General features: G+C 39.1%; 41 protein-coding genes, 1 tRNA gene, 2 rRNA genes and 3 riboswitches (2 of these 47 running past the window's edge). Of the genes, 10 read left to right on the top strand and 34 right to left on the bottom strand.

Annotated features, from left to right (window positions below):
* The 7 genes from BAOM_RS02010 to BAOM_RS01980 form a co-directional block, all read right to left on the bottom strand.
* Positions 1-423 carry the 5' portion of an NCS2 family permease gene (locus tag BAOM_RS02010; RefSeq protein WP_127758841.1) on the bottom strand. Its footprint begins 879 nt before the window's first position, so the window shows 423 of its 1,302 coding nt (coding positions 1-423); it begins with the start codon at positions 421-423; its stop codon lies beyond the left edge, outside the window.
* Between the two features lie 103 nt (positions 424-526).
* Positions 527-628: riboswitch (purine riboswitch) on the bottom strand.
* Between the two features lie 323 nt (positions 629-951).
* Complete coding sequence (locus tag BAOM_RS24125; RefSeq protein WP_053594876.1) at positions 952-1,101, bottom strand: hypothetical protein; 150 nt, start codon at positions 1,099-1,101, stop codon at positions 952-954.
* A 402-nt stretch (positions 1,102-1,503) separates the two neighbouring features.
* Positions 1,504-3,024: a glutamine-hydrolyzing GMP synthase gene (gene guaA / locus BAOM_RS02000; protein WP_127762409.1), complete on the bottom strand. Its 1,521-nt coding sequence runs from the start codon at positions 3,022-3,024 to the stop codon at positions 1,504-1,506.
* 172 nt (positions 3,025-3,196) lie between these two features.
* Positions 3,197-3,298, bottom strand: a riboswitch (purine riboswitch).
* A gap of 29 nt (positions 3,299-3,327) precedes the next feature.
* Positions 3,328-5,466 carry a DUF4129 domain-containing transglutaminase family protein gene (locus BAOM_RS01995; protein WP_127758839.1) on the bottom strand — a complete coding sequence of 713 codons (2,139 nt, stop codon included), beginning with the start codon at positions 5,464-5,466 and terminating at the stop codon, positions 3,328-3,330.
* Entirely contained in the window at positions 5,456-6,607 is a 1,152-nt protein-coding gene (locus tag BAOM_RS01990) for a DUF58 domain-containing protein (RefSeq protein ID WP_252283457.1), read from the bottom strand. Before BAOM_RS01990 ends, BAOM_RS01995 begins: the two co-directional genes overlap by 11 nt.
* Positions 6,607-7,563, bottom strand: coding sequence for an AAA family ATPase (locus BAOM_RS01985; RefSeq protein WP_127758837.1), 957 nt, complete (start codon positions 7,561-7,563; stop codon positions 6,607-6,609). Before BAOM_RS01985 ends, BAOM_RS01990 begins: the two co-directional genes overlap by 1 nt.
* Positions 7,564-8,222: 659 nt before the next feature.
* On the bottom strand, positions 8,223-9,704 hold the full coding sequence (locus tag BAOM_RS01980; protein WP_127758836.1) for an aldehyde dehydrogenase family protein: 1,482 nt from the start codon (positions 9,702-9,704) through the stop codon (positions 8,223-8,225).
* Between the two features lie 279 nt (positions 9,705-9,983).
* Here BAOM_RS01980 and BAOM_RS01975 point away from each other — a divergent pair, with 279 nt between their 5' ends.
* Positions 9,984-11,834 (top strand): sigma-54-dependent Fis family transcriptional regulator, encoded by a 1,851-nt coding sequence (locus BAOM_RS01975; RefSeq protein ID WP_127758835.1) that lies wholly within the window; start codon positions 9,984-9,986, stop codon positions 11,832-11,834.
* A 29-nt stretch (positions 11,835-11,863) separates the two neighbouring features.
* Here BAOM_RS01975 and BAOM_RS01970 read toward each other — a convergent pair whose 3' ends face one another.
* Both BAOM_RS01970 and BAOM_RS01965 read right to left on the bottom strand, forming a co-directional pair.
* Positions 11,864-12,073: a hypothetical protein gene (locus tag BAOM_RS01970; protein WP_127758834.1), complete on the bottom strand. Its 210-nt coding sequence runs from the start codon at positions 12,071-12,073 to the stop codon at positions 11,864-11,866.
* 94 nt (positions 12,074-12,167) lie between these two features.
* Complete coding sequence (locus BAOM_RS01965) at positions 12,168-13,673, bottom strand: DHA2 family efflux MFS transporter permease subunit (RefSeq protein WP_127758833.1); 1,506 nt, start codon at positions 13,671-13,673, stop codon at positions 12,168-12,170.
* A gap of 164 nt (positions 13,674-13,837) precedes the next feature.
* Between BAOM_RS01965 and BAOM_RS01960 the strand changes: the two genes are divergently transcribed.
* Positions 13,838-14,710, top strand: a complete 873-nt coding sequence (locus BAOM_RS01960; RefSeq protein ID WP_127758832.1) for a TetR/AcrR family transcriptional regulator — start codon at positions 13,838-13,840, stop codon at positions 14,708-14,710.
* A gap of 275 nt (positions 14,711-14,985) precedes the next feature.
* On the opposite strand, the gene pyc is transcribed toward BAOM_RS01960, so the two are convergent.
* Both pyc and BAOM_RS01950 read right to left on the bottom strand, forming a co-directional pair.
* Positions 14,986-18,420 (bottom strand): pyruvate carboxylase, encoded by a 3,435-nt coding sequence (gene pyc / locus BAOM_RS01955; RefSeq protein ID WP_127758831.1) that lies wholly within the window; start codon positions 18,418-18,420, stop codon positions 14,986-14,988.
* Positions 18,421-18,477: 57 nt separating this feature from the next.
* On the bottom strand, positions 18,478-20,154 hold the full coding sequence (locus BAOM_RS01950; protein ID WP_373995328.1) for an L-lactate permease: 1,677 nt from the start codon (positions 20,152-20,154) through the stop codon (positions 18,478-18,480).
* Positions 20,155-20,412: 258 nt separating this feature from the next.
* On the opposite strand from BAOM_RS01950, the gene BAOM_RS01945 reads away from it, so the two are divergent.
* From BAOM_RS01945 to BAOM_RS01930, 4 genes are all read left to right on the top strand, one after another.
* Positions 20,413-21,141 (top strand): FadR/GntR family transcriptional regulator, encoded by a 729-nt coding sequence (locus BAOM_RS01945; protein WP_127758829.1) that lies wholly within the window; start codon positions 20,413-20,415, stop codon positions 21,139-21,141.
* A 232-nt stretch (positions 21,142-21,373) separates the two neighbouring features.
* Positions 21,374-22,090: a (Fe-S)-binding protein gene (locus tag BAOM_RS01940; RefSeq protein WP_127758828.1), complete on the top strand. Its 717-nt coding sequence runs from the start codon at positions 21,374-21,376 to the stop codon at positions 22,088-22,090.
* 35 nt (positions 22,091-22,125) lie between these two features.
* Positions 22,126-23,550: a LutB/LldF family L-lactate oxidation iron-sulfur protein gene (locus BAOM_RS01935; RefSeq protein ID WP_127758827.1), complete on the top strand. Its 1,425-nt coding sequence runs from the start codon at positions 22,126-22,128 to the stop codon at positions 23,548-23,550.
* A gap of 2 nt (positions 23,551-23,552) precedes the next feature.
* Positions 23,553-24,269 (top strand): LutC/YkgG family protein, encoded by a 717-nt coding sequence (locus BAOM_RS01930; RefSeq protein WP_127758826.1) that lies wholly within the window; start codon positions 23,553-23,555, stop codon positions 24,267-24,269.
* A 159-nt stretch (positions 24,270-24,428) separates the two neighbouring features.
* Here BAOM_RS01930 and BAOM_RS01925 read toward each other — a convergent pair whose 3' ends face one another.
* The 13 genes from BAOM_RS01925 to BAOM_RS01865 all read right to left on the bottom strand — a co-directional run bounded on the left by BAOM_RS01925 (position 24,429) and on the right by BAOM_RS01865 (position 42,116).
* Entirely contained in the window at positions 24,429-25,202 is a 774-nt protein-coding gene (locus BAOM_RS01925) for an IclR family transcriptional regulator (RefSeq protein WP_127758825.1), read from the bottom strand.
* 133 nt (positions 25,203-25,335) lie between these two features.
* Positions 25,336-26,478, bottom strand: coding sequence for a CaiB/BaiF CoA transferase family protein (locus tag BAOM_RS01920; RefSeq protein WP_180319812.1), 1,143 nt, complete (start codon positions 26,476-26,478; stop codon positions 25,336-25,338).
* 279 nt (positions 26,479-26,757) lie between these two features.
* Positions 26,758-27,564, bottom strand: coding sequence for an enoyl-CoA hydratase/isomerase family protein (locus BAOM_RS01915; RefSeq protein WP_127758824.1), 807 nt, complete (start codon positions 27,562-27,564; stop codon positions 26,758-26,760).
* Between the two features lie 13 nt (positions 27,565-27,577).
* Positions 27,578-28,624: an acyl-CoA dehydrogenase family protein gene (locus BAOM_RS01910; RefSeq protein ID WP_127758823.1), complete on the bottom strand. Its 1,047-nt coding sequence runs from the start codon at positions 28,622-28,624 to the stop codon at positions 27,578-27,580.
* Entirely contained in the window at positions 28,621-29,766 is a 1,146-nt protein-coding gene (locus tag BAOM_RS01905) for an acyl-CoA dehydrogenase family protein (RefSeq protein ID WP_127758822.1), read from the bottom strand. Before BAOM_RS01905 ends, BAOM_RS01910 begins: the two co-directional genes overlap by 4 nt.
* A 479-nt stretch (positions 29,767-30,245) precedes the next feature.
* A complete protein-coding gene (locus tag BAOM_RS01900; RefSeq protein ID WP_127758821.1) occupies positions 30,246-31,298 on the bottom strand; it encodes a HupE/UreJ family protein in 1,053 nt (350 codons plus the stop codon).
* A gap of 98 nt (positions 31,299-31,396) precedes the next feature.
* On the bottom strand, positions 31,397-32,935 hold the full coding sequence (locus BAOM_RS01895; protein WP_127758820.1) for a CehA/McbA family metallohydrolase domain-containing protein: 1,539 nt from the start codon (positions 32,933-32,935) through the stop codon (positions 31,397-31,399).
* 495 nt (positions 32,936-33,430) lie between these two features.
* On the bottom strand, positions 33,431-34,198 hold the full coding sequence (locus BAOM_RS01890) for an ABC transporter ATP-binding protein (protein WP_127758819.1): 768 nt from the start codon (positions 34,196-34,198) through the stop codon (positions 33,431-33,433).
* A 155-nt stretch (positions 34,199-34,353) separates the two neighbouring features.
* A complete protein-coding gene (locus BAOM_RS01885; RefSeq protein ID WP_252282899.1) occupies positions 34,354-36,894 on the bottom strand; it encodes an ABC transporter permease in 2,541 nt (846 codons plus the stop codon).
* Between the two features lie 192 nt (positions 36,895-37,086).
* Entirely contained in the window at positions 37,087-37,848 is a 762-nt protein-coding gene (gene tatC, locus BAOM_RS01880) for a twin-arginine translocase subunit TatC (protein WP_127758818.1), read from the bottom strand.
* Between the two features lie 250 nt (positions 37,849-38,098).
* On the bottom strand, positions 38,099-38,305 hold the full coding sequence (locus BAOM_RS01875; protein WP_127758817.1) for a twin-arginine translocase TatA/TatE family subunit: 207 nt from the start codon (positions 38,303-38,305) through the stop codon (positions 38,099-38,101).
* 95 nt (positions 38,306-38,400) lie between these two features.
* Positions 38,401-40,155, bottom strand: coding sequence for an alkaline phosphatase D family protein (locus tag BAOM_RS01870; protein ID WP_127758816.1), 1,755 nt, complete (start codon positions 40,153-40,155; stop codon positions 38,401-38,403).
* A gap of 650 nt (positions 40,156-40,805) precedes the next feature.
* On the bottom strand, positions 40,806-42,116 hold the full coding sequence (locus tag BAOM_RS01865; RefSeq protein WP_127758815.1) for an aromatic amino acid transport family protein: 1,311 nt from the start codon (positions 42,114-42,116) through the stop codon (positions 40,806-40,808).
* A gap of 231 nt (positions 42,117-42,347) precedes the next feature.
* Positions 42,348-42,449: riboswitch (purine riboswitch) on the bottom strand.
* A 253-nt stretch (positions 42,450-42,702) separates the two neighbouring features.
* Here BAOM_RS01865 and BAOM_RS01860 point away from each other — a divergent pair.
* Complete coding sequence (locus BAOM_RS01860) at positions 42,703-43,089, top strand: HAD family hydrolase (RefSeq protein ID WP_127758814.1); 387 nt, start codon at positions 42,703-42,705, stop codon at positions 43,087-43,089.
* A 246-nt stretch (positions 43,090-43,335) separates the two neighbouring features.
* On the opposite strand, the gene groL is transcribed toward BAOM_RS01860, so the two are convergent.
* Together groL and groES are read right to left on the bottom strand one after the other, a co-directional pair.
* A complete protein-coding gene (gene groL / locus BAOM_RS01855; RefSeq protein WP_127758813.1) occupies positions 43,336-44,967 on the bottom strand; it encodes a chaperonin GroEL in 1,632 nt (543 codons plus the stop codon).
* A 63-nt stretch (positions 44,968-45,030) separates the two neighbouring features.
* Complete coding sequence (gene groES / locus BAOM_RS01850; RefSeq protein WP_119118294.1) at positions 45,031-45,315, bottom strand: co-chaperone GroES; 285 nt, start codon at positions 45,313-45,315, stop codon at positions 45,031-45,033.
* 304 nt (positions 45,316-45,619) lie between these two features.
* On the opposite strand from groES, the gene BAOM_RS01840 reads away from it, so the two are divergent.
* Both BAOM_RS01840 and BAOM_RS01835 read left to right on the top strand, forming a co-directional pair.
* Positions 45,620-46,342 (top strand): CPBP family intramembrane glutamic endopeptidase, encoded by a 723-nt coding sequence (locus BAOM_RS01840; RefSeq protein ID WP_127758812.1) that lies wholly within the window; start codon positions 45,620-45,622, stop codon positions 46,340-46,342.
* Positions 46,339-46,545, top strand: coding sequence for a YdiK family protein (locus tag BAOM_RS01835; protein WP_127758811.1), 207 nt, complete (start codon positions 46,339-46,341; stop codon positions 46,543-46,545). Before BAOM_RS01840 ends, BAOM_RS01835 begins: the two co-directional genes overlap by 4 nt.
* 125 nt (positions 46,546-46,670) lie before the next feature.
* Here the strand turns inward: BAOM_RS01835 and BAOM_RS01830 are convergent, their stop codons facing one another.
* On the bottom strand, positions 46,671-47,357 hold the full coding sequence (locus BAOM_RS01830) for a redox-sensing transcriptional repressor Rex (RefSeq protein WP_127758810.1): 687 nt from the start codon (positions 47,355-47,357) through the stop codon (positions 46,671-46,673).
* Positions 47,358-47,762: 405 nt separating this feature from the next.
* Between BAOM_RS01830 and BAOM_RS01825 the strand changes: the two genes are divergently transcribed.
* Positions 47,763-49,685, top strand: a complete 1,923-nt coding sequence (locus tag BAOM_RS01825) for an ABC-F family ATP-binding cassette domain-containing protein (protein ID WP_127758809.1) — start codon at positions 47,763-47,765, stop codon at positions 49,683-49,685.
* A gap of 375 nt (positions 49,686-50,060) precedes the next feature.
* Here BAOM_RS01825 and tsaD read toward each other — a convergent pair whose 3' ends face one another.
* The 7 genes from tsaD to BAOM_RS01790 form a co-directional block, all read right to left on the bottom strand.
* Positions 50,061-51,077, bottom strand: a complete 1,017-nt coding sequence (gene tsaD / locus BAOM_RS01820; RefSeq protein ID WP_127758808.1) for a tRNA (adenosine(37)-N6)-threonylcarbamoyltransferase complex transferase subunit TsaD — start codon at positions 51,075-51,077, stop codon at positions 50,061-50,063.
* Positions 51,074-51,526: a ribosomal protein S18-alanine N-acetyltransferase gene (gene rimI / locus BAOM_RS01815; protein WP_127758807.1), complete on the bottom strand. Its 453-nt coding sequence runs from the start codon at positions 51,524-51,526 to the stop codon at positions 51,074-51,076. Before rimI ends, tsaD begins: the two co-directional genes overlap by 4 nt.
* Positions 51,519-52,247: a tRNA (adenosine(37)-N6)-threonylcarbamoyltransferase complex dimerization subunit type 1 TsaB gene (tsaB, locus tag BAOM_RS01810; protein WP_127758806.1), complete on the bottom strand. Its 729-nt coding sequence runs from the start codon at positions 52,245-52,247 to the stop codon at positions 51,519-51,521. Before tsaB ends, rimI begins: the two co-directional genes overlap by 8 nt.
* Complete coding sequence (gene tsaE / locus BAOM_RS01805; RefSeq protein WP_127758805.1) at positions 52,244-52,699, bottom strand: tRNA (adenosine(37)-N6)-threonylcarbamoyltransferase complex ATPase subunit type 1 TsaE; 456 nt, start codon at positions 52,697-52,699, stop codon at positions 52,244-52,246. The genes tsaB and tsaE overlap by 4 nt, the downstream gene beginning before the upstream one ends.
* 270 nt (positions 52,700-52,969) lie before the next feature.
* Positions 52,970-53,043: transfer RNA gene (locus BAOM_RS01800), tRNA-Met, on the bottom strand.
* A gap of 152 nt (positions 53,044-53,195) precedes the next feature.
* Positions 53,196-53,311: ribosomal RNA gene (gene rrf / locus BAOM_RS01795) — 5S ribosomal RNA — on the bottom strand.
* 65 nt (positions 53,312-53,376) lie between these two features.
* Positions 53,377-55,000 (bottom strand): 23S ribosomal RNA (locus BAOM_RS01790); it runs 1,310 nt beyond the window's last position.

The raw sequence follows: 55,000 nt of genomic DNA, 5'->3' as shown, positions 1-55,000 counted from the left end.
AAATAAACCAATCCCAGCCCCAACCGCATGTTTTAATTCTGCTGGGATCGCGTTAATGATTTTTTCACGAATACCTGATACTGATAAAAGAACGAACACAACCCCAGAAATCAGTACCCCTGTTAAAGCCGTTTCCCAAGGAATTTTCATTCCCAAGACAACACCGAATGTAAAGAATGCATTTAGCCCCATACCTGGCGCAAGTGCAATTGGGAATTTTGCAATTAACCCCATCAGTATGGAACCGATTGCAGCCGCTAAAGCGGTTGCCGTAAATACCGCTCCTTTATCCATGTTAGCCATTCCTAATATATTAGGGTTAACAGCCAAAATATACGCCATAGCTAAGAACGTCGTAATTCCGCCGATAATTTCACTGCGATAATTCGTACCTAGTTCTTCAAACTGAAAGTATTTCTTCATTCCCTAGTCTCCTCCGCAACGTCATATACGAAAAAAAGCTCCGTTCTCTACCGAACGGAGCTTAACTACATGTAAAAGAGGGCTTTACAAATGCTACATCTATACCTAAATTCTTTTACATCGTAGTCAAGCTGTTCACGGCAGCTTGGTAGAAACTTTCGGACCATATTTCCGATATTATACGACGAAACATTATTTTAATTTAATAAATATAGGTATAGTGTAACAATTCCTAATACACGCGTCAACACCCAAGACGAATGTTCAGATAATTAAATCTTCCATCGTTCGTGATTAGATCATTTTTCCTCTTTAAATAAGAATAATATACGGAATTTATAAGGAATTAACCCTATTATTCCCACTCAATAGTTGCTGGTGGCTTACTCGTAATATCATACAGCACGCTCAATAACCATTGATACATAAGTGTTTTACGCTTTTTATCAAAACAGAAAAATCCGTTCAATTCATGTAATTCTTGTACTCAATTGTAGCAGGTGAACCCCTTGTATGTTTTCATTCATATTATTTATCTGTTTGTTCTTGCTTCTTTTTCAAATACTCCGCACGTATTTTTTCAAGTTGCTGCTTTTTATCAAATTTGGCAGGCTTGTGTTTTTCATGATACTTTGTCACAGCTACCTTACCTTTGGTATCCAATTGATATTTCCCCACTTTGTTCACCTACTTTTCTTGTCCTTAAAGAGAATCTATTCAACAAATATAATATACCTTACTTTACTGAAGTAAACCTTATTAGTGTACTGCTAACCTTGCATATATCCGTAAAAACATTAAAAACTTAGTAAAATAATTCATCGCCAAATGGTTAATTCATTATACTTATCTTTACGACCTTGAATTTGCTGATTCATTTTAAAATCATCAATCAAATCACTAATTTTGACCAAAATAAAAACCCCCCTTCTAGTTATTTGTTATAAATAACTAGAAGAGAGTTTAATTTTTGAAATATAAATAGTTGTACGTTAATCACAATATTAGTACTTAACAATTCAACTTAGACATTAGTATGACTGCGTTTATAACCTATTTAGATTATATTATTCGCAAGTCCTACTCCCACTCAATTGTTGCTGGCGGCTTACTCGTAATGTCATACACCACGCGATTTACATGAGATACTTCATTAACAATACGTGTTGAAATCGTTTCAAGTACCTCCCACGGAATACGTGCCCAGTCAGATGTCATCCCATCGATAGATGTTACTGCACGAATACCGATTGTATAGTCATACGTACGACCATCGCCCATAACACCTACACTGCGGATGTTCGGAAGCACTGTGAAGTATTGCCAAATATCACGGTCTAAGCCTGCTTTTTTAATTTCGTCACGTAAAATCAAATCAGAATCGCGAACAATCTCTAATTTGTCCTCTGTAATTTCACCTAACACACGAATCCCTAATCCTGGACCTGGGAATGGTTGACGCCATACAACCTCATCCGGAATACCTAGCTCTGTTCCAAGAGCACGCACTTCATCTTTAAATAACGTATTAAGCGGCTCAATTAACGTAAATTGCATGTCCTCAGGAAGCCCGCCAACATTATGATGTGATTTAATCGTTTGAGCAGTTGCTGTTCCACTCTCAATAATATCAGTATATAGTGTACCTTGAGCTAAGAAATCAATACCTTCCAATTTATGTGCTTCATCATCGAACACATAAATAAACTCATTACCGATAATTTTACGTTTTTTCTCTGGATCTGAAACGCCTGCCAGCTTATTTAAGAAACGATCAGCTGCATCCACTTTAATAACATTCATATGGAAGCCTTCGCTGAACGTTTTCATTACGCCTTCCGCTTCTCCTTTACGCAGTAGACCGTTGTCAACAAAAATACATGTTAATTGGTCACCAATCGCTTTATGGATTAACACAGCTACAACAGACGAATCTACGCCTCCGCTCAATGCACATAAAACCTTTTTGTCACCAACGATTTGACGGATTTTCGCTATTTCCACTTCAACAAAGTTTTCCATAGACCAATCACCTTTACATCCACAAACTTCAAATACGAAGTTTTTCAAAAGGTCATTTCCATATTCTGAATGGCGCACTTCTGGGTGGAATTGCACCGCAAATAAATTACGCTCACGATCACTCATTGCCGAAATTGGACAAGATGCACTTGTTGCATCTACTTGGAAACCTGCTGGTGTTTCAACAACTAAATCACCATGGCTCATCCAGACCGTTTGCTCTTTCGGTAAGTTAGCAAATAAGGCAGAATCATTTTGAACATTAAGAATCGCTTTTCCATATTCACGATGCTGCGCTGGTTCTACTTTCCCACCATAATATTGCGTCATCAATTGCATCCCGTAACAAATTCCAAAAATCGGTAACCCTAATTCAAAAATCGCTTCATCACAACGGAAAGCTGACTCATCATATACGCTGTTTGGTCCACCTGAAAAGATAATTCCAGCTGGATTCAATTTTTTAATTTCCTCAGCTGTAATCGTATGTGGATGTAATTCACTATATACACCAAATTCACGAATACGACGTGTAATCAATTGGTTATATTGACTTCCGAAATCAAGTACTACGATCATTTCTTGGTTTATTTCTGTTTTCCCCGGCACTATCGTCACCTCAACTAATGTATTTTCACTTGAGTCTTTCGAATCAAGTAATTACTTTTACTATTTCCATAACCAGAATATTATCATAAAAAAAACTAGAAATATGCCTTCATCATAACAAAAAAGGCAGATTTCTAGTTTACACGTTGAAATCCGCCTTCATAGTCAAATCATTTCCGGTGATTTGGTAGATACTTTCGATCCGTATTATCGAGGATATATGAAGGGTTCTATACGTTTTACGGTCATTGTATCAGTATAATAAAAACAAGGTCAAGAGCTAGTTTTTCTCATTAAGGTTTCCCAGCTCTCTTGAAGCTCCTTCCATGCTTCTCCTTCTTCATCTCCTCTATAAAGAATTATTTCATAGCGACGTGTCAGTTCAGTCATTAGATTTGTATCATAGACCGAATCAATATAAGCAGCATATTCACGAAATGTTTGCCCATCAAGACGTTTTAATCCCGCACGATGCAGTTGTTTAACAAGCACTTCATATGCTTCAGAAAAACAAATGGATTTTCGTTTATAACGAGCAATCAGTAAACGTGGCACCCATTTTCGACGAGTAAGAAATAAGCTAAGTACAACGATAACTACAGTCCCTAAGCTTATCCAAAATGGCTTCATAATCGCGATAAATTCCCCATTTGTTCCTCTTTGTTCACTGACAGCATTCTTCTCTTCTCGCTGCAGTGTTTCGGCTTGATCTTCACGTACAGTAGAATGTTCCGTATCACGATGAGTTGTCCTATCTGAATTAATAAATTCCGATTCACTCGAAAATCCTTTCGTTGGTTCAAAAGGAACCCATCCAATCCCAGAAAAATACACTTCCACCCAAGAATGTGCATTATTATTCGTTACTTGATAAATAACCTCCCCTTCTTTAACCGTTCGCTCCCCTTCCGTATACCCCTTTGCCCATCTAGCTGGAATACCTGCCGCTCGCAGCAAAACAACCATTGAAGTCGAATAGTTATCACAATAACCAATCCTTGTTTCAAATAAAAACTGATCGACATAATCTTGATCCTTCGCTGGATAAGGAATGTCCTCCTTTGAATAGACAAATTCCGGTTGATCGAAATAATCTTCTACAGCCTTCACCTTATCGTACCAATTTGATTGATTCTCTGTCAGTTCCCTCGCTAAATCATACACTCGACTTGGGATACTATCAGGCAGCTGCGTATATAAGTCCATCAATACATCCATCGTTTCATCAGCCTCTGTTACTTTTCGGAATTGCGCCAAATCATAACGTGGCTGCTCATAATTCACCATATACTCACTTATATCTTGTACAGTTCCATCCGCCGTCTGAGGTGTTAGTTTCTTTAGATTCGGTTCATATAGAAAAAATGAGACCCCATCTGCCTTCACGTTTTTCAAATAACTCCCTGCCGGATAAAGAATATGCCCTTGATCCTCCATAATAGATATTGATGCCGCAAGTGCTTTTGTGGCTACCTGCTCTGGCCCCTCGTAATTCTCTAGCTCTGTCAGCTCGTCGCCATTAGCTAGCGGGAAGGCCGTTCCTTCTCCAACCGATGAAACCCATCCTTTCCCGGTATATACATTCTTACTTTCTACCTTCCAATAATCATTCGTCGTTGCTGTATGATAAAACACAACGGACGAATCAGGCTCAATAGAACCCCCAAGTTTTGAATCATCCTCACTATATCCAACCTTACTAACGGAAGCTGCACTGTCCTCTCCCTTTGCCTGCTCAGAAAAGGATTGAATGAAAGGAATGGGGTCTGGCCACTGTGGACCAGGCTTTGGCAAGAGAAGACCCATTGATACAAAAAAGGCTACCATAACAATAAGTGACATAGACCATTTCCCTAACAGGCGGAGTGACAACGCTGGAAACAGATGAACTAGTTTCATTACTCCCAATATCATAACCCCTGCTATGACGACTCTAACGATGGCTGCGCTCGCATTATAAAGAGTAAAAGTATCCAAAATCGCTAAAAGAATAACCGTCATACTAAAAAAGAAAAACAGGTTGCTCTTCATATAAATCCAATAATGAATCAAGTACGTCACAAGCCATAACAGTGTAAAAAATAATAAGGTCCGAAACGAATTGGTCATAAGTACCCAATCGCCACTCCATACATAAGCCATATTGACTTCAAGCTCTCTTATCGAAAACAGTGTATCATCATATAACATATATACAACTACAGCTATATATCCTATTAACACAACAGAACGAGCAAGCCAGTGAAGAGAAAAGAAGTGAACAGCTAATGATAAAATAATAAACAGAATAAACACTTTCATATTCCCTGTATCCGTTAGTTCCGATACCGGACGCATCCATTCTGTAAGGAGAAAAAATGAGAATACATAGATGAATAGTTGTATTATATTTTCGATTCGTTTAGGCATCATTCTTACTCGCTCCCCCGGTTTGCGATATCACAAACTGAACCTGTACGCCTTGTTTCAAAGCTACTTCCTGCACTATGTAATCTTCATCTTTTACCTGTTCCTTCACGACAAAACAAGTAACCGCTTGGTTATTCCTATACGCATATATGTGTTCAAGCTTTTCAAAGGTTAACTGAGTCGTCATCACAATAAGCTTCGCTTGATGCATCCCCATTCGAATATCGCGAGGTAAACTTTGATTCAAACTCGGCTGTATACGAGCTAAATCATAAAAAATCTCTCTCTTGTGCCTCTCCCCTTTACTTGTTGGCAAATATACATTCTGCATAGAATCAATCCAGCCAATCTGTATCCCTCGCTTTAGCGCCGCATGAACAAAAGAAGCAACGAAGGACACCATTTCCTCAAATGAGTCCGTATAACTTTGATCTAAAATAATATAAAAAGTTTCCTTCCTTTGCTCATCAAATTCTTTCGTCATGAGCTTATTCACTTTTGCAGTCGCTTTCCAATTAATCCAAGAGAGCTGATCGCCGGCCTGATACTCTCTCACACCAGAAATGACGGATTGGCGGGAGCGCGCTCTTTGTGAAAAGCCTTGCTCACCGCTCCATAATCGATTAAATTCCCGATAACTTAGCTCATGATAAGCCGGAAAAACAAGAATGGTATCCTCCGTTTTAAACATTTGTTCCTTGTGAAACAATCCTAGTACATCACCGGTATGTAGACGTATCCCTTGAAAAACGTGCTCCCCGCGCGGAACATGTTCTAATGTATAATGCCAAGTTAACGTTTTTGTAAAGCCAACAAATAAAAGAGATTGCGGCGGCCTAAGCGATGTCCCTTCTATCTGCTCCTCTACTAATAAATACAGAAGAGGAAATCGGCTTTTTCGTGTCACTGTAATGTAAACATCCACTGCACTTCCAACTGAATATTCTTTCTTGGTAATCTTTCGCTCCACCGTATATACATGAAACGAATGAAAAGACAACGCCAGTGAATAAAGAACAAAAGGACACACCGCATAAAACAAAAACCAACTCACAAAACTACCTTGAAACATCGTAAATATAAACATAGCTAGAAGCAAACTAAACAGCCCTATCACTTTTGTATATCTTTTCACGTTCTTCATCACGTAGCCACTCTCTTCACTGGCACGGAAGTCGTCGAAAGAATATCTTGAAGAATAAACGCAGCATTTTCTGCAGAATATTGTGCTTCCGGTTGTAAAATTAATCGATGACCAAACACAAATGGCGCTAAATGCTGAATATCATCCGGAAGCACATAATCCCGGCTGCGTAATAGCGCATATGCTTGAGCCGCCTTCATTAAAGCTATCGACCCACGCGGACTCACTCCTAAATAAATACGGGGATCATTTCGTGTTCGATGCGCAAGGTCAATAATATATGCTTTCACTTTATCATCTACCACGACATCCTTTACCTCTGCTTGCAGCTGTAATAACTCCTCTAAACGAAGTACTGGCTGCAGCTCCTGAAGCGGTGAATAAGAGCCTGCCCGTCGCAATACTTCCATCTCTTCCTCCACAGTCGGATATCCCATTTTCAGTTTTAATAAAAAGCGGTCAAGCTGCGCTTCCGGAAGCGGGTACGTCCCTTCATGTTCAATCGGATTTTGCGTCGCCATTACGAAGAATGGCTGCTCTAATTTCCTCGTTTCTCCATCAATCGTAACACTGGCTTCTTCCATTCCTTCTAGCAGTGCTGATTGCGTCTTCGGTGAAGTTCGATTAATTTCATCAGCTAAAATAATATGTCCCATAATCGGCCCAGGACGAAAAATAAATTCCTGTTCCTTTGCATTAAAAATAGAAATACCTGTTACATCAGATGGCAGCAAATCAGGTGTAAACTGGATACGTTTAAACGTTGCTCCAATCGATTTCGCAAGAGCCTTTACGAGTACAGTTTTTCCCACACCCGGCACATCCTCAAGCAGTACATGCCCCCCTGCTAGTAAAGCAACTATACTTAATTCAGCGACTTCCCTTTTTCCACTTACAACTCGATCAATATTGTTCAGCACTTCTTCTAGTTTCAGATGTATTTGTTCTTGCATCATATTCTCCCCCCTGCCCTCTTAAACTAGTTCGACTAGCCCCAAACATAATCCTCCATACAGTATGGCTATAACTATACAATCTTATTTTTCTATTAAGCCTATCTCCTCCACTTTATTTTGTATTTGGCTTTATTAAATAACGTTGTTCACTTTTAAAACATAGAATGGACCGCGAATAATAGAATCAATGTTCTCTATTCGCGGTCCATTCTATAATAGATATTTTTGAAAACAGGCAGAATACTAACGAAAATACTTTGCATAACGAATGTACTTTTACTTGATTCACCTCTGTATAAGCACAATGGCAAAATTTAATTAAACGTTTGATTAAATACTTCAACTGGAAGAATCAATTAATTAGTAGAAAACCCCAGGAAAAAGAGTAATCTTCACCTCTTTTTCCCAGGGCTTGTCTTTTCCCTTAAACACACTTCTGTGAGACTAAGTACCGCTTAACTACTTCTTCTGTTTCATCTTCTGAACTCAGTCCAAATTCATCTTTCATCGTTCGAGTAACCGCAATGATTTGGTTATCTTCTATCCCAGCCTTGATAAATGCATTGACTACGTATATGACGGTTTCACTACTTTCTTTTTTCCATGCCTAGCTTGTCATTTGAATGAAACAAACCCCTCCAAATCATCAAAAGGTGATATTAATTTAAGTTAATCCACACACTCTTCACTTCCGTATAATTATCAAGCGCATAGCTTCCCATTTCTCGGCCAATTCCACTTTGTTTATATCCTCCAAAAGGAGAGGCAGCATCAAAAACGTTATAACAGTTTACCCATACCGTACCTGCTTTTAATTGATTCGCCACATAGTGAGCCTTCTTCACATCCTGTGTCCATAAACCAGCTGCTAAGCCATATTCAGAGTTGTTTGCGCGACGGATGACATCGTCTAAATCTTCAAATGGCATAGCAGACACAACCGGTCCAAAGATTTCTTCTTTCGCAATTGTCATCTCATCATTCACATCAGCAAAGATGGTTGGTTCAACAAAATAGCCTTCTCCTTGACCATAAACACCACCTGCTACAACTTCTGCTCCTTCTTGCTTTCCTAATTCAATATATTTCCCTACTCGCTCTAATTGCTCCTGAGAAACTAATGGCCCGATTTGGGTAGAAGGATTAATCCCCGCCCCCTGCTTAATGTTTTTAGCATGAGAAGCTAAATCTGCAACTACATTATCATAAGATTTCTTTTGAATATAAAGACGTGAACCGGCACAGCAAACTTGGCCTTGGTTAAACATAATACCCATTAAAGCTCCAGGTATCGCTTTACTCATATCCGCATCCGGTAAAATAATATTAGGTGATTTTCCACCTAGCTCAAGAGAAATCTTTTTAACTGCTCCTGCCGCTTGGCGCATAATCATTTTTCCGACAGATGTTGAACCAGTGAACGCAATTTTATCTACGTCTGGATGATCGACAAGCGGTGCCCCAGCCGTTTCTCCAAAACCTGGTACAATATTAAGAACTCCAGCTGGGATGCCAGCTTCAAGTGCTAGTTGACCTAAATATAAAGCTGATAACGGTGTTTGCTCTGCTGGTTTTAACACAATTGTACATCCTGTAGCAAGAGCTGCTCCTAACTTCCAAGTTGCCATAAGCAGAGGAAAATTCCACGGAATAATTTGTCCTACTACACCAACTGGTTCATGACGTGTATAGTTAAAATAGTTACCTGCAACTGGAATCGTTTGTCCCATAATTTTCGTAGTCCAGCCAGCATAATAACGAATATGATCGATAGCAAGAGGTACATCCGCATTTCTTGTTTCATTAATAGGCTTCCCATTATCTAAAGTCTCTAACTGCGCTAATTCTTCTTGGTGCGCTTCCATTAAATCAGCTAATTTATAAATAAGACGACCGCGTTCAGAAGCACTCATCTTTCTCCATGGACCGTTTTCAAAAGCCTGACGAGCAGCTTTTACTGCTCTATCTACATCTTCTGGTCCTGCTTCACTCACTACAGCCAACACTTTTCCATTAGAAGGATCAAGAGTTTCAAAAGTTTGGCCTGAAGCGGCTTCTACCCATTCCCCATTAATCAAAAGCTTTTTCGTTCCCTTTAAAAACTCCTGTACACGCGGCTTGATTGATAATGTTTGTTCCATCTAAAAAATCCCCCTTAAATTAACTATGTTGGTATCGCTTACAACTATTTATATATGCAAGTCCTATGCCAAAATTAAAGACCTTTGATCTTCGCATCCCATCATTTTTAAACATATACACCTGTTCCATAATGGAACAACTTCATGTACCATCCTGGAACAGGTGTGTAAATTTAGAACAGTGCACAAAAATTCTACAGTGTTCTACCATTCTGCTATAATAGTTCTTATATTTGATATTTTCCCCAGAATATTAAGCAAACTGCGAGGTGTCATTCTATGTCTATCGATCTCAACACACCTAAAGGAATAGTCCCTAATCATATTCAAGAATCATGGAAACGTTGTTATTCAAATGGACTTGACCCTACAACAATCGATCAAGACCATATACTTGGAGAATATGAACTAACCCAATACTACGATAAATATGAGGAGCTTCTTTATTACTCCTCTTCTATTTTAGAAAACGTGCACGATTCCATTCGTGGGACGGAATTTCTTCTATTAATTGCTACACCTGAAGGATATATCATCGATACCGTTGGAGAACCTTCTTTTATTAGGCATGCTGATAACGTCGCTTTAAGAAAAGGAGCCAATTGGCTGGAAGAATCGAAGGGAACCAATGCGATTGGTACAGCTATTGTAGAAAAAAGCTCCGTACTTGTTCACGGAAGCCAACATTTTTGGGAGAATAATCATTTTCTTACTTGTGCCGCAGCTCCCATTCTTGATTCTAAAGGACAACTTCTCGGCATTTTAAATTTAAGCAGCTATCAACAAAACTACCATCCACTCACATTAGGTTTGGTCAAAAGAACCGCTCATAGTATTGAACAAGCTCTGTTACTAGCTCATACTCAAAAGCAACCAAAAAACTTCACAAAAGATCTTGATTTTATTTATAATCATCACCCTGCCCCTCTTATTACCGTTAATAAAGAAGGCACAATTACAAGAGTGAATACAGCAGCAACCCGTACAATTGGTTATTCAGAACAAGCTGCGATTGGTAAACCGATTTCCAACATTCTAGTAGAAGTGAACCCTTTAGTACCAGAGCAAAAATTTTTATTAAATAATCAAGTATTTACTCCCCACATTCTTACTAGTGATTATCGTGATCAGTCCTATATGCTTTTACGAGGAGAAACAAAACAACAGAATGCTGCATTAACGAATCGTTATCACTTTACCGATATTATTAGCCAAGACTCTAAAATGAATGAAATGATAGCCATTGCGAAAAAAGCAGCAATTATAGATATAAACCTTCTAATTTCTGGTGAAACAGGCACAGGGAAAGAGTTATTTGCTCAATCTATCCATGGTGCAAGCTTCAGAAGCAACCAACCCTTTATCGCCATTAACTGTAGCGCTATTCCTGAAAGTTTATTAGAAAGTGAGTTATTTGGATATGAAAAAGGGGCCTTCACAGGAGCCAAAAGCCAGGGACAAGCAGGTAAGTTTGAAGCAGCAAACGGCGGGACTCTGTTCTTAGATGAAATTGGGGATATGCCTCTGACTGCCCAAGCTGCCTTACTTCGAGTGTTGCAAGAACGTTGTATCACACGTATCGGAGGAACAACTCCTCGTCCTATTGATGTACGGATTATTGCGGCCACTCATAAAGACCTACAAAAGGAAATAGAGGCGGGACGTTTTCGTGCCGATTTATATTTTCGTCTCAATGGCTTTACGTTAAAACTTCCCCCTCTACGCAATCGTACAGATTTGCTTTTATTAGCCGAACATATTTTATCTCAGTTACCTTTCAAAAAAGAAAATATAAAACTAACTGAAGATGCCCAAACCTTTATTACTGAATATGAATGGGCAGGGAATTTCCGACAATTACAAAATGTATTACAGCAGGCCGCCTTTCTAGCCAATGAGAGTCGTATTACGAAATCCTTGCTTCTTTCTCTTTGTCCCTCTTCAGTTGAACCAATAGAAAAAGAACAAACAAAAAGCCAAAAGATTATGAGCTTGCGAGAACATGAAATAGCTCTTATTCAGCAAGTATTGGAACAAACAAATGGAAATATTAGTCGTGCTGCTAAGCAATTGGATATTGGACGTAATACGCTTTATCGGAAAATGAAAGAGTATAATCTTATGTTGTAATATTCAAAAAGCGCCCCATTTAAGGGCGCTTAATTAATTAGCGTATTTCTTTCTTCTTTCTCTTTAATCGATTCCTTTAGCTTTTCTCCCTCTGTTTTTAAAGTTGTGCTCAGCTCTTCATATTTCGTTTCATAATATTCACGTATAATCTCATAGCACTGATCAATTAAGCTGTTTACTTCTCCATATATTTCATAGTTGATTTGTTCCTTCTTTATATTTAATGAATCGTTTAACAAAGCCCTATAAAAAATAGAATCTCATAAAATAAACAAAGCCTCCAAGTTGGAAAGTTTAAATACTTCCATGCCTTGGAGGCGTTGTGATTTTAATTTAATTTGTAGCTCGTTCTGGTGTTTCACTTTCTTCGATTTTACGAACTGCGTCTTCACTGACATCCACTCTCTTTAGGAAGAACGCTAAAATTAACGCAACAATGTTCATGCCTAATGCTACTAAGAATGAATATTGAATACCAGCTAATAACGCTTGTTGACCTAGCAGCGTCATTGCTTGCTCCGTTGCTGTAGCTGGGTCAACACCAGCCATTAAACTTTCCGCTTCATTTGTTGTTACATGGTTCATAATCGTTACTAAAATAGCTGTACCAATTGAACCTGATACTTGTTGTGCCGTGTTGTTTATCGCTGTACCATGCGGATTTAAACGTGTCGGTAATTGGTTTAAACCGTTTGTCATAATAGGCATCATGACCATCGACATCCCAAACATACGAAGTGTATAAATCATAATAATATAGGTGTATGATGAGTCAATTTGTAGTTCTGCTAATAAATAAGTAGAAACCGCTGTAATACCTAAACCTATTAGCGCTAATAGACGAGGGCCCATTTTATCAAATAATTTCCCGGTAATCGGTGACATAATCGCCATAACAATGGCCCCTGGCAACATCATTAACCCTGAATCTAACGGTGAAATACCACGAACACTTTGTACATAAGCAGGTGTTAAGATCATCCCTGAGAACATCGCCACTGCATTAACCATCGAAATAATCGAGCTTAACGTAAACATTGGATATTTATATACGTGTAAATCTAATAACGGATTCTCTAACTTTAATTGACGTATAACGAAGACGATTAACGCCACAGCACCGACAATTAAGGTTGTTACGACTAATGTATCGGTCCAACCATCTGAGCTCGCTGAACTGAAACCATATAATAAACCACCAAAACCGATTGTAGATAAAACAACCGAGAAATAGTCGATTTTAGCGTTTTTATTTGTTTCCATTACATTGTCTAACTTCCAAATCGATAATAACAGACTAATAATAGCAAGCGGTAAAATCATTTCAAATAGTACGCGCCAATCATGATGCTCTACAATATACCCTGATAAAGTAGGTCCAATTGCAGGTGCACTAATCATGACTAAACCGAAAATCCCCATTGCTGCACCACGTTTTTCACGCGGAAAGCTAATAAGCATAACGTTCATTAATAACGGCCCCATTACAGAAGACCCTGCGGCTTGAACCATACGTCCAGCCAATAACACTGCAAAGTTTGGTGCAAAAGCAGCCATTGCCGTACCTAAGGTGAAAATCACCATCGATGTAATATATAAGCTACGGTTTGAAAAGCGTGTAATTAAAAATGCTGAAGCCGGGATTAAAATCCCACTTACAAGCATATAGCCTGTAGCAAGCCATTGAACTGTTGCATAATCCTTAATTTCTAGATCTACCATAATGGATGGCAGTGCTACGTTTAATAACGAGTTATTTAGAAATGACACAAAGGCACCAACGAATAAAACGGCAATCATCAAATACGATGGCTTTTTCATTTGATCCATTGAATTCATATTTTCTTTCCCTCTATTTCTTTATTTAATTTTTTTGTTCACTCGAGAATTTTAAACCCTCAGTACAATTTTTTCAAGCATATTATACTAACGGTTTAAAATTATTGAGATTCAACTCGAACAACTTTATACTAAATGTATATAAAACGTTCGATGGAGGAATTATGAATAACCGTAAAAGACATGTAGCAAATGTAGCATTACGATTATTTGTTGAAAAAGGCATTCAACAAACATCGATACAAGAAATTATTGAGCAAGCAAATATATCCAAAGGAACTTTTTATAATTATTTTTCATCTAAAAACGATTGTATTGCTGAAATTTTAGAAGGATTGCGGTATGATGCCAGCCAAATCCGAATGGAAATGCAGATTGGAAAAGACGAAAAAGATCGTCAGGTTCTTATTGAACAAATCTCAATTTTAATCCAGTTGAATGAAGAGCGTAATTTAAATGCATTATTTGAAGCCATTTTAAACTCAAATGAAAAAGAACTAAAAAAATTAGTGCTGCATCACCGCATGTATGAAATGGAATGGTTAGCTAAGCGTTTTACAGAAGTGTTTGGATACCATATTGAGGAATATGCCTTTGAAGGTACCATCTTATTTTACGGGATGATGCAACATATAATGTTTACAATGCGCGTTACAAATATGCCACGCTCCATTCATCAAATTGTGGATGTTATCCTTTCCTATATGGAGCTGATTATTCCAAAAATGATTCAACAGAATAGTAAGTTAATTGATCAATCTGCCATTCATCTATTACGCGCAAATGTCGACCGACGTATTATCACAGTGGAAGAATTAATAGAACTAGCACAACATATCGAAAAAGAAGCGACTTTTACTCAAGAACAACAAGATTTATTTACCGTAATTATCTCAGAATTAAAGCAAGAACGTATTCGTAAATGTGTTCTACGACCATTACTAAAACCATTTCAACTAACATTTATGAAAACTCCTCTAGAAGCACAAGTAAATACCTTTACAAGTATGGTTTGGTATTTTTTAAAAGCATTATAAACTTTAATTGATGTAATGAAATTTTTAATCAATAAAAGAAAAAAACTTACATAGATCGAAGAATATAAAAAACCTCTTACCAATTTGAAAATTGATAAGAGATCTATATCGTCGAGCTAGTATAAGAATAGTTAATCGCTCATGCAACCACCACATGTAATAAGTTCTCTTAAACCTTGTTATATCAAAGTCTTTGAGAACTTATTACATCATGCCGCTCATCTAATGTTCCATGAATTCACAGAACCCGAACATTTGAGATGGAACCTAAAATATTATTCTAATTCAATCAATAAATCACCTGTCGAAATAGCATCGCCTGCTTGCGCGTATACTTCCTTCACAATACCATCTTTTGGCGCCTGTACGGTCGTTTCCATTTTCATTGCCTCCGTAATCAGTAAATGGTCTCCTCGCTTTACTGAGCTACCTTTTGAAACAACTACTTTCAGCACTGTACCTGGCATTGTTGCACCAATTTGATTTGGATTGCTTGGATCTGCCTTCACAGCAATACTACCATCTACTTCCATTGTTAAATCTTGAATAATTACTTCACGAGACTGACCATTGAAGTCAAAGTAAAGGACACGTGTACCATCATGCTGAGGCTCACCAATAGACACTAATTTAATAATTAATGTTTTACCTTTCTCAATTTCAACTTCAATTTCTTCTCCCAGCTTTAAGCCGTAGAAAAATGTTGGTGTATCAAGAACAGACACATCGCCAAATAAGTTGACTGTCTTCATATATTCTTCAAAAACTTTCGGATAAAGCGTATAAGCTAAAATATCCTTCTTTGTCACAGGACCTACCATTTTTTCTTCTAAAACACTTCCTAATTGTTCGAAGTTAATATCCTCAAGAAGCTCGCCTGGACGTACCGAAATAGCTTCGCGGTCCTTCAATATAACTTTTTGTAAGGCTTCAGGGAAACCACCATACGGCTGACCTAAATATCCTTGGAAAAATTCAATCACTGATTCAGGAAAATCAATCGTTTGTCCACGAGTCAAAACCGATTCCTCATCTAAATCATTTTGTACCATAAAGAGTGCCATATCCCCAACTACTTTAGAGGAAGGTGTCACTTTGACAATATCACCGAACAATACATTCACGCGAGAGTACATGTGTTTCACTTCATCCCAACGGTCGCCAAGTCCAACGGCTTTCGCTTGTTGCTGTAAGTTACTATACTGTCCCCCCGGCATTTCATGAACATAAATTTCCGAATGTGGACTATTCATGCCACTTTCAAAATCTTTATAGTATTTACGTACATCTCCCCAGTAGTATGATAATTTTTCAAGTGATTCAATATCTGCACGAACTCCACGTTTAGCCCCTTTCATTGCATAGTACAGAGAATTGGCACTTGGTTGCGAGGTTAAGCCTGCCATTGAGCTGAGTGTCGTATCAATAATATCGACGCCTGCTTCAATCGCTTTTGCGTACAAGTAAATCCCGTTACTACTCGTATCATGCGTATGCAAATGAATAGGTAGATTTGTTGAGTCTTTTAACTCTGAAATTAATCGATACGCAGCTTCTGGTTTTAGAAGTCCTGCCATATCTTTAATCGCTAAAATATGTGCCCCTGTTGCTTCTAACTCTTTTGCCATGTTTTTATAATATTGCACAGAATACTTCGCACGCGAATCATCTAAAATATCCCCTGTATAACAAATCGCAGCTTCGGCAATTTTACCTGATTGGCGCGCTGCATCAATGGCCACTTCCATCCCTTTAATCCAGTTTAAGCTATCGAAAATACGGAACACATCAATGCCAGATGCAGCTGACTCTGCTATAAATTCACGAATTAAATTATCAGGATAGTTCGTATAACCCACTGCATTCGCGCCGCGTAATAGCATTTGGAATAACACATTCGGCACTTGTTCACGAAGCTTCGCTAAACGTGTCCACGGATCTTCTTTTAAGAAACGATACGCTACATCGAATGTTGCTCCGCCCCACATTTCTAGTGAGAAATAGTTATGCATCATACGCGCTGTTGCATCGGCAATTTGGAACATGTCTTGAGAACGCACACGAGTTGCCAGAAGTGATTGGTGGGCATCACGGAATGTTGTATCCGTTAAAAGTACATCCTCTTGTGCTAAAATCCACTTTACTAAGCCGTCTGCTCCTTGCGTATCTAAAATTTGCTTTGTACCAGCTGGTGGTACGATGCGTTTATCCGCTTTCGGAATGCTCGGTTGTACAAAAATTGGCTTGGTTTTCTTTTCCACACCTGGGAAGCCGTTCAATGTGACATTACCGATATAGCTTAGCAGCTTCGTTCCACGGTCTTTACGCTCAGGGAAATCAAATAATTCTGGTGTTGTATCGATAAAGCTCGTATCAAATTCACCACTTAAAAACTTCTCATGTACAACAACATTATTTAAAAATGGAATATTCGTTTTGACACCACGAATACGAAACTCACGCAAGTTACGATCCATTTTGGCTGCAGCTTCTTTAAATGTCATGCCAGATGTTGAAATCTTCACAAGCAAAGAATCATAGTAGGGTGTCACCACTGCACCTTGGAACCCATTCCCTGCATCTAGACGCACCCCAAAGCTGCCGCTTGAACGGTACACCATGAGCTTTCCTGTATCCGGCATAAAGTTATTTGCAGGGTCTTCCGTTGTCACACGTGCTTGAATCGCAAAACCGAACATCGGAATATCCTCTTGTCTCGGAATATGAATTTCTTCACTATGCAGACTGAAACCAGCAGCGACTTTAATTTGTGCATGGACAATATCAATGCCTGTAATCATTTCTGTAATCGTATGTTCCACTTGGATACGTGGATTCACTTCAATAAAATAAAAATCTTCTCCTGCAACTAAAAATTCCACTGTACCCGCATTGATATACTCAATATTTTTCATCAGTCTGACCGCAGCATCACAGATTCTATTTCTTAAATCTTCTGAAATCGAATTGGATGGAGCAATCTCTACTACCTTTTGATGACGACGTTGAATCGAGCAATCCCGCTCATATAAATGCACAATATTGCCTTCTTTATCGCCAATTATTTGAACCTCAATATGCTTAGGCTTGATAATACATTTCTCTACATACACTTCATCTGAACCAAAAGCTGCCTTTGCTTCAGATTTAGCTCGCTCATATGCTGAAACTACGTCTTCTTTCGACTGTACCACACGCATACCGCGGCCACCGCCGCCAAGCGACGCTTTAATCATTACTGGATAGCCATATGTTTCGCCAAAGGTCATAACCTCCTCCACCGAAGCAACCGGTCCATCTGTTCCCGGAATAACCGGAATATCTGCGTTGATAGCTTGTTCACGTGCCTTGACTTTGTCACCAAACATATCTAAATGCTTTGATGTTGGCCCAATAAAGATGATCCCTTCTTCTTCACAACGACGTGCAAAATCTACATTTTCTGATAAAAAACCATATCCCGGGTGAATCGCGTCAACCCCCGCATCTTTTGCAATCTCAATAATCCCTTCAATATCTAAATAAGCATCAATTGGTTTTTTGCCGGCGCCAACTAAATACGCTTCATCTGCCTTGTAACGATGATAAGAACCACTATCTTCACGAGAATAAATAGCAACAGTCTTAATTTTTAGTTCTGTACATGCGCGGAATACTCGAATAGCAATTTCCCCACGATTAGCTACAAGAATTTTGTGAATTAACTTCAATTTACTCACTCCAATATTTGATATATCATAATCTTCTCGGCGATTTTAAACTTAAAATTACGGAATCATCCAAGCTAGTACATTACTTTGTAAAAACGTTAGAATACAAATAAATAACAACATCCACACACTATACTTTAGCGTAAAGCGGAGCAATTCAGACTCTCTACCGACGAGTCCAACAGCTGCGGCTGCTACCGCGATGGATTGTGGTGAAATCATTTTGCCTGTTACCCCTCCAGATGAGTTAGCTGCAAGTGCTAATAACGGGTCCATACCAACCGACTCGGCCGTTACTTGTTGCAACTTGGCAAATAACACGTTGGCTGAAGTATCTGAACCTGTAATAAACACACCAACCCAACCTAAGACTGGTGAGAAGAACGGGAATAGTGCACCTGTTTTTGCTAACACTAATCCAAGCGTTGTCATCATGCCCGCAACATTCGTTACATAGGCATATCCGACAACACAGCAAATTGTAATAAGCGGGTATTTAATTTCATAGATCGTTTCAATGAATATCTTACCCCAATCAAGCCAAGACATTTTAAAAATAAACTTTGATACAATCGCAGCTAATAAAATAGCCGTGCCTGCAGTGCCTAACAATTCTAACTTATAGAAAGCAGCTATTGGCTCACCTGTAGCACCATTTATCACCTTATTATGTAAGAACGGTACTTCAGGCATAAATGTCAATGCTTGTCCTAGTACATTCACGCTTTTTAAAATGACATTTGTTCCCTCATAGTGCCCAGTTAAGGCCGCTTTAATTGTTGGGATCCCCCAGAATGAAATAAATATAGTCAAAATAATAAAGGGTGACCAAGCTTTTGCAACTGCAGCACCACTATAAGACTCTTTTGACACTATAGAGGCAGCAGCTACTTCTCGTTCGGAAGTAAAGCGATAAATGGTTTTTGGCTGCCAAAATTTCATAAAGACAGCTAACGCAACTAATGAAACTAAAGCAGATAAAACATCTGGTAATTCAGGCCCTAAATAGTTCGAGCTTAAAAATTGTGTTACAGCAAACGAAACACCTGATACTAAAATAGCTGGCATGACTTCCAAAGCCTTTTTAAATCCAGTCATAATAACAATCAGGAAAAATGGAATGAACACCGCTAACATAGGTAATTGTCGACCAACCATTTTAGAAATTTCTATTGCAGAAATACCGGTTGGACCTTCCATTGCAGTAATCGGTACACCAATTGCACCAAATGCAACGGGAGCTGTATTGGCAATTAAACAAAGGCCCGCCGCATACAATGGATTAAAGCCAAGTCCAACTAATAAGGCTGCAGAAATTGCAACAGGTGCCCCAAATCCTGCAGCTCCTTCAAGAAATGCCCCAAACGAAAAGGCAACGAGTAATGCTTGAATACGTCGATCTTCCGTAATTGATAATACTGAATAGCGAATGATAGTAAAATTTCCTGTTTTTACAGTAATGTTGTACAGGAAAACGGACGTAATAATGACCCACCCAATCGGTACTAATCCGTAAACAGCTCCTTGAGTAGCAGACATAACAGCTGTTCCAACCGGTACTTTGAAAGCGATTACAGACAAAGCCAACGAAACGAGCAATGTCGTCAAACCAGCCATATATCCTTTCATTTTTTTAATAGCTAAAGCCCAGAAAAAGTAAAGAATCGGAATGACTGCGACAATTGCTGACCAAGTCAAACTATTACCAACAGCCGTAAAATTTTGTGTGAATATCAAATCCCCCACCCCCAATTTAATATTTGTCTCAGATAACCCCTTCAATTTCATCCGACTTTTCCTCTTAACAACGAGAGGTTAGGTCATCAGATGACCTTATGTTAGAATTATATTAACTAAATTCTTAAAATTCAATATTTTTTATTTTTCGAATTCTTATAACCTTAAATTTTTAACAATGAGTAAAATTCCATTCATCATGTATAATAAGGCTAGCAATGAAGCAATCGAAAGAGATAAATGAGGTGTAGACCCTTGGAATTTAAAAAAATTAAACCCAAAAAAATATATGAAGAAGTATCAGAGGTTCTGTACGAAAAAATTCGAACTGGCGAGCTGAAGCCCGGAGATCGTCTTGATTCGGTAGAGCAACTAGCTGAACAATTACAAGTAAGCAGGTCTGCCATTAGAGAAGCACTTTCAGCTTTAAAAGCCATGGGCTTAATCCAAATTAAACAAGGTTCAGGGACATTTGTAAAAAAAATCCAACCTAATCAAATGGATTTCCCGTTATCAACAGCAATTTTAACGAATAAAAAAGATGTCTCCCACCTGTTAGAAGTACGTAAAATTATTGAAGTGGGTGCTGCTGCTAGTGCCGCAATTCACCGAACGGAAGAAGACATACAAGCAATGATGCAAATTTTAGATGAGATGAAACGAGTACAAGGTCATGGAGAATTAGGAGAAAAAGTGGATTTCCAGTTCCATTCAGCTATCTCTGCAGCATCTCAAAATCCATTACTGGCGACTTTATTAGATCAAGTATCTGGGTTAATGATTGAAACAATGAAGGAAACGCGACGTATTTGGTTGTTTTCAAAAAAAACGACGAGCGAAAAATTATATGATGAACATATGCAAATTTTCCTTGCTATTAAACAGCAAAACGAAGAGCAAGCAAAGCAAGCAATGTTTTCACATCTTAGTAATGTAGAAGAAATTCTAATGCAATATTTTGAATTAACAGAAGCAATCAAGTAATATAAGCTGCCTATTTTTCAGATAGGCAAGCTTTTATTTTTAGAAAATTCAATATTAATACTTCCATAAATCCGAAAAGTTGTAGTATTATAAAAATCAATATCTTCACCTCAAGTCATCAGATGACCTGTTGATTAGTTTTTTAAGAAAATGGCTCTGTTAATGAATATTGTTGATTGATACGCTCTTTAACAATGCCAAGAAAATAAAAATTAAAAAAGGAGCAGCAGAGATGAAAGTAACCCTTTTTGCGACTTGTTTAGTCGATATGTTTCAAGGAGATGTAGGAAAAGCAGCGGTTGAAGTATTAGAAAGGCTTGGATGCGACATCGACTTTCCAGAAAGTCAAATTTGCTGCGGCCAACCAGCTTACAATAGCGGTTACGTGGAAGAATCAAAAAATGCGATGAAAAAAATGATTACAGCTTTCGAACATGCAGAATATGTCGTTTCACCATCTGGTTCATGTGCATATATGTTTAAAGAATATCCTGAAGTGTTTAAAGACGACCCTGTTTGGGGGCCAAAAGCGAAAACACTAGCAGATAAAACATATGAATTCACCGAATTTATTGTAAATGTTTTAAAAGTAGAAGATGTGGGCGCACATTTAGAAGGCAAAGCAACTTACCATACTTCTTGCCATATGACGAGATTGCTCGGTGTGAAAGAAGCACCGATGAAATTGTTACGTCATGTGAAAGGCCTACAGTATGTAGAGCTTCCAGGAAAAGATCGATGCTGTGGGTTTGGCGGTACATTTTCAGTGAAAATGGGGAATATTTCAGGTCAAATGGTCGACGAAAAAGTACTCAATGTAGAAGAAACAGAAGCAGATATTTTAATCGGTGCAGATGCCGGCTGTTTAATCAATATTGGCGGACGTATTGAACGACAAAGCAAACCGATTAAAGTCATGCATATTGCAGAAGTTCTCAACTGCCGCTAAAGAACAAATAGAGCATTTCCAAGGAGGGGTAACATATGGCAATGAAAACAAGCGATGATACGTTTAAAAAGCGGGTCACGAAAGAATTAACAAATACGTTTATGCGCGGTGCTGTTTCAAGTGCACAAGAGCGCTTCCAGACACGCCGCCTAAAGCAAGCGGACGAACTGGGGCATTGGGAAGAATGGCGCTCGCACGGTGAAGAAATTCGACAGCATGTACTCGAAAACTTAGATTATTACTTATACGAATTAAGCGAAAATGTCTCAAAAAGGGGCGGCCATGTCTACTTCGCTCAAACGGCAGAAGAAGCAACGGCCTATATTCAAAACATCGCTAAAGAAAAAAATGCGGCAAAAATCGTTAAATCAAAATCAATGGTAACCGAAGAAATCAATTTAAACGCGGCGCTAGAGCAACTAGGTTGTGAAGTAATTGAAACAGACCTTGGCGAATACATTTTGCAAGTAGACGACCACGAACCTCCCTCTCATATCGTCGTTCCTGCATTGCATAAAAACAAAGAACAAATTCGCGATGTATTTAAAGAAAAGCAAGGCTACAACAAAACTGAAAAACCAGAAGAACTAGCGCTTTATGTACGCGAAAAATTACGTAATGAATACTTAACAGCAGATATCGGCATTACAGGCTGTAACTTCGCCATCGCTGAAAGCGGTTCCATTACTTTAGTAACAAACGAGGGGAACGCTGATTTAGTAACAGCATTACCGAAAACACAAATTACAGTAATGGGGATGGAAAGAATCGTTCCGACCTTTGAAGAGATGGAAGTATTGGTAAGCTTATTAACAAGAAGTGCAGTCGGTCAAAAACTAACAAGCTATATTACGACGTTAACAGGTGTGAAAGATGAAGGTGATACGGATGGACCAGAAGAATTCCATTTAGTCATTGTTGATAACGGACGCTCAAACATTCTAGGCAGTGAATTCCAACCAATTCTACAATGTATTCGCTGTGCAGCATGCGTCAACGCTTGCCCTGTATACCGTCATGTTGGTGGTCATACATATGGCTCAATTTACTCAGGCCCTGTCGGTGTCGTGCTATCACCATTATTAGGGGGCTACGAAGACTTCAAGGAGCTACCATACGCCTCAACATTATGCGGTGCCTGTACGGATGCTTGTCCAGTGAAAATCCCACTGCATCAACTGATTCATAAGCATCGCCAAGTTATTGTTGAAAATGAAGGAAAAGCCCCTGTTTCAGAAAAGCTATTAATGAAAGCGTTCGGTTTTGGTGCCTCTTCCCCCGCCTTATATAATATGGCGAAGAAAATGGCATCACCAGTAATGTCACCATTTACAAAAGATAATAAAATCTCAAACGGCCCAGGCCCATTAAAAGCTTGGACAGAAGCAAGGGATTTCCCAGCTCCAAACAAAGAAAATTTCCGTGACTGGTTCAAAAACCGTCCAAAGGGAGGCCAATAATCATGAGCGGTATCATCCACAACCGAAATGCATTTTTAAATAAACTTGCCAATCAACTTGGTCGCGCACCTAAAGCACACATTGAACGCCCTGTCTGGAAATATCAACCACAAAACCGCGTACTAAAAGATGCTACAAAAGACGAATTAGTTGCTGTATTACAAGAGCAATGCAAAAATATTAACACAAATATTGTCATTACAAATACAGCAAATCTTACGGATGCACTTCAAACAGTAGTCAAAAGCTACGGCGGCGATTCAGTTGTAACGTGGCAAGACGAGCGTTTTATTGAATATGGGCTATCAGATTTAATTAATGAACAATGGCCGCAAGCAGGCATCAATGTGCACGTGTGGAACTATGAACAGCCAGAAGAAAATATCCGACAAGCGGAAAAAGCAAACATCGGCATCACCATTAGCGAAATCACATTAGCTGAATCAGGAACAGCTGTACTATTTAGCAACAAAGACAGAGGAAGAACAATCAGCTTTTTACCTGAAAAGTCGATTATTTTGATTCTAAAAAGTACAATTGTTCCACGCATGACACAAGCAGCAAGATGGATTCGGGAAAAAATTCAAAGCGGCGAAAAAATCACTTCATGCATCAATTTTATCACAGGACCAAGCAACTCTGCGGATATCGAAATGATTCCAGTAGTTGGCGTACACGGACCAATTAAAGCCACTTATATTGTCATTGAGGATCAGTAAAAAACATACGAAAAACAGGCATGCACGTACTAATTGACGTTTATGCCTGTTTTAATGTTCGATTAATGATTTCGTATTTTAACTTAATTTTTTCATTTAATCAATCGTTTGATTAAATATTACGATATGCCATAATAAAGATTTTTCCACCGTATCAATTTAATACAATTGTTCTTCAATTGTACGCGCCGCATTCGTTACAAGTGAAATTAAATGTTGTTCTTCAAAATCTTTATAACGTACATCGGGAACAACGATGGTCACCGATGCAATAGCATGGCCTGTAGGTGTTAAAATTGGCGCAGCAACTGAATGCGCCCCCTTAACCCGCTCGCTGTAACTAATTGCAAAACCCTGCTGTTTGATAATCTCTAAACTATCTTCTAACGCCTCCTTCGACAGAAGCGTATTTTCCGTAATCGGGTTAAAGACGACACTAGCCATATATTGCTCGAACTGCTCCTTTGGTAAAAATGCAAGTAAAACTTTGGCTGAAGCACCTGCATATAAAGGTGATGTATCCCCAACATAGGCTTTGGCCGCCAGCGGATACTTGCTCGCCAAATTGTAAATACAACGTCGTTCATCACCATCCACAACATTCAGTGACACACTTTCACCAATTTCTTCATTTAGTGCCTTTAAAATTGGCTCAGCGGCTGTCACCATACTTGACTCTTCTTCAACAAGCCGACCTAAATACATAAGCGATAGGCCTAACTGATATTGTTTTGTACGCTCATCCTTATGTAAAAAACCTTCGTATACTAGCGTGGAAACAAATCGTTGCAAACTCGAAATGCTAATGCCTGTCTTTTTATTTAACTCTGTTAGCGAAAGACGAGGTTCCTCCCGTGTAAATGCCTTTAATACCTTAATGGCCTTGTGAAGTGACTGCATTGTATAGTTTTTATTAAAAGTCTCCTGATCCATCTCATCACCTCATTTAATAAAGCAAGTCTCCCTTTATCGTACCAAAAACGGCGGTGAATGGGGGAATATAATTTATCCCACGTTGAGGCCTCCTCTCACCTAGGAGAGGGGCCTATTGATGGAAGTTTTCTCTTTATGCTCTTTTGGACAGAAGGAGCTGATCTGTGTGCTCTCCTAAAATTGGCGGTGCACCTTGATAAGCTATATTTAGTCCCGAGCGTTGCATTGGATTTTTGACAAACTTCACCTTCCCATACTGCGGATGCTCTATTTCACCAATTAAATCACGTGCTATGACCTGTGGCTGGGTCAACGCTTCTTCAATTGTATTCACACATCCACCTGGAATTTTATAGTGTCGCAGCTTCTCAACCCATTCTTCACGTGTTCGTGTTACCATAATGTCGCTAATTTGTCTAACGAGTTCTTCTTCATTTTCTTTACGACTTGTATTTGATTTATAACGTGGATCATTTATCCACTCTTCATGACCGAGCATCACGCAAAGCTTTTCGAACTGACGGTCATTTCCTGCACATACCATCAGAGGGCCATCTGCGCATTGAAATACTTGATAAGGTGCTACATTATTATGGCTATTACCTAAGCGCTTCGATACCATACCTGTATTCAAATAAGCACTAGCAACATTAGCAAGACTACTAATCTGTACATCAAGCAGTGCAAGATCAATAAACTGCCCTTGATTCGTTAGATCACGCATGCGTAATGCACTTAGTACACTAATAGCTACATAATGTGATGTTAAAATATCTGCAATCGGAATACCCACTTTGGTCGGCTCTCCATCAATTGGACCTGTTACATCCATTAAACCACTCATCGCCTGTACGACAGGATCGAAGCCTGGCTCATATGCAAGCGGCCCTGTTTGTCCAAAGCCCGTTACCGCACAATGGATGAGACGAGGATTGATTTCCTTCAACACATCATAACTAAGCCCCATCTTCTTCATATCACCTGTTTTAAAATTTTCAAGAACAATATCTGCGTCCTTAACAAGTTCTTTAAATTCAGTGCGTCCACTCTCTGTCTTTAAATCTAGCGTAATTGATTTTTTATTGCGATTGGCGCATAAATAATAGGTGCTTTGCCCTTCAATAAAAGGACCCCAATCACGCATACTATCAGAGCCGTCCGGATGTTCAATCCTAATCACCTCGGCCCCTAAATCCCCTAGTATCATGGAACCTGCAGGAGCTGCATATACACGGGATAAATCTAGTACTCGAATATTTTCTAGTGGTTGTATCATCACTTTCACCCTTATCGATTATTTTCCTGTACTGTTAATTGTCCTGAGGTATTCACTTTCTCACCTTTTGTTCCAATTGGAATATCTTTCACTTTCCATAGGAACTGCCTAGCACAGACAACGCCAACTACAGCTAGTGCAATTCATAGGCATGCCGTCATTCCCTTTACTTAAGACGTTATTAAACAATATTATTGATAATACGAGTTTTGGCTCATTTATGTGAAACTGAAGTTTACAAAAATGAGCCAAAAATCAATAGTTTCCTAATATAGAGCCTTACTTAAAAACAGCTTTGCGTTTCTCTACAACTGCAGCCACGCCTTCTTTATAATCATCTAACTCAGTTACAATCGCCATTGCAGATGAAATATAATCAAGGGATGATCGTAAATCCATCTTTTGACTTTGATACACAGCACGCTTAATAAACTGAAGCGTTGTTGTCGGTCCATTTGCTAGCTTCGTTACATAGTCTAATGTGAATTGCTCTAATTCGTGATCTGGAACAACAAACGTAACAAGGCCTTTTTCCTTCGCTTCTGCTGCCGTTAAAACACGTGCTGTCCAAAGCATATCAAGCGCTTGATCAATCCCAACAAGCTTCGGTAAATAATAGGCCCCCCCATCTCCTGGTACAATCCCTACATTAATGTAACTTTCAGAAAACTTAGCTGATTCAGCGACAATTCGAATATCACACATTAAGGCCATATCAAGCCCTGCTCCAAATGCAAAACCGTTCACTTGAGCAATCACCGGCTTATCAATTTCCTCTAGTAAAAGTGGTATACGTTGTACGCGTTTCCATAAGGAGTTTTTACGTGCTAAACCTGTAGAAGTAATATCTATTTCGCTTTCAAAAAATCCTTTACCAGAAGTCATCGCCTTTACGTCGCCGCCTGCACAAAATGCCTTACCATTCCCTTTGACAATGACAGCGCGAATATCATCGGAATCTCGGACTGTTTCAAGAGCACGAATCCAGTTTAAGATCATTTCTTCACTAAATGCATTCATCTGATTAGGTCGATTTAACGTAATCGTTGCAATGTGGTCCTTTACTTCAAATAATAAATCAGCCATTCTATTTCCCTCCTTATAATTGAAAGACTTTTTCTGTTTTTGTTAAATATCCCCATAAACTATCGTCTTTTACTTCCATTAAACGATCTGCCAGTTGCTTCGTCCAATAAGCCTCTCCTGCACCTTCTTCACGCCAAGACCAAAGTCTGCGAGTATATTGATGTAAGCTATGTTCATGTGTCACACCGATGGCAGCATGGACTTGGTGTGCAGATGTTGCAACGATTTTTGCTGCTTCCTCTACACGAATTCGTGTATAAGCCACTTCATTTTGTAAACATTTTCGAGTAATAGCAGCAATCATATTATCTATTGCTGAGCTTGTAATAACAGCTTCTCCTGCTAAGTTTGCTAAATGTTGCTGTACTAATTGGAAGCGATGAATAGGACGACCAAACTGTTCACGCTCTTTTGTATAACGCACGGTTAACTCATAGGCCTTGTCAATCGCACCAGACATCGCAGCAGATTCAAGGGCAATAAAGTACTCTAACTGCTCATTTGTAATCTTTGTTTGTTGCTGGACAGGTGCATGGACTAATGTCACGGTATCACGCGGTTCGCATGCTAGATTCATATTCGGAGAAATAGCTGCATCTTTCAGTGATACTTGAACAAGTTCAAGTCCCGATGTACCAGTAGCAACAACGACTAATTCATCGACATACCTTGCCCATGGAACATTAACGATCGTTCCTGATACTGTTCCATTGTCAATGGATACGTTCAGTTGTTCTTCAACCGCATAAGTGGCTTTTTCCTGAGTAACGTTAAGCCCAGTTTTTTCTAATAGAACGTTGGCAAATGTCGTTTCTACAAACGGAATTGGTACAGCATATTTCCCAATTAAACGATATAAATTTAGCAAATCGTCTAAATCACCACCTGCACCTCCGTTTTCTTCTGATACAGCTACCGCCAGCATTTCATTATCCTGAAGAACTTGCCAGACATCCTCAGCCCATTTTCCCTCTTCTACTACATCCACTTTTTCCTTGTCCACTTTATCTTTAAAAATCTTCTCGACAACGTTTACAATCATTTCTTTCATTTCGCTCATTGTCCAACAACCCCTTTCGCTACCATGCCATATAGCACTTCTGATGTACCACCGCGAATTGTAAAGCCTGGTGCGTGTAATGTTGACTCAGCCATAAAACGGTCAATTCTGCGTTCAGCTTCAAGACGTGGATATGTACGCACGAGTAAGCGTGTAATCTCAGGAATGCTTTGCTCAAACTTCGTACCTATACTTTTAACAAGCGCTGCAGGAATGGCGACTTCTCCACCCTCTTCAAGGACCTTCGCAACCCCGATAGATAAATTACGCAGTCCCCATAGGCGAGAAAGTACTTTTGCCGCCTCCTTCATACCGACTGCATCACCTTGTCTTTTCAGCTCGGCGATTAACTCATCAAGTAATGGGAACGTACTTAAAATACGCTCTGGGCCGCTTCGTTCAAATGCTAGTTCAGCCAACCCTTGTTTCCATCCATTCCCAAGAGTACCTACAACCATATTATCGGGAACAAAAACGTTATCAAAAAATACTTCGTTAAAATGATGCTCGCCCGTTAAATACTTAATCGGTACAATCGTAACTCCCTCTGCATGTAAATCGATAATTAACTGACTTAACCCCTCATGCTTTTTCTCACCAAGTGGCTCAGTGCGTATAAGCGTCACCGCATAGTGTGCATCATGCGCGTTGCTCGTCCACGTTTTCGAACCATTTATAATCCAGCCGCCCTCTACCTTTTCAGCACGTGTTTTAACAGATGCTAAATCCGATCCGCTGTTCGGCTCACTTAAACCAATACCAAAATAGCATTCCCCTTTAACAATTTTCGGTAAGAAAAACTCACGCTGCTCCTCTGTACCAAAGCGCATTAAAAGCGGTCCTGTTTGTCGATCGGCAAACCAGTGTGCCGCTACAGGAGCACCAACAGCTAAAAACTCCTCTGTTAAAATGTAACGGTCAATTGTACTGCGTTCCTGACCACCGTATTTTTTAGGCCATGTTAACCCGATCCATCCCTGTTCTCCAATCAACTTTGAAAAGGCAGGATCACTACCACTTAACCATGAATCACATTTTGTTTTAAATGTCCCTTTAGCTAAATGCTCTTGTAAAAACGCTCGTACTTCTAAACGAAACTGTTCTTGCTCATCAGTAAATTGAACTGTCGGTAGACTAAACATGAATATCCTCCTTTTACCGTTAATCGGTAATTGTTATTCTATATGTGTATTATATAATGGGAAAATATTGTAAGTCAAACAATTTATTGAAAATTTAATCTTTTTATCTTTTCATAAGGCTCCGTTATCATGCTGTTGTTTTTTAACTTACTTCCGCTCTGGCTCTGTGAAGTGCTGAGAAAAGACAAAAAAGACTACCTCCTATTTTCAAGAAGTAGTCTTTTTTTGAAAAAGTCATTTATGTGATTAGCTTCATCCGATTATGAACTTAACTAGTAGTTAAATTACATCATGCCGCCCGTAAGGTAAGAGTGTGTAATACCTTTAACGCTGTATGCAAAAGGCTCAGTGTATCAAGGCTTTACTTAACTGTTCTTATTTTTAGCATTGAGATTCTCGGTGAAAAAGAAACTCCCCAAAACCACTAGAAAATCTAAAGTGGCTTTGGGGATTGTTTATGTTAACGAGTGGTAGCTTCGTTAAAAAGCTCTTTCAATAAACCACACTAGACCAAATGCCAAAATAGCTACTGAAGTTCCAGGAATTATCCATTTTACAGGTTTGAATGTTAATCTCCTTAACCAAAGTAGGATAGGAAATACTAATGAAACAATGATCAGTTGTCCGATTTCAATACCGATATTGAAAGATAATAGTGAGGTGGCTAGTTGGCTTCCTTCTAAGCGCATTTCCGATAGAATTCCTGCAAAGCCGAATCCGTGGATAAGCCCAAAACCGAAGGCAAGCCAAGATTGATGTTTCGACTCAGGATTAAAAATATTTATAAGTGCTACGTAAATAATGCTCAAGGCAATAGCTGATTCTACAAACCTGCCAGGTAACTGCACAATCTCTAAAGTGGCCAGGACTAACGTAATACTATGCGCTATTGTAAAGGCAGTGACCAGGGCCAGAATATTTTTAATAGTCTTTGCTCCAAATAATAAGCTAATGACAAACAGAATATGATCATAACCTGTGAAAATATGCTCTAAACCAAGCATTAGAAACTGTGTAGTGGCTTGAAAAAAAGAAATTTCTCCAATTTCAAGCTCTCTTGATTCGTACGTAAGAATCGCCTCTTGTTGTTTTCCATCTAATTTAATTGTTGCATAATTGGCATGACTTGGATCAGAATCATCTAAGAACATATTATAATCTAAAATTAATTTTTGAGGTTTTTGTTCTAGCTCGTAATTCAGGTTAATCACTGCAAACTGACGGTCATTTATCATTTCAACGTCCGATTTCTCTATAGTGCCCTCCACCTTTACACTATCTACATAAAGCTCAATATGAGAATTGATATAATCTTGAACCGCTTTCGTGTCAAAATATTGCTTTTCAGTCATTTCTTTATTCATTGAATGGCCTAATTCTGTAAGATCAATCTTTAGTTCATAATCGAGATTATTCCCATTTACTTCAATAAGGGAATACCCTTCACTGTTATTGGTATGGGCATATGCAGAGGGAGATTGTATAGAGGTTATCGAAATGATAAGCATCATTAATAAAAAAAGCTTTTTCATAGAATTCACTCCATTTTTCATTTGTTACTTTCTTGTTGTTGAAAAAATAATGAAAAACGAGGAGACTTAAATCTCCCCGCCCTATTAATTTGAAAGACTTACTTTGCAGTCTTGATAAATACTGGGTTAGAGTAGAACCAAAGGTCAGTCCATGGATCTTCGCCACGCGGGTCAATTTTCGGTTCTGTTTGTTGAGTATTTGTCCCACGTAAGCGGATATAACTGTCTTCATCCACATTTTTTAACGTATGAGTAATCTCAATGTATTCACCATCTTGTTTCCAATCTTTTTTGGTAAACGTTTTAACGACTTTCGTTGTCGAGTTTGTTGCTGTTGAACGATCTTCAACTTTTCCAGTAACTTCTCCCATAATTAAGTCTACATGGTCAACCTTTGGTGTATCTCCATTGGAATTTGCAGCGTTTGGATCTTTCATACGAATCGTTACCGTTACATCCTTAGATTTTCCTGGCAATGTAAGAGTTTCACCAATTGTAGCGGAATTTCCTTTCGATTTCGCAAACCAAGGTGACTTGCCTCCAGCTTGAACTTTCACATCCAGCTCAGAGATTAGATCGCCGGTTGTAACGAAAACATTCCCTTTACGAATGCTCTCCATAATATCATCATAGTCTTTCTCTGCTTTTACATAGGTTTTAGAGTATTCACCAGGCCAGAAGTCGCCGCCGCCATCACGCCAGTTAACATGCGAGTCAGAGGTAGCTGTAATCCACCAATGTCTTCCTTCACCAAGCATAGAATCCCATAATCCACCAACCTTTGCCGCCATTTGGTCAAATCCACCCATTGTTGGGTAGTTGCCATATGATCCACGAGCGCCATTAGGGTCTTGAGAACCATCTTTATTTATAGCATTAGCCTGGTGACCAGGAGCTCCTTCCATCCCAATCGAGATATTAGGTGCGACATCATTCCAATTACGGAACTCCTGTGGTGTATCTTGTCCCCACACACCATCACCTGTTGCTGAACGTGAAGGGTGATGAGCAATATGAATTGGCTGCTCATCCTCGTCCAATTGTTTCATATAGTTAAGTGCTTCGATCATTGTAGACTCAGTATCTCTGCTGCCGTCATTTGGATAAGGTTCGCGCTTATTAAATTTGCTTTCAATATCGTAAAGAATTTGTGATTCATTATCGACTTTCGGAATCATTAATGTACTATGGTCAGCAGCAGGTGTGTCAAACTCCATCCCGTAGAATTGAAGAACTTCAGGAACAGCTTCACGGGATTTTAATAATTCAGGATAAGCTTGTTCTAAGTTAACCTTGGAATGATTAGGCCCTCCATGATCTGTTGTCATCACCCAATCAAGTCCGTACTCTTTTGCTTTTTCCGCATTTTTCACAATTGGATAAATGGCATCTCCACCTCGGATTGGTGTTGGAGGATTTGTAGAGTTGTCCCAGCCAACACTCCACTCACTATGTACGTGGTGGTCACCTGCAAGCCAGCTTGCATTCTTTTGTTTTGATTCTTCCTTTGAAGATTCATTTGCTGCTACTTTTTGATTATTACCATCATTGATAAAAGTTTGGGTTGTAAAAGCCGTTGTAGCAAGAACCGTTGTGGCAAGTAGCGGAATTGCCTTCTTTTTCATTTTAAATCCCATCTTTTATGCCTCCTAGTAAACTATTTAACAATTTGAATTATAAGCAGTGATTATGTGCGATAAATGAATATTATATTAATTTTCCGTAAATAAGGAAAAACAGGTAAATTAAACTAGATAGAAAGACATGATATATAAAGCACTGCCTTACCAACTGGGTAGAGCTTATTAACTACTAACTTAGTAGGATTTCTCCCAATCAAATTTTATTATTCTTGATATGCGAATTTTAACAACACAAAAAACCACTCCTTAAATTTTTATAGGAAGTGGTTCTTTCTATTAATATAAATTATTTACATAACTACTTCTCAAATGCAGGGCTTAAAAGCCTTACATCATGCCGCCCGTAAGGTGAAAGTGCATAATAGCTTTAACTTAATGTGGTATATCGAGTTTTTGGCTAAGCAGATGTGTAGCATTCTTAAGAACTTTTCCTTTAGAACGTATCTAATAAATTCCCCATATGAATTTTATGCAAATGCCAAGGAAAAATTAGAACCCATTTTCCACTAACCATTTCATAATGCTTTCTTCTCTTTCCCTAATATCGTCATGCTGCGCATCGTATTTACGCATTTTCTTCTGTGCAACAATATTTCCATCTACCATAAATAATATTCTTTCAGTTTTTGCTGCCACCTTTACATCATGTGTAACGAGCATGATGGTTGTTCCTTTTTTATTAATCTCTGCTAGAATCGACATAATGTCTGCTGACGATTTGGAATCTAATGCTCCGGTCGGTTCGTCTCCAAATATGATATCCGGATCATTTATCAATGCTCTGCAGATGGCGACTCTCTGCAGCTGGCCGCCAGATGCCTGAGTGATAGTATTATCTGCAAGCATGTCAATTCCTGTCATTCCCAACAGTTTCTTTGCTTTTTGATACACTGCATTTTTATCCGCATCTTTTGATACAAGTCCAGGAAACATAACATTGTCAATCAATGACAGATTCTTTAATAGATTGATATCCTGAAAGATAAATCCCATGTGATTCAGCCGGAGCTTCGCCAGTTCTTCTTCTTTTAGTGTGCCGATTTCACTGTCTTTAAATTTCATACTGCCGGAAGTAATTCTATCCATACCACTTACATTATATAGCAGCGTTGTCTTCCCGCTTCCAGATGGCCCCATGACCGATACGAATTCACCTTCTTCTATCTCCAAGTTTACATCCTTTAAGATATGAAGCTCATTATCCTTTCCTAATTCTACTTTTTTGTTCATACTTCTTGCTTCTAATATTTTGCTCATATATACACCTCCAATGCCCGATATTTAAACCAAAGTCTATACCGCAGAGGCACCTCGGAATGCCTTACTTTTCAAGAATCTGCATGAGTTCCTTCACGCCTTAGTCTTCTTCCATCTTCAGGGATACACCTCAACCGCGACCTTTCTCATCCGTTCTAACTTCTTAAAACTACAGATAAATCATCTTCTACCGTTACCTTACAGCACACAGAAATAGTAAATCCAACGACTACAATCATTGCTAACGGACATAGCAGCCAAGTCTGCCATGCAACATTAACTAATTCAATTTTTGCGGCTCCCATAGAGGACATGGCCATACTTACAAGAAATTCCCCTAAATAATTAGAAGCCAGCACCCCAACTATAATTCCCAATATGAGTACCATCATAGTTCCTGCCATATATTGATGTTTAATATTTTTAGAAGTTAATCCCACACTTCGCATGATGGCAATCTGAGACATATCCTTTGATAATAACATCCGAAGGAATAATGCAGTTATCAATACAGCAATGATTACTGCTATTGCGATTCCACCTATAACAATCAGGCTCATCTGATCAGTGATATTTCCAAGAGTCTGCCCAGTATATTCTTTGATATCATTTACCTGCGCAGAATCGTAAGCATTCTGGTAGTAGTCCATTTTCTCACTAATATCAACACCTTTGGCTATATCCATACTCACAATATACCAAAGAACGGCCGCTTCATTTACCCCAAGACTCGTATGCGCCTTTGCTGTTTTTCCCCCATTTGTAATATCCTGATAAATACCCGTGACTGATAAAGTCTGTTCTTCCCCCCCAATCCTGACGGTTACTTCATCTCCTACTTTCTTGTTCAATCCGTCTTTTGCGGCATTGGCAAAGGAAAGCGAGATTTCTCCTTCACCCTCCGGTGCTCTGCCTTCCAGATATTTTAATGGAAATACGGAAAAATCTCCGATTTCAATATTAATATAGTCCCAGGAACCTTCCGCGTTTTTGACCTGGTAGGAACTCGTGATATAGGCCGCATAATTTTCGATATCCGAATCATTTTTCAACTCTTCCTGCAATTTTATAAAATCTTCTGTAATACTATCGGTTCTTCGAAGATCGATTCTCATGTCGTATTCCCCTATTCCCATATACGTGGAAAATGCCGATGAATTCATGGTGGTATAAATATTTAAGGGGAGTATGACAATAAACGTACATACGATAAAAATAACAAACAGCAGCCTGTATAATTTGAATCGTTTCCATACATCCCTCAGCCCCATGTAAATATTAGTGCTGAAGAATTTGTTCTTTGACAGCGGGAAACTGTACTTTCGATTCTTTCCGCGCTCCATGATATCTGAACGTAAAGCTTCCGCCGCAGAAATCTTGTCGATTCTTTTCAGTACTCGCTGGCAGTATCTCACAATCATGAAATATACAAGTAATGGAGCTATAAGCGATAGCACATATTTTAAGCTACCTGATAAATCGGAAGATATGTAAAGTCTCATATTACCGTTTAACAGATTTACCGCCGCAAAGGAAAGCAGATAACCGATAATGCCAGCTGCTACTGAGATGACTCTGTATTTATTAAGATAGACCTTTTTTATATCTTTTTTGGATATCCCCATTGCTTTCATAACACCGATTTCTCTAATATCTTCATCAATCGTCGCCAAAAATGTTAGTCTGATACAAAGCGAAGCAATCACAATAAGCAGAACACTAATAAATATAATGACAATCGCAACTGCTATATCTGACATGGCATTAAACATCGTAAATATCTTTCCCTCGATTATAGGACCGTTTGCCGGAAGACCCGCTTTGATATAGGCAGTCTGAACAGCAGCAGCATCCCCGTTTTCATACAGCTTGAATTCGATCAGATATTCCAGTTCCCCAGCCTGTATTTCAAGCATTTCATCATAGTCATTCTGATTTATCACAAACCGTTTCGAAGAAGTAAGGGAAGAGTTCATCTCAAAATCTCTTGCATAATCTGAAATGACAAACTCTTTCTCATACCCGCCGCTTTTCACCGTAATCGTATCACCTATTTTTAAGTCGTGTTGTTCCATAAAATAGATGGGAACAGCCACTTCACCTACCTTTACATCCAGCTTTTCATTATCCAGATCCAATATAAAATCAAATTTCTTATTCTGTACAACAAATGAAATGTCCTGTATAGTTCCAGCCATCGTTTGATTTTGACCAAAATGAATATTGCTTCCATCAATATTCTGAAGAACCATCGTCTCCTGCATTGCTATATGGTCACGGTATTGTTCTGTGAATTGGTCGATTTCTGCCTGGTCATATTCTCCAGCATGCATCACCGTAATTTCAGCTGGTACTGCACTCTCCTGAAGATCTGACATCGCCTGAATCAGATTAGCAATGTTATTAATGGCACTGGCTGCCAAAATAACTGCCATCGTGATAAATACAAATACTGTCATCGTTGCAATTTTGTTTCTGAGAAAATCATTCTTGACTATTTTCAAAAACATTATTTTTTCTCCTTCCTGCATCGATAAAATTCTTTCTATTGTATCCTTATCTCTATCAGTCTTTGTCATTTCTTCAGAGGAATAACCTCCATCTACTTTTTGACTTTTTAAATTGATAATATTCTTACATGCTGGCTTCTTAATAAACTTGACCTGAGTGATTATTAAACTTACTAAAGCAATCATACAAAATGTAATTTATTGGGTATACCTGCTTAAGCCTAATTATTTACTAAGCCCTCAGTCGTATTTTAGTAAACATCAATGATTGTTGTATTTTTTTGTAACAACAATCTTGGAAGCTCGTCCTAAAGATGAAACAGCAGCAGAATTTAGGTCACGGACAAGCTCTTCAAATTGCTCCAGTTGAAGCCATCATCATGAGTAGGACTGGCCACTCTCTGCCACGTCGTGGTTCTCCAAAGCTGCTTCCTGCAGCAATTTTTTTCTGTAAACAATCCTGGAGAGAGATACACTTACTTCATAAAGCACAAGTAATGGCACAATCACCAGAACATCGGAAATTAAATCCGGTGGAGTGATTAGAACGGATATAACAATCAGAAAAAAATAGGAAATCCTCCTCGCCTTGGCCAGCCTAATTGGATTAAGAATCCCCAGTCTCGTTAAAAACATGACAATGAGCGGCATTTCAAACAGAAACCCAAACGGCAGTGTAAGGTTAATCATGAACCTGAAATATTTTTCAGCCGTAAACATCGTTTCAAATTGCCCTGCTGACAGAGTGGTTAAAAACCCCAGAACAATTGGGAACAATACGAAATATCCAAATGAAATCCCTAAAATAAACAACAGGAATAGTCCAGGAATAAATCTTAAGGTAACCTTACTTTCTTCAGGATTCAGCGCCGGTGCTACAAAGCGCCAAGTCTGGTAAGCAGCGACTGGAATAGTTGCCGCGATTGCAAATACTGCAGCAATCATCATGTAAACCCAAAGGATATCACTTGGACCAAGGATGGCCAGTTTTCCATTAAGACCCCTTATGAGCCACTGATAAATATCTTGGACAAAAATAAAACTGATGATTAGAAAAGCAATAAATGCCAGTAACGTCAAAATGATTCGCTGGCGAAGCTCCTCTAAATGATCAGCCAGATTCTGCTCTTTGTTTTTCATTCCAGAAGCCTCCTTTTTTATAAAAAAAGCGCAAGCGCCCTGGTCAGCGGCGTATCGCCTGGAGCTCTCCAACCGGGATAAAGGAAATACGAAGAGCTCAAGCGTTCGATGTTGACTTATCGTAGGGTGGAGAGCGAAGGACACTAGCCGCTAGGGCGTTGGAACTGGACAATTCTCAAAGTCAAAATTTATACTTTCATATTAGCCAAAGAAAGAGAGCGGACGGGCGGCGCCGCCAGCTCTCTTTCTATTAATTTTCCTTTTTCACAGCGGTTAGCTCAGGTCTTTTCGCTTCCTCTTTGTTATCATCAGATACTAATTCCTTTGCAGCACTTTTAAATTCGGTTAATGTACGGCCAAACGCACGGCCGATTTCCGGCAGCTTGGAAGGTCCGAAAATAATAAGAGCGATAACGAGTACTAAAATTAACCCTGGAATACCAATATTGGAAAGCATTTAGGTTCATCTCCCTTTTTTAAGAAAATGGCAGTCAGTTGGTATTGCAGCGTTCTTTCTACCATTTCCCCTGTTCCTTCATGTTCTGCTTAAGTTTAATTAGAAACTGCTTCGCGTTTGCGTTTTTTCTCCATTTGCTTCTGATGCGCGCGATCATGGGCACGATGGCGGTCTTCTTCCACTTCACTAGACATTTGGACACCCATAGGCACCGTAGTAGTAGCTACTTCCTTCAGACCTTGCTGATCTTTTTGAAAAACAAATGATGCTCTTGTGGAGATATCGGCTCCAGGCTTGGTCACGAATGGAACAACACGATAATCGGCACGCCATTGTTCCGGAGTGACCTGGCAGCGAACGTAACCGCGGTAATTATTAAAGAATTTGATATGCGGGTTGTCCGATAAAGTTTTCGCCGTATCTGCACGCACATCTGAGCCGTCTCCTCCTGATGTGATTGAGGTTCCGACAAACTCCGCTCCCAAAATAGGGGCCTCCGGATTGTTGTAATCAGTCGTCAGGTTCGAAGCCCAACTTGCATGGACATCCCCAGTTAGAACAATTATGTTGTTGATGTCTCTGCTGGCAACAAAGTTGGTAATATGCTGGCGTGCGGCCGGATAACCGTCCCAGGAATCCATGCTGAATTTTGGTGCTGTGCTGGATCCTGATTTACGCTCTGCAAAGAAAATCTGCTGGGCAAGGACATTCCATTGAGATTTCGAGTTTCCCAGATTATCGAGCAGCCATTTTTCCTGCTCTGGTCCAAGAAGAGTCCGGTTTGGATCCAAGGATTCCGCTGTATGTGCTTTCGATCCATCGCCATTTGCTTGATCATCACGGTATTGACGAGTGTCAAGAACATAGAAATTTGCCAAATCGCCATAGCTAAAATCGCGGTATAATTGCATGCCGCCATCGTGAGGCAATGAAGACTTGCGCAGCGGCATATGCTCGTAATAGGCCTGGTAAGCAGCGGCACGGCGCTTAATAAATTCTTCAACAGATTGGTTTTTTTCAGGAATAACATTGGCGTAGTTGTTCTCTACTTCATGGTCATCCCAAGTCACAATCCACGGGAAAGAAGCGTGTGCAGCCCTAAGATGTTCATCTGAACGATATTGAGCATAGCGGTTGCGATAATCTTCAATCGTAATGATTTCATCGCCCTGATGGGCACGCACATTGCCTGTTGGCGATAGATATTCGTTTGTACCATATTCATATATGTAATCTCCGAGATGGAACACTAGATCAAGATCCTCTTTTGCCATATGCTTGTACGCCGTATAATAGCCGTGCTCAAACTGCTGGCAGGAAGCAAAAGCAAACGTCATGCTGGCTACGCTGGCGCCAGGAGCCGGAAGGGTTTTTGTTCTTCCAACTGGGCTAAGTTCATTTCCGCTCTTGAAACGGTAATAATATACGGTATTCGCCTTCAGACCGCTTACTTCAACGTGGACAGAGTGTGCAAGGTTTGGTGAGGCATGTTCTGTTCCCCGTTGAATGATGTTGCGGAAGTTTTCATCGGTCGCGAGTTCCCATTGGACCGGAACGATATGAGACGCCATTCCCCCGCCGTTTAACGGATCCGGAGCCAGTCTTGTCCACAATACAACACTGTCAGATAACGGATCACCAGAGGCGACACCAAGTGTAAAAGGATATTCCTTGAAAACTGGAGCAGCCTCTACCTTAAATCCACCCATTGAATTAGCGATAGCCAGTCCCAGGGACAATCCTGCAACTTTTCCTGCACCTTGCAGGAAGCTGCGGCGATCAACATTCTTGTTCAAATTTTCTTGGGTAAACTTTCTCACTAATTCGTCCAAAGATCTCTCATTCGTCATGATTCTCTTCCCCTCTCGGATTGAATTTCTTAACCACGACGTTGATTATAGTGAATATTTGTTAATTCGTTGTTAATATTTGTAAATAAAGTAGTTAACCTGATAGTAAAGGATAATAAAATAGTAGATTGGGCTTTCAGCTTATAAGAGGATATTTTTCACAAAAACAGGTAATCACTTTGCTATTCAACGGGAATTTTCCCCGATTATTGATGGTCTTTTTTTCCTGTTTTTTTTAATGTTTTCTTCAAAGGAAATTTACAAACTGGAATTCTGTACATCCGTTTCACTAGTGCTGAATCATTACTAAAGAAATCATACAAAAAAGATCTACTCCAAATAGAGTAGATCTTTTCGTGTCATAAGCGGATATTACATCATGCCGCCCGTAAGATGAGAATGTGTAATATCGTTAACGTTGTGTGCAGAAAGTGCGGTATATCAAGTTTTTTCTGAATATGAGGTGTAACATTTTTAACGAAAATTTACCTTTTTCCACTTGATTGCGTTAGCAACATGTTAGCATTTTTCAACGTACATTCAGCAGTACACAGCCGCTTATTTTCCAGAAAAAGTGAATTGAATGAAAAGAAAGTCTTGACACTCTTCATACTTGAAAACTACGACGCTATTTATACAACAATAGTGAATTAGAAAAATGCTTTAATACTTGCTAGGACAGTGAGCACACCTACAACAATGACAAACACATTGCTCATTTTCCCTCTGTATTTAGCTAGTACAGGTACTTTACGGATTGTATACATTGGTAATACACATAAGATAGCAGCAACTAGCGGACCGCTGAGGGTATCAATGAGTCCAAGAATACTTGGATTTGCATAAGCAACATACCAGCATGTTAATACGACAAAAACAAGGATCATTGTCTTAACTGTTTTTTCTTTTACATCTTTTCCGCGTGCTTTACTGTACTCAATAATCATGTCACGCATTACCTCATATGCTCCTACATAATGGCCAAGGAAGGACTTTGTTATGGCCACAAAAGCAATGATAGGAGCTGCAATAGTGATAATAGGCGAATTAAGCTCATTAGCAAGATATGATAATATTGACAAGTTCTGTTCTTTTGCCATTACAAGATCATTTGGAGTCAAACTCAAGACACTGCTCCAAACAAAGAACATAACAACCGAGAATGTCATTATATAACAAACTTTTTGTATTTGAGCACTTTTGGCGTCAGTAGCTTCTATTCCATAGGTTGCTCTCTGTTTCATAACAAATGACGATATTATAGGAGAATGATTAAACGAGAATACTATGATTGGTAGTATCATCCATATCACTCCAAAATATCCCGTTCCTGTTGAAACACTTGAAAAACTAAGCATTGACGTATTCCACTGTGGAATCAAAGATATTGCGATAAAAAGCAGAGAAGCTATGAAAGGATAGACTAGCATACTCATTATCTTTACAGTGATATCTTGACCAAAATTCAATATAGCTATAAGACCGAGTACTAATACAAGCGATAGAATGGCCCTTGGAGGCTCTTTCATGTGCAATTGATTCACGATGAAACTACTTGCTGTATTTGTAAGTGCAACCGAATACATCAGCACTATTGTATAAATGGAGAAGAAATATACGATGTTAAAAATTACACTTGCCTTTTTTCCAAAATACTCTCTTATCGTACCTGTAATCCCCTCTTCAGCAGAATTGGAAGCGTATATCATTTTAGCAAGTGCCCTATGCGAATAATACATTACAGGAAATGCAAGTATGGTAATTAACAGTAATGATAATAAACCTCCTGAACCTGCATTAATAGGTAAAAAGAGCACTCCTGCTCCAATTGCTGTTCCAAAAAGGCTCAATGCCCAGGTAGTATCTTGCTTATGCCATTTTTTAGGATCTAGATATTTTTCATTTATTACTGCAGTATTTTCAGCTTGTAATTCTATTTTTTTAGCAGTATTCCCATGCATCAGTAATTCCTCCTTGTATCCTATTCTTAGGCCTCTTTTTAAGGCTTAGAAATATAGACCATTCCTGAAAAACGAATTACTATATTCTTACTACCTTTTTTCATTGAAATACTCCTCCTAATATATTCATATTAAAATAGTCACTTGTAAAAAAATAAAAAAGCCCCAAGATACACCGGAGCTTGACTTCAGATAGGTAGATAATAGGAATAAAAAGTGAATTTATCTCCATATTTATATACACAACCTCGTAGTCAAGCTATTTATGGTAGCTTGGTAGAAACTTTTGGGCCATATTCCCAGGATTATACGAGAACCGTATTTAATTTTTACTAACACATAGTAACATCAGAAATTCCAACCGTCAATAAAACACGAATATTTTTTTGAAAAGTAAATATAATGTTCGGTAATTATGCAAGTAGTGTGAATTATTAATAAAATCAAACTACTACAATATTACCCTAAATACTCATTAAGTTCCTGTATATTTTTAGGCCTTTTTATGTTGAAAATATACTAGTGGATAACTTTTTAGGAAAATACCGGAGGCAACAATGGAAAGAAGTATAATAGAAAACGCGGAATTAGTCATTTTGATTTTGACGGCACTTTATACGAGGATACAGATCATTTCGTTTATTATTCGGAACAATTAAAAAAGCAGCTGCCAGAAGATGTACATCGCATTCTTCAAAATTTAGATTTGCAGGACATATTTGAAAATATCATCACAGAAGCAAATAAACCGCTAGATACAAAGAAACATTTTTTAGACCTCTTACAAAAGTTCAATATTCGACCTGAAAAAGGATTATCTATTGGTGATAATTATATAAATGACATTGCTCCAGCCATTAACATTGGAATGCAAACGGTATATATTGATTTATATGAATCAGAATATCTCGAATATAATGGAAGAAAAGTGAAAAGTATATCGGAATTGATTAAAGAGATGAATTCACTATAAAAAACCGTGAGAATTCATGCTTATTTACAAATTAGCCAAGAAGATTAAGTTCTTCCCGGCTAATTTTATGTGTGCCCAGCACGGATGAGACTTCTAGGGTCCCAAACTGTGCATGTAACCCAAAAATAAAAAATGCTTCTCATCAATTTGTACCAATTAATGAGAAGCCTAAAATTATATACATTACTTTATCATTTCACATTTTTCTAGCTAGGAAACCTTTACTTACAAGGATTTCCGGGCAGATTACATCATGCCACCCATTCCGCCCATTCCGCCCATGTCAGGCATTCCAGCAGCACCAGCAGGTTCTGGTTTGTCAGCAACAACTGCTTCTGTTGTTAAGAACATAGCTGCAACAGATCCAGCGTTTTGTAGAGCTGAACGAGTTACTTTCGTTGGGTCAACGATACCAGCTTCGATCATGTTTACCCACGCACCAGTAGCTGCGTTGAATCCAGTTCCAACCGCTTCACCTTTAAGGCGCTCAACGATAACAGATCCTTCAAGACCAGCGTTGTGAGCGATTTGACGTACAGGCTCTTCAATCGCACGAAGAACGATTTTCACACCTGTTGCTTCGTCGCCTTCAGCTTGAAGCTCAGCCACTTTATTGTATACGTTAAGAAGCGCTGTACCACCACCAGCTACGATACCTTCTTCAACTGCAGCACGAGTAGAGTTCAATGCATCTTCAATACGAAGTTTGCGTTCTTTTAATTCTGTTTCAGTAGCCGCACCAACTTTGATAACCGCTACACCACCAGCTAATTTAGCAAGGCGTTCTTGTAATTTCTCACGGTCAAATTCAGAAGTTGTTTCTTCTAATTGAACACGGATTTGATTTACGCGAGCTTGGATTGCGTCAGCGTTTCCAGCACCTTCAACGATTGTTGTGTTTTCTTTTGTAACAACAATTTTAGAAGCGCGTCCTAATGATTGGATTGTAGCAGATTTCAGGTCAAGACCTACTTCTTCTGTAATTACTTCTCCACCAGTAAGAGCTGCGATATCTTCAAGCATTGCTTTACGACGATCACCGAATCCAGGAGCTTTAACTGCTACTGCATTGAATGTTCCGCGAAGTTTGTTCACAACAAGTGTTGCAAGTGCTTCACCTTCAACGTCTTCTGCAATGATTAATAGTGGTTTACCTTGTTGTACAACTTGCTCAAGTACAGGAAGGATTTCTTGAATGTTACCAATTTTCTTATCAGTAATTAAGATGTACGGGTTATCAAGAACAGCTTCCATTTTATCTGAATCAGTTACCATGTATGGAGATGCATATCCACGGTCGAATTGCATACCTTCTACAACGTCTAACTCAGTTGTGAAACCTTTAGATTCTTCAATTGTGATAACACCGTCGTTACCAACGCGTTCCATTGCTTCAGCGATTAGTTTACCAACTTCTTCGTCAGCAGCAGAAATCGCCGCAACTTGTGCGATAGATTCTTTGTTTTCAACTGGTTTAGAAATAGCTTTTAACTCTTCGATTGCAGCGTTAACCGCTTTTTCGATTCCTTTACGGATACCCATTGGGTTCGCACCAGCTGTTACGTTTTTCAATCCTTCACGAATCATTGCTTGAGCAAGAACTGTTGCTGTTGTTGTACCGTCACCAGCTACGTCATTTGTTTTGCTTGCTACTTCAGCAACCAATTTTGCACCCATATTTTCGAATGCATCTTCAAGCTCGATTTCTTTTGCGATTGTTACACCGTCATTTGTAATAAGCGGTGAACCGAATTTTTTCTCAAGAACGACGTTGCGTCCTTTTGGTCCTAATGTTACTTTTACTGCATCTGCAAGCGCATCTACACCACGAAGCATTGCGCGGCGAGCTTCTTCACTAAATTTAATTTCTTTAGCCATGTATAAGTACCTCCCTAATCATTTTTCATTAAAATTTTCGTTCAGTTAAGTATTGTTGTATAATTAGCCAATAATTGCTAAAATATCGCTTTCGCGTAAAATTAAGTATTCAGTACCCTCGTACTTGACTTCCGTACCAGCGTATTTTGAGAAGATAATACGATCGCCTTGGGCAACCTCTAAAGTAACACGTTCGCCATTTTCAAGAACACGGCCTGTACCAACTGCTACGACCTTACCTTCTTGTGGCTTTTCTTTTGCTGTATCTGGAAGTACGATACCGCTAGCTGTTTTTTCTTCTGACTCAACTAGTTCAATAATAACGCGATCACCTAATGGTTTTAACAAGTGAAACAACCCCCTCAAATTCTTATGATTAACTGTTTTGAATTATTAGCACTCAACACCTATGAGTGCTAACACAATTATTATATTAAATAAATCATTCCTGTTTTGCAAGTATCTTCATCAAAAATTTTTACATTAATTTTGATAATAGATTCTCATACTAAAAGTAGCCCTACCCATTCTATTAAATCCCTACAACAAATATGATTGAATAGCACCTATAAAAGTGGAGTTATTCAATATTTTTTGATACCATTTTCACTGTACCCATGTATGAATGATTTCACTTAAAGGAGAATTATTTTTGAGAAAAGAATACTGGTATGTCATTATTACGTATCTTGCCATGCAGCTCTCTGGATTTATTGGACTGCCGCTCTTTATGTTCATTGGAAAAACGTTAGGAGTACCTAGTGGAGAATTGAGATTAACAGCTTTTGCTTACTGGTCCATTTTTAGTTTTTTATTAGCTCTTCTGCTTACTCTCTTTTTCATGCGACATGATATGAAAAAATCAGCACTCACTCGCGATAAAGCGTCCATCTCCCTTTCTACCTTTTGGGCAATATGTGGAGTCTTTCTCGCTTTATTTGCACAAAGTATCGCGATTACAATTGAACAGTGGATTGGCATTCAAACTCAATCAGCGAATACGCAGGAAATTTTATCTGTCATTGATAAGATTCCATTAATGATAGTAGTGAGTTCTATTATTGGTCCCATATTAGAAGAAATTATTTTCCGAAAAGTTATTTTCGGTTCCTTATATAAGCGATTTAATTTCTTTATTGCAGCTTTGATTAGCTCCATCATTTTTGGTTTAGCACATATGGAACTAGAGCATTTGTTATTATATTCGGCAATGGGCTTTACCTTCGCTTTCCTTTATGTACAGACGAAACGAATTCTAGTACCAATTATTGCTCATGTATCTATGAATACATTCGTTGTCATTTTGCAAATGTATTATGAAGACATCCAAAATTTCATGCAAAATATGCAAGCTTTCATCGGAGGATTTTTATGAGACATCAATCACCTTTAAAATTAAGCATTATTTATATATGTTTAGGTATCGTATTCACTGCTTTCGCCATCCAAACTGTCACATCATCAGGTTGGGGATTCTTTGCTTATTTCCTTATCTTTATTGCTACATTGGACTTCGGCTCCGGTATCCGAATGCTTTTACTACATGTAAAAATAAAATCGATTCAAAAGAAGAAATAAGCAGCTGTCATCAGCTGCTTATTTCTTTGGCTATGTTAGACACTGTTCATCTTCAACTCATGTACACGGTTTCATATGCATGAACCAAAAATCGTTTCATTAGCCTTAAGAATATATTTATTTATTTATTTATTTATTGGTATTCCATCCTCTATATCAGCGATTTCTTCTTCTAATACTGGATAATGTTTCAGGAAGTAAATCAATGACTGTAATTCAACAGCCAAGTCAATATGATGAATTCTAATAGAAGAAGGTACATTTAATCGTGCTGGGGTAAAGTTTAAAATTCCTTTTACTTGAGCAGCAATTAAACGATCTGTAACGGGCTGAGCCACATGCGCTGGAATGGTTAAGATTGCAGCTGTAACATGCTCTCCTTGCAGACGGCTCTCAATTTCATCCATATGATAAATTGGAACATTGGCTATATTCGTACCGACTTTTCTTTCATCCACATCAAAAGCCATACTAATTTTTGTATTATTATTTTTCAAGAAATTATAATTTAAAAAAGCAGTACCTAGATTCCCTACACCAATTAACGCTACTTTCGTCACTTCATCTTGATCCAATGTTTTTCTAAAAAATGATAATAAATAATTAACATTATATCCATATCCTTTTTTTCCAAGTGCGCCAAAGTACGAAAAGTCACGACGTATCGTTGCTGAATCTACCTTAACAGCTTCACTCAACTCTGCTGAAGAAACCCTTTGTTTCCCAGAGGAATGTAGGTTTTGTAAAAATCGATAATACAAGGGTAGTCTTTTGGCCGTAGCCTGCGGTATTTTTAATTGTCCTTGATTCATTATTCTCCCTCGCTTTCACACGCGCTTTTCAATCTATTCTTCTGCCTATATTCCATAGAAGCATGAGATGCATTCAAAATATCACTGATAACGCTTCCATTCCCAACTTGCTCGTTCTTCTAAAAACAATAGGGATTCTGTCATCTTACTCTTAATAAACTGCACTATGTTCGAAAGTGTACAATCTTACGTTATAATATCCCTATTATAAATCATACACCATTATTCCACATAATGTAACATCTTGTTTTGAAACGAAATAACCATTCTATTGCCGATAAGTTCAATGATACGGTACACTAAGAAGAAAAGCTTAAACGTCTAGAGTCAAAAAACAGTATATCTGAAAACTGATAGACGTTCTATAACAATTTGTTCGGGATAATGCTACCTGAGGTGAAATTCATGATTTTATTACAAGTTAATCAAGTATCTAAATATTACGGAGCGGAACTCATTCTATCGAATATGAAGCTCGAAGTTCAACATAAAGACCGAATTGCTCTAGTAGGTCGTAACGGTGCTGGGAAATCTACACTATTAAAAATTATTGCTGGACAGTTGTCTTATGATGGTGGAGAAATTATTCAACCAAAAGGGGTCACAATCGGCTATATGGCCCAAGATACAGGCCTTGAATCAGAACTATCCATCTGGGATGAAATGTTAACCGTATTTAACCATCTCATTTCACAAGAGCAAACCTTACGCCAATTAGAAGAAAAGATGGCAAATCCAGATATTTTCTCTAATGAAGCCATTTATCAAAAAGTACTGAGTGAATATGATGCCCTGCAAGTTCAATTTAAAGAGTCCGGCGGCTATCAATATGAAGCAGATATTCGCTCTGTTTTGCACGGGCTTCAATTTGGCAGCTTTGACCCTTCTACACCTATCTCCACCTTAAGCGGGGGTCAAAAAACAAGACTGGCCCTTGGTAAATTACTTTTAACAAAACCAGATATTTTAATCCTGGATGAACCGACAAACCATCTAGATATTGAAACACTTTCTTGGCTTGAACAATATTTACAAGGCTATCAAGGTGCTGTACTCATTGTTTCTCATGACCGATACTTCCTTGATAAAGTTGTTAATCAAGTATATGAAATCTCACGACACTCAATGAAAAAATATCACGGCAATTACAGCTCTTATTTAATCAGAAAAGCGGAAGATTTCGAACGAGATATGAAGCAATTTGAAAAGCAGCAAGAAGAAATTGAAAAGCTGCGTGATTTTGTTCAACGGAATATTACACGAGCTTCTACTACCAAACGAGCACAAAGCAGACGAAAACAGCTTGAGAAAATGGAGATCTTAGATAGACCCCAAGGCGATCAAAAATCTGCTTCTTTCTCTTTTCAAATTGAGAAGCAAAGTGGAAATGAAGTACTGCAGCTAAACGAGCTGGCAATTGGCTATCAAAACGAAAAGGTTGCCCAACACATTAACGTTCGAATCACAAAAGGCGAAAGCATTGCACTCGTCGGTCCGAACGGGGTCGGCAAATCAACACTATTAAAAACCATTATTGATAAGATGCCTGCTCTTTCAGGTGACATTCACTTTGGCACAAATGTTCAGATCAGTTACTATGATCAAGAGCAAGCGAACCTCGTTTCCAACAAACGAGTACTTAACGAATTATGGGATGAACACCCCTTAAAGCCGGAAAAAGAGATACGCACCGTACTTGGAAACTTCCTATTTAGCGGGGATGACGTTTTAAAAACAGTCTCTACTCTTAGCGGTGGTGAAAAAGCACGACTTGCTTTAGCAAAAATGATGATGGAAAAAGGTAATTTTTTAATACTCGATGAGCCAACAAACCACTTAGATCTCGATAGCAAACTCGTCCTTGAAAATGCTTTAATCGATTATCCAGGAACATTGCTTTTCGTTTCACATGATCGATACTTCATTAACCGAATTGCAACGAAGGTCATTGAACTCTCTAAAGATGGCAGTGTAGAGTTCCTTGGAGATTATGACTACTATGTTCAGAAAAAACAAGAACAAGCGGAACATGAAGCACTCGAACAACAACAAACACAAAGTAAACAACCAGAGCAAGTAACGGATAAAAACAGCTACATCATTGATAAAGAAGCGAAAAAAGCAGAGCGCCAACGCAAGCGCCGCATTGAAGAGATTGAAGGAGAAATAGAAAAATTAGAGGCAGATATTGAAGAGTGTAATCAGCTTCTTTGTGATTCTGAAGTATTTCAAAATCACGAAAAGGTGATAGAAATTCAAACAAAGCTAGAGCAGGCACAAGCAGCCCTTGATCTTCTATTAGAAGAGTGGGCAGAGCTGGATATATAAGAAACTTCCATCAGTGGGGGCTCTTACTATCCATTAAGTATGAGATAAATATAGATATTAAGAAGGTCGACCTTGATTTAAGTCGGCCTTTTTCTATATCCGCATCCTAAAGCATTCGCTTCTTACTAAAATAAACTTTATCCACAAAAATATACACAACCTTCTCCTTTTCATTCAAGCTTTATTCGAACTTTTCCACATTATCCACAAAAATTATGCTACTTATCAACAAAAACGCAAGTTATTCACATTCACTTTTTAATTATCAGACTTTTTTATCCACAGATACAATCAAAATCACTTTTATGAATAAGTAAAGCAGAGCTATATACATAGCTCCGCCGTATCAACCCTTATCAATATATGTGCACATTCTTAAAAAGCCTCAATATCTAATCCTGGGTTTCCATTTAACGCTAAATTAGAGCGTTTTCCTTTTTCGAATAAAATGCTTCCTGCTGCTCCAATCATTGCTGCATTATCTGTACAAAGACTAAGCGGAGGAATGATTAATTCTACTTCCGGCACTTCCTTAAAAGCCTCAGTGAGCGCAGCACGCAGCCCTTTATTAGCTGCTACTCCCCCTGCTAGTAACAATTGCTTTACACCGTATTCTTTTGCTGCAGAAATCGTTTTTGTCACTAATACTTCAATTACACTTTGTTGAAAGCTTGCGGCAAGATCTTCCGGTTTAATCTCCTCGCCGCGCTGCTCTGCATTATGAAGTGTGTTAATAACAGCCGATTTTAATCCGCTAAAACTAAAATCGTAACTTCCTTCCAGCCACGCACGAGGTAACTTAATGGACGGTGTTCCTTCATGTGCTAATCTGTCAATATGCGGACCGCCTGGATAAGGTAAATTCAATGTTCGCGCTACTTTATCATAGGCCTCTCCCGCAGCATCATCACGAGTCTCACCAATGACTTGAAATGAGCCAGACTCCTTCAATAACACTAATTCTGTATGCCCTCCTGAGACAACAAGTGAAAGCGCTGGATATTGAATCTCTTGAATCAAACGGTTTGCATAAATATGTCCTGCAATATGATGAACACCAACTAATGGTATTCCATGTGCAAACGCAATCGCCTTAGCTGCATTTACACCAATTAATAAAGCTCCGACTAATCCCGGCCCCTCAGTCACCGCAATGGCATCTATATCTTGATACGTAATATTCGCTTGTTGTAATGCTTCTTCAATTACTATTGTAATTTGTTCAACATGATGGCGAGAAGCAATTTCGGGCACGACCCCACCAAATCGCTTATGACTTTCAATTTGAGAAGCCACAACATTGCTTAATATATCCGTTCCGTTTTTTATCACGGCCGCAGCCGTTTCATCACAACTTGTCTCAATACCTAATATAATTTGCTCTTGTTTCACGAGAAATTCACCCACATTACATATGCATCTTCACGATTATCAGTATAATATCCTTTACGGATACCACCTTTTTGAAAACCTAATTTTTCATATAAAGAAATTGCAACTTCATTACTCACTCGAACTTCTAACGTCATCCGAACCACACCTTTACTAATCGATATTTCAATCATCTTCAGGAGTAGAGCTTCACCTAATTTTTGCCCTCGATATTCAGGTAAAATCGCAATATTCGTGATATGTGACTCATCTAATACAATCCAAGCACCGCAGTACCCTACAACTTTACCGTTATCCTCAATAACTAAATACACTGCATACTGATTATGATCGAGCTCATTATAAAAAGCTTCTCTACTCCACGGCAAAGTAAAAGACTGTCGTTCTACTTCTAATACTTGATCAATATCTTCTCGATTCATCAGCCGAAACGTCATCGTTTTACTCATTGTTATCGTTCGCTTTCATCATTTTTTGGTTCTCCTGCTGTTCAAGCCACTTTGCTTCAGCTTCAGCCATACGTACATAATTTGGAACAAACAAGTGAATATCTTCTTCCTCTTTATCTTTTCCAAGAAGAGCTAGCTCACTTGGCCTTGGATTATACAAAGAAGGCGGAACAAACACCGCTAGCTCCCCAAGCACCTCACTAAGTGCTTCACGATGAATTTCTATATCTTGTCCCATAAATAAAATAGGACGATTCCACTCTTTAAGACGGGCAGCCCATTCTGACGATAAGATATTGCAATCTGCCACAATTTCTTTCAATTGCTCATTCTCATCATACTCATATAAACCGGTATACACTTGTCCCCGCCTTGCATCAAATAATGGTGAAATCAATCCGTTAAAGTAGCGACCATTAGCAGCTAAAGCTTCTAAGCTTGAAATCGCTGATAATGGAATATTTAATGTCCAAGCTAATGTCTTCGCAATGGTTACACCAATTCGAACACCTGTATAAGATCCAGGTCCTTTCGCTACAACGATTTTATCTAACTCTTTTGGCAGAGTGTCACAATCTTTTAACAACGTCTCAATAGCCGGCATAACCCGAACAGAATGATTTTTCTTTAAATTAGTAATGTACTCGCCAATGACTCGATTGCCATCGATTAAAGCAATACCTAGCGTAAAATTAGACGTATCAATAGCTAACACTTTCATTCTATAATCTCCTTACACAACTGGACGTAACGATCTCCATGAGCTTCTATGACAAATCGGCGACTATATTCGTCTACACGATAAATATAAATAACTAAAAGATTCTCTGGAAGTTGATTTTTAATTAAATGAGCCCATTCAACAACGGTAACACCTTCACCTTCAAAATACTCATCAAATCCTAAATCTTCTTCCGCCTCACTTACACGATACACATCCATATGATATAGCGGTAAACGCCCATGATATTCTTTAATAATCGTAAAAGTAGGACTATTTACAGTTCGCGTGACCCCTAACCCCTTCGCTAACCCTTTTGTAAAAGCGGTCTTGCCTGCTCCTAAATCACCCTCTAAAGCTAATACATCTCCACCTTTAAGATGTTCTGCTAACCGACCTGCAAAACGAGCAGTCTCTTCTTCACCTCGTGAAACCCATTCAAATTGCTCCATATCTTAATCACCTTTATGTAACTAGTTATTTAAATAAGATTAGAAAAACACGACTTACCGTCAATCATGGTGAAAGTCGATGTCCCTTCCTATATACTATCGTCTGTTTACTATAAGTTCTAATAGTATAAAAAATCCTTAGGACCGTTCTCCTAAGGACAGAAAACATTCTATATGTAGTTTACCTGTTTTTTCATCAAGAAACAAATACGAAAATAATCATGCTGAAAAACCAAAAAAACGAAACATTGTTTCGTTTTTTTGGTTTGATTGCGGGGACAGGATTTGAACCTGCGACCTTCGGGTTATGAGCCCGACGAGCTACCGGACTGCTCCACCCCGCGACGATAAAAATATTGATATTTTGCTTATGCACCTAATTTTGTGTCGACTGTTTCTTCCCCTTCTAGAATTTCAGGATGAGGATATGTCGAAACAACTTGATGATAATATATAGTATATACTCTTTTTATAAAAAATATACACAAAATATATAGCTTGGCGACGTCCTACTCTCACAGGGGGAAACCCCCAACTACCATCGGCGCTGAAGAGCTTAACTTCCGTGTTCGGAATGGGAACGGGTGTGACCTCTTCGCTATCGTCACCAAACAATATAAGGAACGTTGTTCCTTCAAAACTAGATAATAGGAAAGCATTGCGTGTTATCAAAACAATAGGTTAAGTCCTCGACCGATTAGTATCAGTCAGCTCCATGTGTCGCCACACTTCCACCTCTGACCTATCAACCTGATCATCTTTCAGGGGTCTTACTAGCTTGCGCTATGGGAAATCTCATCTTGAGGGGGGCTTCATGCTTAGATGCTTTCAGCACTTATCCCGTCCGCACATAGCTACCCAGCGATGCCTTTGGCAAGACAACTGGTACACCAGCGGTGCGTCCATCCCGGTCCTCTCGTACTAAGGACAGCTCCTCTCAAATTTCCTGCGCCCACGACGGATAGGGACCGAACTGTCTCACGACGTTCTGAACCCAGCTCGCGTACCGCTTTAATGGGCGAACAGCCCAACCCTTGGGACCGACTACAGCCCCAGGATGCGATGAGCCGACATCGAGGTGCCAAACCTCCCCGTCGATGTGGACTCTTGGGGGAGATAAGCCTGTTATCCCCGGGGTAGCTTTTATCCGTTGAGCGATGGCCCTTCCATGCGGAACCACCGGATCACTAAGCCCGACTTTCGTCCCTGCTCGACTTGTAGGTCTCGCAGTCAAGCTCCCTTGTGCCTTTACACTCTACGAATGATTTCCAACCATTCTGAGGGAACCTTTGGGCGCCTCCGTTACCTTTTAGGAGGCGACCGCCCCAGTCAAACTGCCCACCTGACACTGTCTCCCACCCCGATCAGGGGTGCGGGTTAGAATGTCAATACAGCCAGGGTAGTATCCCACCAACGCCTCCACCGAAGCTGGCGCTCCGGCTTCACAGGCTCCTACCTATCCTGTACAAGCTGTACCAAAATTCAATATCAGGCTGCAGTAAAGCTCCACGGGGTCTTTCCGTCCTGTCGCGGGTAACCTGCATCTTCACAGGTACTATAATTTCACCGAGTCTCTCGTTGAGACAGTGCCCAGATCGTTACACCTTTCGTGCGGGTCGGAACTTACCCGACAAGGAATTTCGCTACCTTAGGACCGTTATAGTTACGGCCGCCGTTTACTGGGGCTTCAATTCAAAGCTTCGCTTGCGCTAACCTCTCCTCTTAACCTTCCAGCACCGGGCAGGTGTCAGCCCCTATACTTCACCTTGCGGTTTCGCAGAGACCTGTGTTTTTGCTAAACAGTCGCCTGGGCCTATTCACTGCGGCTCATCTGGGCTTTAACACCCTAATGAGCACCCCTTCTCCCGAAGTTACGGGGTCATTTTGCCGAGTTCCTTAACGAGAGTTCTCTCGAACACCTTAGGATTCTCTCCTCATCTACCTGTGTCGGTTTGCGGTACGGGCACCCTACATCTCACTAGAGGCTTTTCTTGGCAGTGTGGAATCAGGAACTTCGGTACTCTATTTCCCTCGCCATCACAGCTCAGCCTTAACGGAAACGGGATTTGCCTCGTTTCCAGCCTAACTGCTTGGACGCGCATATCCAACAGCGCGCTTACCCTATCCTCCTGCGTCCCCCCATCGCTCAAACGATGTATAGGTGGTACAGGAATATCAACCTGTTGTCCATCGCCTACGCTTTTCAGCCTCGGCTTAGGTCCCGACTAACCCTGAGCGGACGAGCCTTCCTCAGGAAACCTTAGATATTCGGTGGAAGGGATTCTCACCCTTCTTTCGCTA

Origin of the sequence: Peribacillus asahii, from assembly GCF_004006295.1 — a bacterium.
In the GTDB taxonomy this organism is placed as follows: domain Bacteria; phylum Bacillota; class Bacilli; order Bacillales; family DSM-1321; genus Peribacillus; species Peribacillus asahii_A.
Note: the sequence above shows the minus strand (reverse complement) of the source record. Positions and strands in the feature narration are given on the sequence as shown.

Coding starts and splice junctions, on each gene's coding strand:
- guaA (WP_127762409.1), bottom strand. CDS start 3,024: ATGATCGTAGTACTTGATTTCGGAAGTCAATATAACCAATTGATTACA.
- BAOM_RS01995 (WP_127758839.1), bottom strand. CDS start 5,466: ATGATGCCTAAACGAATCGAAAATATAATACAACTATTCATCTATGTA.
- BAOM_RS01990 (WP_252283457.1), bottom strand. CDS start 6,607: ATGAAGAACGTGAAAAGATATACAAAAGTGATAGGGCTGTTTAGTTTG.
- BAOM_RS01985 (WP_127758837.1), bottom strand. CDS start 7,563: ATGATGCAAGAACAAATACATCTGAAACTAGAAGAAGTGCTGAACAAT.
- BAOM_RS01980 (WP_127758836.1), bottom strand. CDS start 9,704: ATGGAACAAACATTATCAATCAAGCCGCGTGTACAGGAGTTTTTAAAG.
- BAOM_RS01975 (WP_127758835.1), top strand. CDS start 9,984: ATGTCTATCGATCTCAACACACCTAAAGGAATAGTCCCTAATCATATT.
- BAOM_RS01965 (WP_127758833.1), bottom strand. CDS start 13,673: ATGAATTCAATGGATCAAATGAAAAAGCCATCGTATTTGATGATTGCC.
- BAOM_RS01960 (WP_127758832.1), top strand. CDS start 13,838: ATGAATAACCGTAAAAGACATGTAGCAAATGTAGCATTACGATTATTT.
- BAOM_RS01940 (WP_127758828.1), top strand. CDS start 21,374: ATGAAAGTAACCCTTTTTGCGACTTGTTTAGTCGATATGTTTCAAGGA.
- BAOM_RS01935 (WP_127758827.1), top strand. CDS start 22,126: ATGGCAATGAAAACAAGCGATGATACGTTTAAAAAGCGGGTCACGAAA.
- BAOM_RS01930 (WP_127758826.1), top strand. CDS start 23,553: ATGAGCGGTATCATCCACAACCGAAATGCATTTTTAAATAAACTTGCC.
- BAOM_RS01925 (WP_127758825.1), bottom strand. CDS start 25,202: ATGGATCAGGAGACTTTTAATAAAAACTATACAATGCAGTCACTTCAC.
- BAOM_RS01920 (WP_180319812.1), bottom strand. CDS start 26,478: ATGATACAACCACTAGAAAATATTCGAGTACTAGATTTATCCCGTGTA.
- BAOM_RS01915 (WP_127758824.1), bottom strand. CDS start 27,564: ATGGCTGATTTATTATTTGAAGTAAAGGACCACATTGCAACGATTACG.
- BAOM_RS01910 (WP_127758823.1), bottom strand. CDS start 28,624: ATGAGCGAAATGAAAGAAATGATTGTAAACGTTGTCGAGAAGATTTTT.
- BAOM_RS01905 (WP_127758822.1), bottom strand. CDS start 29,766: ATGTTTAGTCTACCGACAGTTCAATTTACTGATGAGCAAGAACAGTTT.
- BAOM_RS01900 (WP_127758821.1), bottom strand. CDS start 31,298: ATGAAAAAGCTTTTTTTATTAATGATGCTTATCATTTCGATAACCTCT.
- BAOM_RS01895 (WP_127758820.1), bottom strand. CDS start 32,935: ATGGGATTTAAAATGAAAAAGAAGGCAATTCCGCTACTTGCCACAACG.
- BAOM_RS01890 (WP_127758819.1), bottom strand. CDS start 34,198: ATGAGCAAAATATTAGAAGCAAGAAGTATGAACAAAAAAGTAGAATTA.
- BAOM_RS01885 (WP_252282899.1), bottom strand. CDS start 36,894: ATGATTGCTTTAGTAAGTTTAATAATCACTCAGGTCAAGTTTATTAAG.
- tatC (WP_127758818.1), bottom strand. CDS start 37,848: ATGAAAAACAAAGAGCAGAATCTGGCTGATCATTTAGAGGAGCTTCGC.
- BAOM_RS01875 (WP_127758817.1), bottom strand. CDS start 38,305: ATGCTTTCCAATATTGGTATTCCAGGGTTAATTTTAGTACTCGTTATC.
- BAOM_RS01870 (WP_127758816.1), bottom strand. CDS start 40,155: ATGACGAATGAGAGATCTTTGGACGAATTAGTGAGAAAGTTTACCCAA.
- BAOM_RS01865 (WP_127758815.1), bottom strand. CDS start 42,116: ATGCATGGGAATACTGCTAAAAAAATAGAATTACAAGCTGAAAATACT.
- groL (WP_127758813.1), bottom strand. CDS start 44,967: ATGGCTAAAGAAATTAAATTTAGTGAAGAAGCTCGCCGCGCAATGCTT.
- BAOM_RS01835 (WP_127758811.1), top strand. CDS start 46,339: ATGAGACATCAATCACCTTTAAAATTAAGCATTATTTATATATGTTTA.
- BAOM_RS01830 (WP_127758810.1), bottom strand. CDS start 47,357: ATGAATCAAGGACAATTAAAAATACCGCAGGCTACGGCCAAAAGACTA.
- BAOM_RS01825 (WP_127758809.1), top strand. CDS start 47,763: ATGATTTTATTACAAGTTAATCAAGTATCTAAATATTACGGAGCGGAA.
- rimI (WP_127758807.1), bottom strand. CDS start 51,526: ATGAGTAAAACGATGACGTTTCGGCTGATGAATCGAGAAGATATTGAT.
- tsaB (WP_127758806.1), bottom strand. CDS start 52,247: ATGAAAGTGTTAGCTATTGATACGTCTAATTTTACGCTAGGTATTGCT.
- tsaE (WP_127758805.1), bottom strand. CDS start 52,699: ATGGAGCAATTTGAATGGGTTTCACGAGGTGAAGAAGAGACTGCTCGT.